The organism is Gemmatimonadota bacterium (assembly GCA_021295815.1).
Lineage (GTDB): Bacteria > Gemmatimonadota > Gemmatimonadetes > Longimicrobiales > Gaopeijiaceae > JAGWBQ01.
Map to the genome: position 1 here is coordinate 25,165 of JAGWBQ010000001.1, position 57,671 is coordinate 82,835.

Annotated in this window: 42 protein-coding genes; 20 read left to right on the forward strand and 22 right to left on the reverse strand. The window is 67.2% G+C overall.

Features of this window, described 5'->3' with window-relative positions; all coding sequences use genetic code 11:
* Nucleotides 1-270: 270 nt before the first annotated feature.
* On the reverse strand, nucleotides 271-4,536 hold the full coding sequence (locus J4G12_00105; GenBank protein MCE2454209.1) for an ankyrin repeat domain-containing protein: 4,266 nt from the start codon (nucleotides 4,534-4,536) through the stop codon (nucleotides 271-273).
* A gap of 553 nt (nucleotides 4,537-5,089) precedes the next feature.
* On the opposite strand from J4G12_00105, the gene J4G12_00110 reads away from it, so the two are divergent.
* Nucleotides 5,090-6,310: a hypothetical protein gene (locus tag J4G12_00110; protein ID MCE2454210.1), complete on the forward strand. Its 1,221-nt coding sequence runs from the start codon at nucleotides 5,090-5,092 to the stop codon at nucleotides 6,308-6,310.
* A gap of 145 nt (nucleotides 6,311-6,455) precedes the next feature.
* Nucleotides 6,456-8,096, forward strand: coding sequence for a M20/M25/M40 family metallo-hydrolase (locus tag J4G12_00115; GenBank protein MCE2454211.1), 1,641 nt, complete (start codon nucleotides 6,456-6,458; stop codon nucleotides 8,094-8,096).
* Nucleotides 8,097-8,174: 78 nt separating this feature from the next.
* Here the strand turns inward: J4G12_00115 and J4G12_00120 are convergent, their stop codons facing one another.
* From J4G12_00120 to J4G12_00135, 4 genes are all read right to left on the reverse strand, one after another.
* Nucleotides 8,175-9,296, reverse strand: coding sequence for an isocitrate/isopropylmalate dehydrogenase family protein (locus J4G12_00120; GenBank protein MCE2454212.1), 1,122 nt, complete (start codon nucleotides 9,294-9,296; stop codon nucleotides 8,175-8,177).
* Nucleotides 9,297-10,070 carry a hypothetical protein gene (locus J4G12_00125; GenBank protein ID MCE2454213.1) on the reverse strand — a complete coding sequence of 258 codons (774 nt, stop codon included), beginning with the start codon at nucleotides 10,068-10,070 and terminating at the stop codon, nucleotides 9,297-9,299. It abuts the gene before it with no gap.
* An 83-nt stretch (nucleotides 10,071-10,153) separates the two neighbouring features.
* Nucleotides 10,154-11,254, reverse strand: coding sequence for a N(4)-(beta-N-acetylglucosaminyl)-L-asparaginase (locus tag J4G12_00130; GenBank protein ID MCE2454214.1), 1,101 nt, complete (start codon nucleotides 11,252-11,254; stop codon nucleotides 10,154-10,156).
* Between the two features lie 72 nt (nucleotides 11,255-11,326).
* Complete coding sequence (locus J4G12_00135; protein ID MCE2454215.1) at nucleotides 11,327-11,554, reverse strand: hypothetical protein; 228 nt, start codon at nucleotides 11,552-11,554, stop codon at nucleotides 11,327-11,329.
* 274 nt (nucleotides 11,555-11,828) lie between these two features.
* Between J4G12_00135 and J4G12_00140 the strand changes: the two genes are divergently transcribed.
* Nucleotides 11,829-12,236 carry a hypothetical protein gene (locus tag J4G12_00140; protein ID MCE2454216.1) on the forward strand — a complete coding sequence of 136 codons (408 nt, stop codon included), beginning with the start codon at nucleotides 11,829-11,831 and terminating at the stop codon, nucleotides 12,234-12,236.
* A gap of 31 nt (nucleotides 12,237-12,267) precedes the next feature.
* Here J4G12_00140 and J4G12_00145 read toward each other — a convergent pair whose 3' ends face one another.
* From J4G12_00145 to J4G12_00170, 6 genes are all read right to left on the reverse strand, one after another.
* Nucleotides 12,268-12,630 (reverse strand): hypothetical protein, encoded by a 363-nt coding sequence (locus tag J4G12_00145; protein MCE2454217.1) that lies wholly within the window; start codon nucleotides 12,628-12,630, stop codon nucleotides 12,268-12,270.
* 251 nt (nucleotides 12,631-12,881) lie between these two features.
* Nucleotides 12,882-14,507, reverse strand: a complete 1,626-nt coding sequence (locus J4G12_00150) for a DUF3108 domain-containing protein (protein MCE2454218.1) — start codon at nucleotides 14,505-14,507, stop codon at nucleotides 12,882-12,884.
* A 6-nt stretch (nucleotides 14,508-14,513) separates the two neighbouring features.
* Nucleotides 14,514-15,458 carry a lysophospholipid acyltransferase family protein gene (locus J4G12_00155; GenBank protein MCE2454219.1) on the reverse strand — a complete coding sequence of 315 codons (945 nt, stop codon included), beginning with the start codon at nucleotides 15,456-15,458 and terminating at the stop codon, nucleotides 14,514-14,516.
* Nucleotides 15,455-17,329, reverse strand: coding sequence for an ABC transporter ATP-binding protein (locus J4G12_00160; GenBank protein ID MCE2454220.1), 1,875 nt, complete (start codon nucleotides 17,327-17,329; stop codon nucleotides 15,455-15,457). Before J4G12_00160 ends, J4G12_00155 begins: the two co-directional genes overlap by 4 nt.
* Nucleotides 17,326-19,017: a response regulator gene (locus J4G12_00165; GenBank protein MCE2454221.1), complete on the reverse strand. Its 1,692-nt coding sequence runs from the start codon at nucleotides 19,015-19,017 to the stop codon at nucleotides 17,326-17,328. The genes J4G12_00160 and J4G12_00165 overlap by 4 nt, the downstream gene beginning before the upstream one ends.
* A 91-nt stretch (nucleotides 19,018-19,108) precedes the next feature.
* Nucleotides 19,109-20,323, reverse strand: coding sequence for a hypothetical protein (locus J4G12_00170; GenBank protein MCE2454222.1), 1,215 nt, complete (start codon nucleotides 20,321-20,323; stop codon nucleotides 19,109-19,111).
* Nucleotides 20,324-20,709: 386 nt separating this feature from the next.
* Between J4G12_00170 and J4G12_00175 the strand changes: the two genes are divergently transcribed.
* Nucleotides 20,710-21,042: a DUF488 domain-containing protein gene (locus tag J4G12_00175; protein ID MCE2454223.1), complete on the forward strand. Its 333-nt coding sequence runs from the start codon at nucleotides 20,710-20,712 to the stop codon at nucleotides 21,040-21,042.
* The gene (locus J4G12_00180) at nucleotides 21,039-22,070 is read left to right on the forward strand and encodes a hypothetical protein (protein MCE2454224.1); all 1,032 of its coding nucleotides are present in this window, start codon (nucleotides 21,039-21,041) and stop codon (nucleotides 22,068-22,070) included. Before J4G12_00175 ends, J4G12_00180 begins: the two co-directional genes overlap by 4 nt.
* Nucleotides 22,071-22,132: 62 nt before the next feature.
* Here the strand turns inward: J4G12_00180 and J4G12_00185 are convergent, their stop codons facing one another.
* Together J4G12_00185 and J4G12_00190 are read right to left on the reverse strand one after the other, a co-directional pair.
* Nucleotides 22,133-24,001: a Xaa-Pro dipeptidyl-peptidase gene (locus tag J4G12_00185; GenBank protein MCE2454225.1), complete on the reverse strand. Its 1,869-nt coding sequence runs from the start codon at nucleotides 23,999-24,001 to the stop codon at nucleotides 22,133-22,135.
* Nucleotides 23,998-24,714, reverse strand: coding sequence for a hypothetical protein (locus J4G12_00190; protein ID MCE2454226.1), 717 nt, complete (start codon nucleotides 24,712-24,714; stop codon nucleotides 23,998-24,000). The genes J4G12_00185 and J4G12_00190 overlap by 4 nt, the downstream gene beginning before the upstream one ends.
* A 150-nt stretch (nucleotides 24,715-24,864) precedes the next feature.
* Between J4G12_00190 and cyoE the strand changes: the two genes are divergently transcribed.
* Complete coding sequence (gene cyoE, locus J4G12_00195) at nucleotides 24,865-26,934, forward strand: heme o synthase (protein ID MCE2454227.1); 2,070 nt, start codon at nucleotides 24,865-24,867, stop codon at nucleotides 26,932-26,934.
* A gap of 32 nt (nucleotides 26,935-26,966) precedes the next feature.
* Here the strand turns inward: cyoE and J4G12_00200 are convergent, their stop codons facing one another.
* Nucleotides 26,967-27,539, reverse strand: coding sequence for a DUF1232 domain-containing protein (locus tag J4G12_00200; protein ID MCE2454228.1), 573 nt, complete (start codon nucleotides 27,537-27,539; stop codon nucleotides 26,967-26,969).
* 78 nt (nucleotides 27,540-27,617) lie between these two features.
* Here J4G12_00200 and J4G12_00205 point away from each other — a divergent pair, with 78 nt between their 5' ends.
* Complete coding sequence (locus tag J4G12_00205) at nucleotides 27,618-28,553, forward strand: DUF481 domain-containing protein (protein MCE2454229.1); 936 nt, start codon at nucleotides 27,618-27,620, stop codon at nucleotides 28,551-28,553.
* Between the two features lie 124 nt (nucleotides 28,554-28,677).
* Here the strand turns inward: J4G12_00205 and J4G12_00210 are convergent, their stop codons facing one another.
* Nucleotides 28,678-31,005: a copper-translocating P-type ATPase gene (locus tag J4G12_00210; protein ID MCE2454230.1), complete on the reverse strand. Its 2,328-nt coding sequence runs from the start codon at nucleotides 31,003-31,005 to the stop codon at nucleotides 28,678-28,680.
* A gap of 115 nt (nucleotides 31,006-31,120) precedes the next feature.
* Between J4G12_00210 and pdxH the strand changes: the two genes are divergently transcribed.
* The 4 genes from pdxH (at nucleotide 31,121) to J4G12_00230 (ending at nucleotide 39,625) form a co-directional block, all read left to right on the forward strand.
* On the forward strand, nucleotides 31,121-31,765 hold the full coding sequence (gene pdxH / locus J4G12_00215) for a pyridoxamine 5'-phosphate oxidase (protein ID MCE2454231.1): 645 nt from the start codon (nucleotides 31,121-31,123) through the stop codon (nucleotides 31,763-31,765).
* Nucleotides 31,766-31,826: 61 nt separating this feature from the next.
* Nucleotides 31,827-35,264 (forward strand): PD40 domain-containing protein, encoded by a 3,438-nt coding sequence (locus J4G12_00220; GenBank protein ID MCE2454232.1) that lies wholly within the window; start codon nucleotides 31,827-31,829, stop codon nucleotides 35,262-35,264.
* Nucleotides 35,261-39,193 (forward strand): PD40 domain-containing protein, encoded by a 3,933-nt coding sequence (locus tag J4G12_00225; GenBank protein ID MCE2454233.1) that lies wholly within the window; start codon nucleotides 35,261-35,263, stop codon nucleotides 39,191-39,193. Before J4G12_00220 ends, J4G12_00225 begins: the two co-directional genes overlap by 4 nt.
* Before the next feature lie 39 nt (nucleotides 39,194-39,232).
* Nucleotides 39,233-39,625: a YbaN family protein gene (locus J4G12_00230; protein MCE2454234.1), complete on the forward strand. Its 393-nt coding sequence runs from the start codon at nucleotides 39,233-39,235 to the stop codon at nucleotides 39,623-39,625.
* An 18-nt stretch (nucleotides 39,626-39,643) separates the two neighbouring features.
* Here J4G12_00230 and J4G12_00235 read toward each other — a convergent pair whose 3' ends face one another.
* Nucleotides 39,644-40,819, reverse strand: coding sequence for an ATP-dependent 6-phosphofructokinase (locus J4G12_00235; protein ID MCE2454235.1), 1,176 nt, complete (start codon nucleotides 40,817-40,819; stop codon nucleotides 39,644-39,646).
* 230 nt (nucleotides 40,820-41,049) lie between these two features.
* Between J4G12_00235 and J4G12_00240 the strand changes: the two genes are divergently transcribed.
* Both J4G12_00240 and J4G12_00245 read left to right on the forward strand, forming a co-directional pair.
* Entirely contained in the window at nucleotides 41,050-41,190 is a 141-nt protein-coding gene (locus J4G12_00240) for a hypothetical protein (protein MCE2454236.1), read from the forward strand.
* Nucleotides 41,191-41,212: 22 nt separating this feature from the next.
* Complete coding sequence (locus J4G12_00245; protein ID MCE2454237.1) at nucleotides 41,213-42,574, forward strand: YfcC family protein; 1,362 nt, start codon at nucleotides 41,213-41,215, stop codon at nucleotides 42,572-42,574.
* On the opposite strand, the gene J4G12_00250 is transcribed toward J4G12_00245, so the two are convergent.
* From J4G12_00250 to J4G12_00260, 3 genes are read right to left on the reverse strand one after another with little or no spacing between them, the layout of a single operon-like run.
* Nucleotides 42,555-44,027 (reverse strand): RsmB/NOP family class I SAM-dependent RNA methyltransferase, encoded by a 1,473-nt coding sequence (locus J4G12_00250; GenBank protein MCE2454238.1) that lies wholly within the window; start codon nucleotides 44,025-44,027, stop codon nucleotides 42,555-42,557. The genes J4G12_00245 and J4G12_00250 overlap by 20 nt on opposite strands.
* A 19-nt stretch (nucleotides 44,028-44,046) precedes the next feature.
* Nucleotides 44,047-44,433, reverse strand: a complete 387-nt coding sequence (locus J4G12_00255) for a co-chaperone GroES (protein MCE2454239.1) — start codon at nucleotides 44,431-44,433, stop codon at nucleotides 44,047-44,049.
* A gap of 11 nt (nucleotides 44,434-44,444) precedes the next feature.
* Entirely contained in the window at nucleotides 44,445-44,915 is a 471-nt protein-coding gene (locus J4G12_00260; GenBank protein ID MCE2454240.1) for a DinB family protein, read from the reverse strand.
* A 199-nt stretch (nucleotides 44,916-45,114) separates the two neighbouring features.
* Here J4G12_00260 and J4G12_00265 point away from each other — a divergent pair, with 199 nt between their 5' ends.
* Complete coding sequence (locus J4G12_00265) at nucleotides 45,115-46,176, forward strand: PA0069 family radical SAM protein (GenBank protein MCE2454241.1); 1,062 nt, start codon at nucleotides 45,115-45,117, stop codon at nucleotides 46,174-46,176.
* A gap of 87 nt (nucleotides 46,177-46,263) precedes the next feature.
* Here J4G12_00265 and J4G12_00270 read toward each other — a convergent pair whose 3' ends face one another.
* Nucleotides 46,264-47,697, reverse strand: coding sequence for a NupC/NupG family nucleoside CNT transporter (locus J4G12_00270; protein MCE2454242.1), 1,434 nt, complete (start codon nucleotides 47,695-47,697; stop codon nucleotides 46,264-46,266).
* A 322-nt stretch (nucleotides 47,698-48,019) separates the two neighbouring features.
* Between J4G12_00270 and J4G12_00275 the strand changes: the two genes are divergently transcribed.
* The 5 genes from J4G12_00275 to J4G12_00295 all read left to right on the forward strand — a co-directional run bounded on the left by J4G12_00275 (nucleotide 48,020) and on the right by J4G12_00295 (nucleotide 53,735).
* Nucleotides 48,020-48,514, forward strand: a complete 495-nt coding sequence (locus tag J4G12_00275; GenBank protein ID MCE2454243.1) for a flavin reductase family protein — start codon at nucleotides 48,020-48,022, stop codon at nucleotides 48,512-48,514.
* A 104-nt stretch (nucleotides 48,515-48,618) separates the two neighbouring features.
* Nucleotides 48,619-50,346, forward strand: coding sequence for a gamma-glutamyltransferase (locus J4G12_00280; GenBank protein MCE2454244.1), 1,728 nt, complete (start codon nucleotides 48,619-48,621; stop codon nucleotides 50,344-50,346).
* An 81-nt stretch (nucleotides 50,347-50,427) separates the two neighbouring features.
* Nucleotides 50,428-51,912, forward strand: a complete 1,485-nt coding sequence (locus J4G12_00285; GenBank protein MCE2454245.1) for an amidohydrolase — start codon at nucleotides 50,428-50,430, stop codon at nucleotides 51,910-51,912.
* 166 nt (nucleotides 51,913-52,078) lie between these two features.
* A complete protein-coding gene (locus tag J4G12_00290) occupies nucleotides 52,079-53,257 on the forward strand; it encodes a hypothetical protein (protein ID MCE2454246.1) in 1,179 nt (392 codons plus the stop codon).
* Nucleotides 53,258-53,318: 61 nt separating this feature from the next.
* Complete coding sequence (locus J4G12_00295; protein ID MCE2454247.1) at nucleotides 53,319-53,735, forward strand: hypothetical protein; 417 nt, start codon at nucleotides 53,319-53,321, stop codon at nucleotides 53,733-53,735.
* A gap of 36 nt (nucleotides 53,736-53,771) precedes the next feature.
* On the opposite strand, the gene J4G12_00300 is transcribed toward J4G12_00295, so the two are convergent.
* Nucleotides 53,772-54,392, reverse strand: coding sequence for a cytochrome c (locus tag J4G12_00300; protein ID MCE2454248.1), 621 nt, complete (start codon nucleotides 54,390-54,392; stop codon nucleotides 53,772-53,774).
* Between the two features lie 5 nt (nucleotides 54,393-54,397).
* Nucleotides 54,398-55,729: a sulfite dehydrogenase gene (gene soxC / locus J4G12_00305; GenBank protein ID MCE2454249.1), complete on the reverse strand. Its 1,332-nt coding sequence runs from the start codon at nucleotides 55,727-55,729 to the stop codon at nucleotides 54,398-54,400.
* Between the two features lie 197 nt (nucleotides 55,730-55,926).
* Between soxC and J4G12_00310 the strand changes: the two genes are divergently transcribed.
* On the forward strand, nucleotides 55,927-57,570 hold the full coding sequence (locus J4G12_00310) for a hypothetical protein (protein MCE2454250.1): 1,644 nt from the start codon (nucleotides 55,927-55,929) through the stop codon (nucleotides 57,568-57,570).
* The last annotated feature ends 101 nt before the right edge of the window (nucleotides 57,571-57,671 follow it).

A 57,671-nucleotide genomic window follows, 5' to 3' on the forward strand; every position in this document is an offset into this window, starting at 1 on the left:
ATTCGCCCTGCTTCAGCGCAACGCCCTCGACGAGGAAGAGGTGAGGCTGTACCGCTATGCCCAGAGCCGGTAGCCGCCGTTCATCCCACTTCTCCCTGGCCTCCCCGTTCTCCACCTCGGTGCGCGTGCTTTGCCACGCCGGGGTCGCCTCGACGGTTCACAGCTCGGCACCTCCGCGTCGGGCTCAGAGGCCGTTTCCAGACGGTCCCCCACACACATTGCGCGGTAGGTACGGGCCGTATCACCAGCTGCGAGGGGAGGAAGGGTCACTCATCCGAGCCTCCTGCCCTGATTCGTTTCCTTTTCCTCCATCAACCGGCTTACCTCCTCCATACCCTGCAGCCACAGGTTCTCGACCGCGTAGTCCATGGGGGTCTTGCCCTCCCGGTCGAGCGCGTCGGGATCGGCGCCCAGCTCGAGCAGCTTCGGGAACACGACCGGGTTGCGCAGGGCCGCGATGTGAAGCGGCGTCCGGCCCGCTCCGCTGCGCGCGTTCACATCCGCCCCGGCCTTTGCGAGCAATTCCAGCACGGTCGCGTCGGGGTTGAGGGCGGCCGCCCAGTACAGGGGCGTGGCGGCTGCGTCATGCATCCAGTCCACATCACCGCGCGCGTGGATATCGGCTCCGCCTTCGATCAGCGCCGCGACGACGGCGGGGTTGGCGTTTCCCGCTACTGCTTCATGCAGGGGTGTCCGGTTTCCCATCCTGGGAGGCAGGCCCCATTGCTGGCCCCAGGGGTTGGTATATCCAAAGACATCACTCAGTCCGTTCCACTCCCACACTTCCTGACTTGTGCCCCTGGCATTCACCTCCGCACCCGCCTCCAAGAGCGCTACGACGACGGCGGGGTTCGGGTTCTTGCCGGCAGCTTCGTGGAGCGGGGTCCGACCCGCCGGCAACTTTGCATGAATATCGGCGCCCCTGCTCACGAGTTCCGCGATCAGCGCCGGGTTCGCGTTCTCGGCAGCCGCCCGGTGGAGTGCCGTCCTGTACCCCTTCGCCAACGCGTCCATCCGAGCTCCGGCCTCCAGCAACGCGACCGCGACCTCGGGATTCGCATTGCCTGCGGCCTCGTACAGCGGAGTCGCGTCCGTCGACCATGCATTGATCCGCGCGCCAGCGGCGACCAGCGCGGCGATCACGGCAGGATTGGTGTTGTCACGGGCGGCGTAGTCCAATGGGGCATGGCCTTCCTCGTTTCGGGCCCGTACGTCCAACCCGGCACCCGCCAGGAGATTGATAACGGCCGGGTCCCGGGTCCACGTGGCCGCTACATGGAGGGGTGTGGAGCCATTCGGATAAGATATCGTCCGACCAGTGCCGGTTCCGAACCACCCAATGTCCCTCATGCCCGTCATCTCCGCCCCCGCTTCCATACACGCGGCTACCTGCGCGGCCGTAGCCCCGGCGAAGAAAGTCGGTGTCGGCCACAACCGGCAAGCGCCCGGATCGGAAACCCTGCCCCAGTCGTCCACCGCCGTTCGATCGGCCCCGAGTTCCAGCAGGCGCCGGACGACGGCGGGACTGACCTGCCTCACGGCCCAGTGAAGGGGGGTCTCCCCGTTCTCGTCGCGCGCGTCCACGTCGGCACCGGCATCCGCCAGGAGCTGGACTACCGCAGGAGAACCCCAGGGCCCGGTAGCCGAATGCAGAGGCGTGGCACCTTTCTCGTAGCGCATCTCCAAGTCCGCCCCTGCCTCGAGGAGCATCCTGACGCTCTCGGGCCGGTTCGCCTTTGCTGCGTAGTGCAAGGCCGAACCACCACGATCGTCGGGAGCGTTGACATCCGCGCCGCGATCCAGCAGAGCCGAGACAACGGCGGGTACGCCGACGGCTTGGTGCAGCGGGGTTGCACCCGCCCGGTTCCGTGCGTCCACGTCCTCCCCGGCATCCAGCAGGGCGGCGATAGCACCCGGGGCGAAGGAACGATTCCAACCCAGAAGCCGCACCAGAGTATGCAGCGGCGTTTCCTCCGCTTCGCTGCGGGCGGTCAGTTCGGCGCCGGCCTCCAGACAACCCCGAATGCTCGCAGGTGGAGCCACGGCGAACAGATCGAAGCGCTCCCAGTCGCAAACCGGGGCCAACCGGTCCTCCGCCGGATCGGTTTCCGGCGCTGCCCCCAGTTCCTGAAGTTTGTCTGCCAGTTGGGCGCTTCCCAACCTCCTGGCCCTCCCCAGCGGGGTCTCGCCACCGCTGTTTCGCAGTCCAAGGTTCGCCCCGGCACGCACCAACGCAACAGCCAGCGCCGTGTCGCGCTCCAACAGCGCCGTGTCGGCCGTCTCATGCGGGGGTGTCGGCTGCGGGGGGGCGCGAAAGAAGGGATTGCGACCGTTCACATAGTAGTTGGTGGACCGAACCGATCTGCGGCCGTATGCAACCACGAGATGCAGGGGAGTGTTGCCATTCTCGTCGCGCTTGTTGGCGTCCGCGCCGGCCTCCAGAAGCAGGCGTACGTTGGCGAGGTGTCTGGCTGCGGCTGCCCGGTGCAGGGGTGTTTCGTCCCTAGCGTTCAATCCATCGGGATCGGCACCGGCCGCAAGCAGGGCGGAAACTCGCGACGAATCGTCGCTGGCGCCGGATGCCAGGTGCAGAGGTGTGTCGCCGACACTGGCCGCCCTTTGCGGAAGCGCGGCGCTGGCAAGCAGGGGGAGGGCGCTGGCAGTCGGATACGTGGGGGCGTAGCCCGCCCTGGCGCGCGCGTTCGGGTCCGCACCCGCATCCAGAAGCGTGGCGATCAAAGGCACGGTGGCCTCGCGGGAACGGGAAAAGGACGCGACGTGAAGGGGAGTCCACCCCCTTCGGTCGCGTGCGTGCGGATCTGCTCCCAGCTCCAGCAGCCGGTCTACAACGGTGAGGTCGCCCCATTCGGATGCTCCATGCAGCGGAGTGCCTTTGGCATTGTTCGGCACATTCGGGTCCGCTCCCACCTCCAGAAGCAGATTCGCGAGGCCCGCATTCCTCATTCGGACCACGTAGTTCAGGGGAGTCTCGTTGATGTAGTTCCGAACATCGATATCCCAGCCTGACTCCAGGCACGCCTTCAGGGTTTCCGCAGCGAGGGTCTCTTGGAGCCAGTTCTGCCAGTCGTTGCAGTTGTCGGAATCGGCACCGGGAACTCCGTCGCGATCGATACCGCGAACTCCGCCCGGGACACTGCGGACCTCGCGGGAGCCGGCATCGCGACCCGCGACCGTGCCACGCTGGTTCCGCGCTGTCGAATCGGCTCCCAGTTCCAGCAGCTTCCCCATTACCGAGGGCTGCGGATTGCGGTTGGACCGGGCAGCGTGCAGGGGCGTGTTCCCCATGGCGTCCCGCGCATTCACGCCGGCACCGGCTGCCACAAGAGTCGCGATTGCCAAGGCCCGCCCGCCCTGCGCCGCCTCGTGCAACGGAGTGCGACCCATCAGGTCCATCGCGTCTACGTCCGCACCCGCCGCCAGAAGCATCGCGACTCGGCGAGAGTCGTTCGGGTTCGCATGCAAGGGAGTTCTTCCCCAAAGATCGACCGCGTTCACATCGGCTCCGGCCGCCAACAGCAAGTTGACGATCTCCTCACGGCTTCCGTACCACACCGGGGTCGCCCCTTTCCAGTCCCGTGCGTTCACATCCGCCCCGGCCGCCAGCAGCATGGCCACGATGCCGGGGTTCGGCCCCCGCCCGGAGGACGCCCCGTGCAGCGGTGTCGAGCCGCTGTGGGTGCGCGCGTTGACATCCGCTCCCGCCTCCACCAGCAATGCCACGACGGCCGAGTCCGGCCTCCGATGTGTCCACTCGTGAAGCGGGGTTTCGTTGGCTGCGTTGGGATCCGCGCCGCGGGACGCATGATGCAAAGGCGTTTCGCCTCGGTCGTTGCGCGCGCCAATGTCAGCGGCCGCATTCAGTAGCACCCGGACGATTGTCGAGTCGCTGCGTGCAGCGGCGTGCAGCGGCGTCGTGCCCTCCCAGTCTCCCGCGTTGACGTTGGCACCTGCCTCCACCAGCACCCGAACGATGGCTGTATCCCCCTCCCGGGCCGCCCGGTGCAGGGGCGTCCTGCCCCATTCGTCCCCGGCGTCGACATCCAGGCCGGCCGCCAGGCACGCGACAAGCGTGGCTTGGGTGGCTCTCTGGTGGAACGCCGACGTGGTCCAGTTCTCGCAGTTGGAAGGATCAGCCACTTCGCCGCGGTCGTTTTCCGCCATGGGATCCGCCCCGAGCTTCAGCAGTGTTGCACCCACCTCGGGATTCGAGTTGGACCACGATGCATGCAGGGGCGTGTTTCCGGCGGCGTCCCGGGCATTGGGATCGGCTCCCGCCTCGATCAGGGCGACAACCACGTCCGGCTTCCGACTCGAGGCCGCAACTTCGTGCAGCGGAGTCCTTCCATTCGGGGCCCGTGCGTTCGGGTCCGCGCCGGCTTCGAGACAGCTCGTCACCTGTTCGGCGGTGGCGTTCCGGAAGAAGTTCGGGGAGCCCCAGCCCGTGCAGTCCACCTGGCCGGCGGCAGGCACCGCGAATAGGAGGAAGATGGATGCAGTCGAAATGAATCGCTTCATGGCTTTGAGGTGGTACTACTTCGTTGGACAGTTCAAGGGTAAGATTAAGATGTATTCCGGCCGGGTTTGAGAGCCCTCGGGAACCTCCGTTACATCAAAGATATCCCCCGGTAGCCGGGAGAGGAACCCGACCGGCGACCGGGAGCTGCCGGCGAGCGGGGAGCGCGTGCGGAGCTGGCGGACGGCGCGGCGCACCTCCGTACTGCGGCCTCCTGGTGTGCACTGCGGTGGGCGGGAAAATGTTCGGACCCGTGGACGAACGGAGCCTGCGGCCGCTCTCGCGACGCCGTGGTGTACCTTGGCGAACACCTCCGGCGCGGTGTCGAGCATCTGCCGCTTCCACGGGCTCACCTGGTTCGGACGAAGCTCATGCCGCGCGGCGATCGCCTGCACGCTGCCGCGCTCCCGGGGCGCCTCCAGCGCCACACGGCCCTTGACTCCGCCGTGAATCTCCGTCTCTTCCTTGTCTCTCGGTGCCTCCCGTCCCATGATACGTTCACTTTAGAGACCGGTGCTAAGAAACCGGGACCACATCGAGACAGGAAGGATCCGGATGATAACCAGGCGTTTCCCAACCACTCACAGCGCCGCGGCCATTGCCATCGCCGCCGTTGCAGCGTGCGGCGACGGCGTATCCGGCGGCCGCTCCTCGGCCATGGTCACCGACAGCGCCGGCGTCCAAATCGCCACCAGCGACCCGTGGACCGCAGAGGCTCACTGCGCAATCGGCGAAGAGCCAGTTCTCTCGATCGGCACCCGCGAAGGGGACGGTCCCCAGATCTTCTTTCAGGTGCGCCATGCCGCCCGCCTGTCGGACGGCTCCGTAGCGGTCGTGGACGGCTCCAGCCGAGAAGTCCGCGTGTTCGCCGAGACCGGTGCACACCTCGTTTCCATGGGTGGCCGTGGCGAAGGACCCGGTGAATTCGGCGGCCCCTGGCTCCTATGGGTGCTGCCGGGTGACACCCTCTGGGTAGGCGATTACCTGCCATGGCGCTTCAACGTCTTTTCCGCGGACGGGGTATTCGTCCGTTCGGTAGCTCCAGAGGACTTTTCCCTGCACACCCTTGTCCCTCCCGGCGGCGTGCTGGACGGCGGCTCCTCCGTGAATGTGACGCAAGCGGCTGGAGGAGGGGGTGATTTCGCCACTCCGGTGAACTTCCTGGTGATCGCGCATGGCCCCGATGGTGCCGTTCTCGATACGCTTGCGACCCTGCCGGGAAAGCGTCTCGGCTCGTTGCCGGGATTCGCCGGTTTCATCGAGCCACTGTTCGAGGCGTCCTCGTTCGTGGCCGCCCGCTCGTCCACCGTCGCGACGACCACCGCGCGGGAACCGGAAGTTCGGATCTTGGACGGAGCGTTCCAGCTGCGCCGCATCATACGCTGGTCGGATCCGGACAGAGAGGTGACCGGCGCACACGTGCGAGCGGCCCACGAGGACTACATCGCCCGGCACGGCGGTCCCGAAAGCCCAGGCTGGAGCGCCGGGCACGAGGCTGCCATCAGCGACGATCGACCCGTGGCCGAGGTGTTTCCGACCGCTTCGGATCTCATGGTCGGGAGCGCCGGGCGCCTGTGGCTGAAACGCTACCCGAGGCCCCGCGAAGAACCGTCTTGGATGGCCTTCCAACCTGGCGGAGACTTCTACTGCCACTTCCGCCCAGGTCCGCAAATGACGCCGCTCGAATTCGGAGCCGACTACCTGCTCGCCCTGCACCGTGACGACCTGGGTGTGGAACGGGTCATGATGTACGACCTGACCAGGAACTCCAGTTGATCCCGCCGGTCCTCGACGAACGGGGAACGCGCCCCGACCGTACCGTGGCGCTTTCGGCATGGCGGGCAGGGGTGGGGCGGGCCGAAGAAGCCTGGACGCACATGGATTACCAGCTCCTCCCACCCAACCCGGCCCCGGTACCGTCATGCCTTCCTCCTCCCCCGCCCACCTCGCCCGCGCAAGCCACATGACCGGGAAAGCCGGTCGCTCGCTGTGCCCTGGAGCGATGCGCCACCCTTTCCGATGCTTCGCCATCGGCCTGGCCGCGCTGCTTCATACCGCCGCTCCTTCCGCGGCCCAGCCCGCCGGGGAGATCGCACAGAGCTACCGGCGCGCCCACGAGGCCGAGATTCTGCGCGACTTCGCCGAGCTGCTCACCTATCCCAACCGGTCGAGCGACACCGAGGACATCATGCGAAACGCACGCTTCATACGTGACCTCCTGAGCGAGGCGGGAGCCGAATCGGAGCTGCTTACCCTCGACGGCGTGGCACCGCTCGTCTACGGCGAACTCGAGGTCCCGGGCGCGACCCGCACCTTGGGCATCTACGTTCACTACGACGGTCAGCCGGTCGATCCCCGGAACTGGACCCATCCCCCGTTCGAACCCACCCTCTATTCGGCCTCGATGGAGGTGGGCGGCGAACCGATCCCGATGCCCGGACCCGGCGATCCGGTCGATCCCGACTGGCGCATCTATGCCCGTTCGGCCGGCGACGACAAGGCTCCGATCACGGCTGTACTCACGGTTCTGGAGGCTTTTCGCGAGGGCGACGTGAACCTGACCTCGAACCTGGTCTTCTTCTTCGACGGCGAAGAGGAGACTGGATCGCGCAACCTCGGCCGCTACATGGAGATGCGCGCCGAGGCGTTGGAAGAAATCGACATCTGGCTGTTCTTCGACGGGCCAGCCCACCAGAGCGGACGTCCGCAGCTCACCTTCGGAGTGCGGGGTTCGATGGGCATGGAAATCACGGTCTACGGCGCCACGCGCAATCTTCATTCCGGCCACTACGGCAACTGGACACCCGACACCGGCAGCATCTTGGCACACCTGCTGGCGTCGATGAAGGACCGGGATGGTAGGGTTCTGGTGGAAGGCTGGTACGACACCGCCGACCCACTCGGCGAGGAGGAGCAGGCGGCTTTGGCGTCGATCCCCGACGTGGACCCGACGTTGCGCAGGGAGCTGGGGCTCGCATGGACGGAGGGACAGGGAGAATCGATCGCCGAACGCCTTCTCCTGCCCGCCCTCAACGTCCGCGGAATCACTAGCGGAAACACCGGCGCACTGGCCCGCAACGTCATACCCAACACCGCCGTCGCCGCCCTCGGCATCCGACTGGTCAAGGGCAACGATCCCGCGCATCTTCGCCGGCTCGTGGTCGAACACATCCAGGATCGGGGTTTCCATGTGGTGACCGAGGACCCCGACATGGAGACCAGGCTGCGCCATCCGCGCATTGCCAAGGTGACGGGCGGGGGCGGCTATCCGGCTGCGCGGACGAGCATGGCCGACCCCTTTGTGCAACAGGTGATCGGCGCGGCCTCGAACGCGGCCGACCGGGCGTTCGGACCTGGTTCGCTCGTGCTCGCGCCGGGAATGGGCGGGACGCTGCCGCTCTACCTGTTCACCGATGTCGCGGGTAAGCCGGCGATCGTGGTACCGGTCGCCAACCACGACAACAATCAGCACGCTCCGGACGAGAACCTCCGGATCGGGAACCTGTGGTACGCGATCGACCTGTATGCGGAGCTGTTGACCATGCCGCCGGTTGTGTCGTAGGCGCCGTAGCGGGCGCGCCTGGGGCATTCCCGGCTTGCCGCTCGGTCTCGCGCCTATCCCGGAGGAGGGCTGGGGCGTCTACATCCATGCCGCCTTCTTCCTCGGTTTTCCAGTCCGGCTTGGCCGCGTCCGCGGCCCCGCACCGGCGATCTCGTCGACAACCCAGTCGCCGACCTCGACAGTGCCGGCCGATCCGCCCAGATCCGGGGTCGTCACGCCCGTCTGGACCGATCGGACCACCGTCTCCTCCAGCAGAGCGGCGGCCTGCGCGTGGCCGAAGTGGTCGAGCATCATGCCCACGCACCGGACGGCGCCGAGAGGATTGGCGATGCCGCGCCCGGCTATGTCGGGGGCCGAACCATGGACCGGCTCGAAGAGCGCGTGGCGGCCGGGATGGAGGTTCGCCGACGCCGCCATCCCGAGACCGCCGGTCACTGCCGCCGCCAGGTCGCTGACGATGTCCCCGAAGAGATTCGAGGTGACGATCACCTCGTAGAGCTCCGGCCGTCGGACCAGATTCATGGCCGCAGTGTCGATATAGGCGTGATCGGTCTCGATTCCGTCAAACTCGGCCGCCACCTCACCGAAGACCCGGCGATAGAGGCCGCCGGCCCAAGGCTGGGCGTTGGCCTTGTCCACAAGGGTCACCCGTCCGCGACCGCGCTCGCGGGCGAACTCGAATGCGGCCCGGACGATGCGCTCGACTCCCTTGCGGGTGTTCACGTCCTCCTCGATGGCGATTTCGTCGGCGGTCCCGGTCTTGAACGACCCGCCCATGCCGAGGTAGGCTCCCTCGGTGTTCTCGCGAAAGGTGTCGATCCGGGTCGGCAGCCGTGCCCGTTTCAGAGGAGAGAGCTCGGGCGACACCAGGATGGCCGGACGGTGATTGACGTAGAGGTCGAGCCGGAAGCGCATGCCGAGAAGAATGTCCCTGGCGTGTTCGTTGCCGGGCACTCGGGGATCGCCCAGAGCTCCGAGCAGAACCGCGTCAAAGTCCTCGGAGATGCTCCGAAACTCGTCCTCGGTGACGGTCACGCCCGCCTCCAGATAGCGGTCCGCGCTCAGCGGCAGCTCCGTCATCTCGAAGAGAGAGGTGTCGAACGCGGCCTCCACCGCCTTCGCGGCGCGGGTAGCCTCCCGGATCACTTCCGGTCCGATGCCGTCGCCCTCGATCACGGCCACCCGGATCTCGGAAGCCATTCAATCGGCTCCGTTTCCGCGCCGCATGAAGAACAGATCGAGCTGGTAGGGATCGGAGTAGCGGCCCATGACTTCTCTGGTCGAGCCCAATTCGGCGAAGAGTCGCTCGACGGGATCCGCCTTGACGAGCTCGTCGAGACGCTCCTGCCAGGGACGAAGCAGGTCCCGATCGGGCGGCGGTCCTTCCATGGCTCTCAAGCCCTGAATGACCCGGGACACCGCTACCGGATCCCGGTGGTCGGCGGCAGGCACCTTGATGAACTCCCTGAGAGCGGCTTCGCGGTCGCCGGCGTCGTGAAGGAGGTGGCCGAGGTTGACTCGCGCGCTATGGCGGTCGGGATCGAGAGCGAGCGCCATGTTCAGGCATCGGCAGGCCCCGTCAGCGTCGCCCAGTCTGTCGCGCGCGTATCCCAGCGCCTCGATGAGCGCGGCACTGTCCGGGACCCGATGCCATGCCCGAGCCAGGAGGTCGCGGCAGCGCTCGAAGAGACCTTCCTGGTAGAAGGCTGCCGCCACTTGGAGCGAGTGCTCCGGATCGTCGAGACCCGCCATCGATTCAGCCCTCTCGATGAGGCCGACCGCCTGTTCGTGCGCCCCGAACCGAAGCAGGACGCGCCCCAGCCCGGCCAGCGCCTCCGTGTTCGCCGCATCGATGGAAAGAGCGAGCTCGAAGGAGTTCCTGGCCCAGGCGTATTCCTCCCGATCCAGACGAACGTTTCCAAGCTCGGCGTGCAGCTCCGAAGACCTGGGATGGACGACCAATCCCGCCCTCACCGCATCCAGGGCCTCGACGAGCGCCTGTCGGGAGCGGAGGTCCCGGCTCCTGCCGAGGCAGTCCTGCTGGTTCGTGACGCCCTCTATCGCTGACGCTCGAACAGGTAAGCGGAGTCCTCGTGCCTGGCGCCGCCCCCGTCGGCCACGGCGAAGCGGGCGCCGGACCAGATGGCCGCGCCGCCGTAGTCGCCGTTCTTGTTCACCGCGTAGTAGTTGACATTGAAGTTGGGCCGGCCCTCTTCGTCGCGAAGGCGATCCTCCACGGTGAGGTGTGCGATGCGCCGGAGAGCTTCCAGACACGCGTCGGTGGGTTGCATGCCGTTACGCATCATCTCCACGACGGTGTAGCTGCCGCAGGTCTTGATGACCGCCTCGCCGCGGCCCGTGGATCCGGCCGCTCCCACATCGTTGTCGCAGTACTGGCCCGCGCCGATGATGGGCGAGTCGCCCACGCGTCCCGGAATCTTGTAGGCGAGTCCGGAGGTGGTCGTGACCGAGGAGAGGTCGCCGTCGGCGTCGACGATGTCGCAGTTTATGGTCCCCTGCGGGCGGTACCCGTCGTGAGAATCCAGGAGCCCGTCGCCGAAATCCTCCGGCGCGCGCATGGAGCCGATCCCCTCGCCGGACTCCTCCGGCGTCAGGTAGTCGTCGCGGTCGCTCAGGCGGGCTCGCCACTCGATCCAGCGCCGGCGGGAAGACTCGGTGAGGAGATCCTCCATCTTGTGGCCCATCGATAGAGCGAAACGCTGCGCCCCTTCGCCCACCAGCAGGTGATGATCGGTGTAGCGCATCACGTCGAGCGCGACCAGGGAAGGCCGCTTGAATCCCTCCAGGGCGGCAACCGCACCCGCGCCCCGGGTGGGGCCGTGCATCAGCGAGGAGTCGAGCTGAACCATGCCGTCCTCGTTCGGAAGTCCGCCGTAACCGACCGAGGAGTCGTTCGGGTCCTCCTCGACGAGATTGACCCCGCGGACGATCGCCTCGATCGTGGTGGCGCCGCCCTCGAGCTCCCGAAGCGCGGTCTCGACCGCTGCCAGTCCGTTGCCTGAGGCGACGCAGGTGGGGGTGACCCGTCGGACGATGACCGCCGGTGCGGTCGCGCCTCGCACGGGGAGGGCTCCGCCGAAAGCTGCTCCCACACCGGCCCCTGCGGACACTCGAATAAAGTCACGTCTAGTTGCCATGTCTGTTTCCCCTCTCTGTCGGAGTCGCGCCGAGCCTGGCGGCGAGCGGCGCTCCGGCCTCCGTGTGCGGGCTTAGCGCAGCGCCGGATGAACGATGGGCGGTTCGCAGAACCTGGTGCCGATCTCGAAGAGCGACGTCAGCTCCTTCTGGTCGAGCGTTTCGTAGCGTTCGCCGATGTACTCGATGGTCTCTTCCATCCACTTGCCCTGAGCGTCCTGCGCAGCCTCGAGCACGCCGCAGTTGTTGATGTGGCTGAAGAGCTCGTCGCGAGCCCTGTCGAAGATCTTCTTTCTGTCCAAACCGGCCTCCTGCCGTTGGTTCCGGCCCCGGGCGGGCGTGTCCGCAACCGTCGAATCCGGAGTTGATGTCGTCCAAAGATAAGCCCTTGCGTATGGTGCGCCAGTACCGAAGCGAGCCGCACCCCTTCCCATCTTCGTGCTTCGCGTTCAATTTCATCCGCCGCCCCGACCTCGTTCCCAGGCGAGCGGACGGATCCCGTGAACCCGCCACGAGAGGAACCATGCCCGCCGACACCCGCCCACCGTCGCCCGCCAACCCAGGCGAGGCGCGGACATGAGCTGCCGGCTCCGGTTCGCCGCAGTGTGCGACGATGCCCGGGAGACCCCCGCCGGACGCATCGATCTCCACGGCGTCTTCTACGATCTCGCCGCACCCGGCTTTCCGGCGCAGCAGGATCGGCTCGTGCTGGTCGCCGTCCTCGAGTGGGATCACCACGACCACGGCCGCTACCGTTTCCGGGCCGATCTCGTCGACGAAGCCGGCGCCGTCTCGCTTACGGTCGAGGGCGAAACGGAGGTGACGCCGTCCCGACAGGGTTATCCGCCCCCCCGCTCGCGGCTGATCATGCCTCTGGAGAAGGTGATCTTCCCCGGGCCCGGACAGTACGCCTTCCGAATCCGGGTCAAGGGGAGGGAGCTCGAGGGACCGGGCATCTTCCTGATGGAGGCGGAGCCGGTCTGACCGGGTTTTCGCGCGGCCGGACGAGAGGGGATCAGTCGGAGCCGCCCAAAGCGACCTTGAGACCGAGGACGGCAAAGATCCCGGCAGCGCCCAGCGCCACCTGCCACTCCCGATTTCTCAGGTAGCGGGCCATCGCACCCTCTTCCCGAGCCGAAACCGCGCCGTCGCGGGCCGGAGTTTTCTCCTCCTCGAGCGCCGCCTCGCCGACAGCTTCTTCCGCGACCGCCCTCGCCTCTCCGCCTAACATCCGTCCCGGTCTGGGAATCAGCCTCGGGACCGCCTCGCGGTAGCGGAGGAAGTCGTCGCCGAAAATCGCCTCGAGATGGATCTCCTCGACCATGATGGTCGGTCCGTAGACGATCACGAAGAAGAGCAGGAAGACCAGAGTCCACACCCAGCTCGCGGACGCCGCGGCGACGCCTGCGCCCAGCAGGAAGGTGCCCGCGTAGAGAGGATGCCTGACGAAGCGGTACGGACCGGTGACGGCGAGCTCGCGATCCTTCCGAATGACCGAAGCCGCCCCCGCCCTGAGCGCGAGCCCCGCGAAGGTCAGGACGGCTCCCCAGATCAGGGCCGTCGTCTCCGGACGGGCGAGAAAAAGGAAGGGAAAGAGCAGGACCCAGACGGTGTCTCTGCGCCGGCGGATCAGCTCCCTGAATCGGGGCGAGCCAAACGGCTTCGGGCCATGGTCCGGGCTCGGGCCTCCGGGTTGAGCGGCAGCCCCGCTCGATGGTCGGTCAGATATAGTTCGAGCGCTCCCGGGAATCGCGGTACGTCGGTTCTGAGGTAGACGAGCAGCCGTCGCTCGTCGTCGGAGAGATAGATCTCGGCTTCCATGCCCTCGGCGAACATGCCTTCCACCTGCACGACGGGCTCGATCACCAGGCAATCGAAGACCCCGGCGTCGACCTCGCGCCGCTCCCGCCTGAGAACGCGAATGATGACGGGATTGCCGTCCTCCTTGAAGTAGCGGGGCAGCGTATAGGTCTTGCCCACCTCCAGATCCATCTGTCGCAGATAGTATATGAAGGCTATGTCGTCGAGCGGAAGCGACGAACCGAGAGGGCCGGAGTCCTCCACGTCCTCGCGCCGCCACTCTCCTTCTTCCGGATACATCTCGTAGTGGCGTTCGCCCTGGTAGCCGGTCTGATCGGTCGTCCTCAGGTAGCGGTGGCTCTGGAGAGTCCGGGTGTCGATGAAAGTGGTGTGGTTCTGCTTGTAGTTGAAGCCGAATCTGCCGCCGTCGATGTTCAGCCCGGCCCGGTAGGTGGAGTTGCCCCTCACCTCGTCGAGCCCTTCGACGAAGAGTTGACCGTGACCCACGTCGAACCATCCCAGTTCGACCCGGTAGGAGAGCTGTTCGCCGGGCCCGAAGGATACCTGGGCCGCGGCCGCGTCTTCGGGATAGACTGCGGCGAGGGAGTCGAGGAGGGCGGTGGCGGAGCGTGCGGAGTGGGCCTCAGGGTCGTCCTGGGCCTGCACGCCGGCCGACGCTGTAAGCAGGAAGGCGAGCACGGCGACAACGACCGGAAGCGCGCGGCGCTTCAGGGCCTTCCGTGCCTGCAGCAGGCGGCCGAGTTCCCTCAGCGGGCGGTGACGGGTGGGCCGGGTGCGAAGATGGGGCCGGAAAGCGGTGGAGATTTCGACCGAACGACGGGAGAGGCCGCCGAACAGACCCAGCGCCTCGGCGTTCGCCCCCCAGCCGTCCGACCCGAAGGCCTGGTCCGCAGCCGGGCTCCCGTCGAGCTCGAAGCCGCCCTTAAGCACCATGACGCGATAGGCGCGCAGGCTCGCGAAGGGATCCCCGGGAAACCCGCTGAGCGGTCCGCGCTCGAAGAAGCGGCTAACGAGTCTAAGCAGCCGACCGGAGAGCCCTCGCGGTCGCACCTCCGGTTTCGGGCGCGCCGCGACCAGGTCGGCCCCTCCCTCCAGCGCCTTGACCATGGGCAGCAGATCGGCCGGGTCCTCGGTCAGATCGGCCTGGAGCAGGACGGCGAAGTCGCGCTTGGGATAGGCCGAGTCGTCCACCACCCAGCGGAGCAGCCGCTCGCTAGCGCAGGCGAATCCCTTGCGGTCGTCGGACCGGTGGACGGTGAGCGGAACGTGCCGGCCATAGCGGGCGAGCACCTCGGAGCTTCCGTCGTCGGAAGCGTCGTCGAAGGTCACCACACGGAAATCCCGACCCGCGTCGGAGAACACGCGACGCGTCTTCCACAGAACCGGCCCGATGGTAGCGGCCTCGTTGTGGACAGGGATGCAGACGTAAACCATGCGCGGTTATACGGGAGAGGTCGGTACCGGTTCCCGGCCTTGGCGGTCCGCAGACGGGGTTCGCCCGTTCGAACCGAGGCTGCGGAGGTGCTCCGGCGGTCGGGGCTTCCAGCGTCGATGCTGCCAGAAGTACTGCTCGGGCACCCTGCGGATGGCCCGCTCGAGCGCTGCGTGGTAGGACGCCAGCAGGTCCGTCGGTTCGACGGCGTGCCCCAGGGATTCCACGTGGACGACATACGAGTCGCCCGCGCGGAGGGCGTAGCCGAAGAGGGCGGGAACTCCTAGCCGGGCCGCGAAGGTCGCAGCGCCGAGAGGAGTGGGCGCGTCCTCGCCGAAGAACGGAACGAGAGCGCCGCCGCGTGCCGGGTTCTGGTCGCTGGGTACGGCGACTACCCGTCCTCGCCTCAGAGCCCGGGGCACCTCCCGCACCGCCCGCTCCGCGTCGATGACGCCCCAGCCGATCCGTGCACGGACGCCGGCCAGAACCGCGTCGAGACGGGGGTTGCGCAGAGGTTTCACCACCGCGTCGAACGGTATCCCTCGCGTGACGAACCCGGCGGTTCCGACCTCCCAGCTTCCCAGGTGAGCCGTGAAGAGGATCACGCCCTTTCCTTTCGCTCGGGCGTCCCGGAGCAGTTCCATTCCGACGAAGTCCGTACGCCTGCGGAGCTCCTCCTCGGAAGCCCGACTCAGACGAAGCGCCGACACCAGCTCGCGTCCGAGATGCCGCCAGCTCGCTCTCGCGATCCCCGCGCGCCAGGCGGCCGAACTTTCGGGGAAAGCTAGGCGCAGGTTGCAGAGAACGACCCGACGTCGCCCTCGCAGGAGCGCCCCCGCAGCGGCCCCGAAGCTCTCGCCCAGCCGAAATGCGGCGGCCTCGGGGAGACGGCGAGCCAACCACTCGACGGCGAGGAAGAGGGCGGTCTCCAGTTCCTGCTTGAGCCTCGTCACGAGAGAACCGGCGACTCCCGGCCGGGAGCGGGCGACTCCGGCGCGAAGAGAGTGGAATAAAGGCCGCCGGTGCGGATCAGTTCCTCGTGATCTCCCGACTCCACCATCCTTCCGCCTTCAAGGACGATCGTCTCGTCGGCGATGCGCGCCGTTGCGATCCGGTGGGCGATGAGGATCACGGTCCGCTCTCGGCAGAGCGTTTTCACCGCCCTCACCACCTCGCGCTCCGCGTTCGGGTCGAGGTCGCTCGTGGCTTCGTCGAGAATCAGGATGGGTCTGTCGGCCAGAAGCGCCCGGGCGATGGCGATGCGTTGACGCTCTCCCGCCGAGAGAGACGCTCCTCCTTCGCCGACCTGGGCATCGTAGCCCTGCGGAAGCTCAGCGATGAACGCATGAGCCGACGCCGAGCGCGCGGCAGCCTCGATTTCCTGGCGGGTCGCGGTCGGCCGCCCATATGCGATGTTCGCCCGCACCGTATCGCTGAAGAGGACCCCGCCCTGCGGTACCAGCGCCATGAGCGCGCGAAGCTCGCCGGGGGCGATCCGACGCGTGTCGACGCCGTCGACGGTGATCCTGCCTGCGTCCGGAACCATGAACCCGGCCAGCAGGTCCGCGAGCGTGCTCTTCCCCGCACCGCTCGGTCCGACGATCCCCAGGACCCGCCCCTTGGCGACCGAGAAGGAGAGGTCCCGCAGCCCCCCTCCTCCTTCCGGGTAGGTGAAGCCGACCTTCTCGAAACGGATCTCACGCTCGAAGACCGGGGCCGGCCCGCGCGCGGCCTCGTTCTCGGCAGAGCCTTCACGCGGGAGCGCGAGGAACTCGCAGACGCGCTCGGCGGCCACGAACCCGGGCATCGCCAGGGCCGGAACGTTCGCGACCGCCTTCACCGGCGAAAAGAGTCGCATCGAGAGCGCGAGAAAGGCGACGAAGCCCGCCCCGGCGAGGCTCCCGTCCACCACCAGACGAGCACCCAGCCAGAGTATCGCGACCGTGCCTGCGGTCGCCAGCATCTCGGTGGCTGGGCCGACAAGCGCCTTCCACCCGGCGGCCCGTATCCTGCTCTCGCGCAACCGTTCGGTGAGCGCGTCGAAGCGCTCGCTCTCCCGGCGCTCCGCCGAAGCTCCCTTCACCACCCGGATCATCGAAACCGTCTCCAGAACCCGCGCAGCCACGTCCGCCCTCAACCCGGCGGTGACATGTTCGCGACCTCGCAAGCGGGAAACCATGGGACCCCAGAGGAGCATGACCGAAGGAACCACGACGGCGGCCGCGAGCGTGAGCCGCCACGAGATGAGCGCCATGGCGGCGACGCAGGCGACGACGAGGCAGAGCGCCGACGCCAGCCGGGTAAGCTCCCGACCCAGGAAGAGTTTGAGTCGCTCGCACTCCGAGGTCAGACGGGTGACGAGCTCGCCCGCTCTGGCTCTGCCGAAGAACGAAAGGTCGGTTTGGATAAGGATCTCATAGAGCCGTCGGGAGACGTCTCGGTCGATTCCCTCTTCCAGACGCGCCGCCAGCAAATCCCTGAGGAAACCGAATCCGTTCTTGAGGGCGAAGAGAACGAAGATGAGGGCGATGACGCCCGTGACCGCGTCGAGGGGATCGCCCTGGAGATCGATCCACCGATAAACGGTCGCGTCGAGCAGATCCGAGACGGGCTCCCCGACCCCTCTCGGCTCCGCGCCCGCGCCGGCCGGCCCGCTCGCGGCGAAGACGGTCTCCACGAACGGGATGATGAGCACCAGCGTGGCGGAATCCAGGAGCGCGAAACCTGCGGCCGCCAGCCACGACGCCGTCAGCGTCCCGAGCCAGGGGCGAATGAACGCCGCCAGGTTTTTCCGAAGTGACGGCTTCGAGGCCGGTCGCGTCATCGCGGAGTGAGATTGGCCACCGGAACGATCATCTCCTCGGGGCTGATGCCGCCGTGCAGGAAGGAGTTGAGGTACCGGGCCTGGTACTCGCGCAATTTGGTCGGATAGACGAAGAAGTAGCCCTCGCGGGCCAGCAGATAGGTCATGCCCATTCTCGCCGGAGGCATGCGCAGATCGCGGGAGTCCTGGGTTGAGTAGGCCGTAGAGCCGACCTCGGCGCGCAGATCCTGACCGAACTTGTAGCGAAGCGACGGCGTGGCGTCCCGCCGGGCCACGACCGTGCTCGGGTGCTGGCAGAGGATGGAGCCGTGATCGGTGGTGAGCACGACGCGGACCCCGGACCTGGCCGCCTCCCTCAGAACTCGGAAGGCGACCGAGCGCTCGAACCACGCTCTGGTAAGCGAGCGCAGGGCGGCCTCGTCTCGAACGACCTCCATCAGAATGGGGGACTCCGAGCGCCCGTGCGTCATCAGATCCACGAAGTTGAAGACGAGGGCGATCACAGATCCCGCCCTGCCCAGGGCGGAGACGACCCGCGACCTCACCTGATCCCCACGCCGGTCGGTGAACACCTTCTCGTAATGGACGCTGACGTCCCGTCCCGTCAGTCTTCTGAGTTGCTTTCTGAGCAGATCGTCCTCGAAGGCGTTCATGGAGCCCTCCTTGTCGCGACCGCCCCACCAGTCCGGGTATCTGCGCGCGATCTCGTCCGGGAACATGCCCGAGAAGAGGGCGTTGCGGGCGAAAGGAGTGGCGGTAGGGAGGATGGCGAAGTGGTGAGACTCCTCGATTTCGAAGTGCTCGGCGAGGAGCGGCGCCATGACCCGCCACTGGTCGAGACGCATGCAGTCGAGAACCACGAAGCAGACAGGTGCGTCGCCCACTCGCGGGGCCAGGTGCTTGCGCACCACGTCCACGGAAAGAAGGGGGCGTTCGGACGGCCGCCTCCGTCTGGATTTCCTTTTCCGTCCCCGGCCGCTTCCACCCGGTCGGTTCCAACTCGGCACGTCGTACCCGGTCGGGACCTGACCGCCGGCGTCGTCGCCGTTCGCATCCGCGGCCAGCCAGGCCGGGTAGTTGCGCACCACCCAGCCTCCGAAGTCGCGGCGCAGATCCGCCATCAGCGACGAGACGGTGTCCAGGAGGCCGGTCTCGCCAGCTTCGGAAAGGCTGACGTGCCAGTCGGTCAGTTCCGAGTAGACCGCGGCATAGTCGTCCGCTTCGCCGGCGTCCTTGAGGTCGATCGAGAGCCTGCCGAAACGCGCGGCGAAGTCCTGGGCCAGACTCTGCTGGCGGATGCTCGGCCCTTCCAGAACGCGCGTCACCGCCGAAAGAAGCTGGAGCGGCGAAACCGGCTTGACGAGGTAGTCCTCCACGCTCCGGCCTATCGCTCCGGTCATGGTGGCGTCGTCCTGAGACTTCGTCAGCATAACCACGCGCTGCTGCGGCATCTCGCGCCTGAGGACCTCGAGTAGCTCGAGCCCGGTTCTGCCCGGCATCTGCTCGTCGAGGAGCGCCAGGTCGTAGGTCCGCTCGGCCAGGAGTTCCAGAGCGTCGTCGCCGTTGGACACGCCGTCCACCGCATAACCGCGGTCGCGGAGGAACAGCAGGTGGGGACGAAGGAGTTCGACTTCGTCGTCGACCCAGAGGATGCGTCGTTGGAGCCGGGGCGAGGCGGTGGCGGACATGCGGGTGGTTACCCCGTTTGCCGGCGCCGGGTTACGGGTCGCGGATCAGGCGCGTCTCGACGGTCCGGGGATGCGGGCCACCGGACAACGGTCAGCCGGCGGGCGTCATTCTCGTTCGAACCACATGGTGCACGTCGAACTCGTCCGTCACGACGAACCAGACGACGTCGCCCTTGACGACCAGTCCGATTTCGGCCGACGGAGCGATGCCGGGGGCGAGCGCGGCGGTCCCCTGGTGGTCGCCCTGCTCCGAATACACGTCGTAAAGGACACTGCCGTCCGTCGAAGGGGTGCGAACCCACAAGTTCCCCTCGGGCGACTCGAAGATGCTCTCGACGGCGGGCTTGACCGTGGGAATCCGCGACCAGTCCCACTGGCGACTCACGCCCCGGTCCGCAAGCATTTGCCGAAAATCTCCGATCACCGAATCGCGCTCGGCTTCGGGCACCCGGACGGCGGGACGGCGGGTCTCGATCACGAGGGTCGTATCCCCGCCCGGCTCCACCCGGACGATGCGGTACTGGGGATCGCCGGCGCGAGCGGACCACACCGCGCCTCGCGAATCGATGAAGCTGGGGCCGTATGCCCGGTAAGGGATCGCTCGGTACATGAAGGAGCCGTCGTCGAATTCCTGGTAGAACGCATCGGGCGGATCCTCGGGATCGTAGTCCTCTTCGTCCGGATGATCGGCGAACAGCGGCAACGAGTCCGCCAACGTCATGGTCAGATCGTACACGCGAACCCAGGCCCGGTCCTGGTCCGGCCGGTGGATGCGACCTCCGCCCACCATCCGCCCGTTCCAGGCCCAGCCGCTGTACAAGGTGGCGAAATGGAACGCCTCGATGAAGCCATCCTCCGGATCGAAGACCGACATGCGGGCGCCCCGCGGATCCGGGACCCAGAGACGTCCGAGCGAGTCGAGCATGAGGCCGTTCGGATTAACGAATTCGCCAGGCCCCTGCCCCCTGCGGCCATGGGTCGCGACGTGGCCACCGTCGGGGTCGAAGACTCGCACTTCCCGATATTCCGAATCGAGGACGGCGAAGCCTCCTCCGTCAAAGGCCACGAGCCCTTTCAGGAAAGCGAAAGCGTCCGGTCCGGCGCCTTCGAGAGAGCCGACGCGGAGCTCCTCGGTCAGATCCCAGGTCGGGGAGATGTTCGCCGGAGGGAAATGCGTCACGTGGACCGTTCCGGATGCCGCCGTGTCGTGCCGGGTGATCCAGTCGCTCCGCGGATCCGGGTCGCCGCAACCGACCAGCGCCACCGTTGCCGCGACGAACAGGGTCACCCTTGGTTCCAAGTTCATGGTACACCTCTTACGAAAGTGGATACGTGTCGCCCCCGGACCGGAAGGGCTCCGAGGGGACTCCGGGCACCAGTGGTTCCTACAAGACCAACGTATACGCCAGGGGAGCGAGGAGCAAAGGGCTCGGCGGTCGGACTCTGCGGACGTGGATCGACTGTCGGCGGCGCGGTCACGATACCGATCAACTGCCAGGGCCTCTGTCGAGACCCGGCCGGCTTCCGGCGCGGGCTGTGCCGGGCACTCGGCTCGTTCTGAGGAAATTCACCTTTAGCGGTCGAGGTTGACTTCGCCGCTTCGAGACGCTCTCTTGACAAGGCAATGCATCCAAGATGGTCCCGGAAGACGTGACAGCGGAAGGGACGCCGCACCAACATGGGAGTCCGTTTTTGCCCTTCAGCCGCTTCAACCCACAGTTCAATCGCGAGGCCCTTTCCGGAGCTATCAGCGCGGAGGGTTTCCGGTATGTCTTCCCAAGTGGCGAGCTGGGAGGACGGCCCACCGACCTCGCCCGCGGTCGGGTTTGCTACGAGCGTGCCAAGAGAACGGAATCGTTCAGGCGAGGACTGATCCGTGTCGTCGATGGAGCCAGGAAGCACCGTATCGCCCTCATGTGCACGGAAAAGGAACCGCTCGACTGCCATCGCTCGCTCAAGGTCGCCGCTCAGGCTGCGGAGGAAGACCCCGGGTGGATCGGTGCACTGCGCCTCGACCCACTATGAAGAGACGAGATTTCCTAGCCGCTTCGTTGCTGGCGCCCCTCGCCACGGGCGGTCCGGCAACATCCGGAACTGCTGAGCACGACACCCCCCTCGTCGGACCTCCTTTCTCAAACCGCTCGCGCGCGCAGTCGGACCCCTACGCCCTCGTGCTGGGCACGGCGCAGGACGCCGGCGTGCCGCAGGTCGGCTGCTACACCGAACGATGCGAGCGCGGACGCGAGGCCCACCTCCGGGGCGAAGGCCGCTACGTAGCTTCGCTGGCGCTGGTCGAACCCGAGCGGGAGAGCTTCTACCTCGTCGACGCCACGCCCGACATTACCCGACAGACGGATCTCATTGTCGAACCCTCCTTCCGAGCCCGGGCCGCCGTGCGGAGACCATTCGACGGCATCTTCCTCACCCACGCCCACATCGGCCACTACCTGGGGCTGGCTCATCTCGGGAATGAAGGCATGGGCGTCAGCGAGGTTCCGGTCTACTGCACCGCCTCGATGGCCCGCTTTCTCGACACGAACGAGCCCTGGAGCCACATGATCGGGCAGGGCCGGATCGTCCCGACCGCTCTCGACACCGAAGTCTGGCATCGGATCGACGACTGGCTCGAGGTGAAGCTCTGGCAGGTTCCCCACCGCGACGAATTTTCCGACACCGCCGCCTTCCTCTTTCGCGGCCCGTCGGCCACCCTGCTCTACCTGCCGGACATTGACTCCTGGACGGCGTGGAGCTCCTGGGACGGCGTCAGGCGCGACGTGGCGGAAGCGGTGACCGAGGCGGACGTGGCGCTTCTCGACGCCTCGTTCTGGTCCGCCGACGAACTTCCAGGACGCGCGGTCGAGGATATCCCGCATCCGCTCGTGCTCGACTCCATGGACCGGCTCCAGGCGGTGGTGGATTCCGGTGCGGCGCAGGTCGTCTTCACCCACCTCAACAACTCCAACCCGGCCCTCGACGAAGACGGTCCCGAGCAGGCCGAGATCGTGCGGCGAGGGTTCGCAACGGCCCGCGAAGGCGACCGCTTCCCGCTCTAGCCGCCGCAGGCCCGCCGAAGTCCGACCGTTCGCGGCTCCTCGAACCCGATTGGGCGATCGGATTACGAAATCGGCGCCACCGCCCGTGCGTAGGCTTCCCGACCGCCCACCACGGGCAGTGTGAGCGACGTGTTCCCCAGATCGACGCTGAGCCGGGTCCCGGGGGACGGGTGCAGGGTGAAATCCCGGTCGCTCGAGAAGATCATGAGGCCGATGCGCTGGCCTGCGGGGATCACCTGGTCGTCGGGTTGCAGGTCGAACTCGAGATCCACGAACTCGCCCGGAACGAGCGGCTCGCCGGTCCTGATCGACTCCGCGTTCTGCGGATCGGCCCAGCCCCGAGTGATAATCCTGTCGTTGATCGAGCCCTCCGCGTTCCAGGGCAGCGAGACGAGCCAGACCGAAAGGTTGGCCGCCGGGCGGTCGGCCGCGACCCTGACGCGCACCCTAGCGACGCCGGAGAGGTGCAGGTCGCGATTCAGCTCGGGGCCGGAGTAGAGGAGACGCTCTTCGGCCGCCTCCGCAGAGGCCAGATCGGCGCCGGAAAGCGAGACGTCGTCGATCAGCGACTCCGGCTCCCTGTCAGGTGCGGGAGCTAGCGCCAGCGATCCGACTCCGTTGCCCGGTCCGACCGGATGGAGCGCGACCCCCTCCGACTCGGGATGAGGATAGTCTTCGTAAGGCGTCGGGCTCAGGCGATCGTCACCCTCGCGGGTGATCCAGGCTCCGGGGTCGTTCTCCACCCCGTTCTCGACATCGTGGAGGTAACGGGTGAACCAGCGGTTCATGAGCTCCAGCGGAGGAGGCCCGCCGTGTCCGCCCTGATGGTAATAGACCTGAACGGGAACATCGCGCTCCTTGAGCGCCTGCGAGATGCGGAAGCTGTGCTCGGGCATGACGTTCCAGTCGTTGAAAGCGTGCGCCATGAGAGTGGCGGCTTCGATGCCGTCCACCTGGGTCAGATAGTCGCGCCCCTCCCAGAAGTCGTTGTAGTCCCCGGTGGTGCGATCCAGCCGGACCCTCATGAGCTCGTCGCGCACGGTGCGGTTGCAGTATTCGCGTCGGTGTTCGGGTCCGCTGTTGATGAAATCGTAGAGCACGTCGATGTCCTCGCCCGGGTAGCCTCCCGGCGAGCGGACCAGGCCGTTGGAGCGGTAGTAGTGGTAGTAGGAAGTGTTGGGGGCGATGGGTATGATGGCTTCGAGGCCCTCGACCCCGGTCGTCGCGGCGGCGATGGGAAGAGTGCCGTTGTAGGATGTCCCGATCATGCCGACCTTTCCCGTGGCCCATTCGGCGCGGACTTCTTCGCCCCCGATCGGTGCGCTGAAACCCTGGGCGCGTCCGTTCAGCCAGTCGATCACCGCCTTGGGAGCTAGCGACTCGTTGACGCCCCCCACGGTAGGACATCCCTGCGACTGGCCCGTCCCCGGCGACTGGGAGTGAACCACCGCGAAGCCTCTCGGCACCCAGGTCCGGACGTGCGAGTTGGAGATGATCGGCTGTTCCACCCGGTGCGGTATCGGAGGCATCGGCGGACGTCGGGGCGGCGGTGCGCCCACCTCGTGCTCCAGGTCCCAGAAGTACTCGAAGTCGATGCCGGCGGTGCCGGAGTAGTAGGGGCTGGTCTCGTAGACGACCGGCACGCGCAGGCCTTTCTCGGTCTGCCCGGGCCGGGTCACCGCAACGTGCATCCGGTCGGGACTTCCGTCGCCGTCGGAATCGAACTCGGTCTCCACCCAGAGGTGCTCCCTTATCCAGGATTCCGGGTCGGTGAACTCGGGCACGGTCTGGGCCTGGCCGTCGCGGAACACCGGCCCGCCCTGCCCTGCAGAGAGCTGCGGGTGAAGCCCGATCGCGGCCGGCAATGCGAGAAGAATCAGAAGACGGAGGGTCGGCGGGGCGACCCCGACCGAACGAGGGCAAGGTATCATGAGTGTTCCTGGGGATGGCCCACGGAGACGGAGTAGACGAACCAGGTGGCTATCGCGACGCCGTTTCTCATCGCGGGATGAAATGCCCAATCGGCCGCCTCCTCGATGACCCTGCGGTTGAAGTCGCGGTCGTCCGTGGGAGGGTTCAGGCGCGTCGAGTCGGCGACCACCTTCCCTTCGTCGTCGACCCAGACGAGCACCTCGATCTTGAAGTGGCCGCCGTCGAAATGCGGCAGCAGAAACGCCTGGTAGGGCCGCGGACCGGTGAAGCCGTTGTCGCCCTCCAAGGCATCGCCGCCGGCCCCTTGGCCTTCGCCGTCTTCGAGACCCGGCCCTTCCGAGCCTCCGTCGCCGTCACCCGGATCGGGCGGGGGCTCGAGCGGCGTGTCCTCGACGAGATCGACCGGATCGAACTGCTCTTCCAGCGTCACGACGGGCTTGGCGACCGCTGGAACCGCAGGCGGCGGGACGCTCAGGGTCATCGCCTGCATGGAGCCCTTGGCGGCTCGGAAGTCGCCGCGTTGAGGACCGGCCGCCACGCCCGGCGACAGATCGAGCGGCACGCGACCCAGACTCCAGAAGAAGAGCAGGTGCAAGAGAACCGACACCAGCAAGGCGATCCGCCCTCTGTTGCGTTCGGCCCGCTGTCTCTCGCTTCGCCGACTTCCGTTGCTGCGATCGCTTACCACGGCTCTCCTTGACCAGATCTTCAACCCGTAAGTCCGTTATTACGCCGAAGGGCGTCGAGAGTGTCTCCGGCGGCGTCGCAGCATCCGGGGAAAGGGATGTTCGGCCGGGGCCGCTATCTTTCCGTGACCATGCGATCCCCAGCCCCGCAACCCGCGACCGCAGAGCAAGAGGCGTTGACCTTCGGCGCGCGCCTGCGGGCCTTCTATGAGCTGACCAAGCCCGGTATCGCCTTCTACGTGATGCTCACGGCCGGGTCGAGCGCCTACCTGGGCGGCCTCGGCTCGCCCGACCTGACCTTCATCCTCGGGGTGATGGCCGGGGTGGGGCTGGCATCGGCGGGCGCGCTGGCGCTGAACCAGTACATTGAACGGCAGGCGGATGCGGTCATGCGACGCACCCGGACCCGCCCGATCCCGACCGGTCGCGTGAGACCGCGCGAGGGGGCGATCTTCGGCCTCGCGCTCCTCGTTGCCGGGCTCGTTTGGCTGCTGCTCTGGGCCGGGCCGCTGCCCGCGTCGCTCACGGCGGCGAGCGCCGCCATCTATCACGGCGTCTACCGACCGCTGAAGTCCCATTCCTATCTTGCGACCTTCGCCGGCTCGGTGCCGGGCGCCCTTCCCATGCTGATCGGCTGGACCGCTTCCACCGCCTCATTCGACTTCCCAGGGGGATCGCTCTTCGCCATCGGCTACCTCTGGCAGCTCCCGCACGTTCTCGGTCTGGCGTGGATGCTCCGAGAGGACTATTCTCGGGTCGGGTTCCGGCTCATTCCGCAGGGGGGCGCCAGAACCATAGGAGTTCACATGATCGTCGCCACCGCTCTGCTGATTCCCGTCTCGCTGCTTCCCTTCTTCGCCGGCGTCACCGGCGGCGTCTATGCCGCGGCTGCGGTCGTCCTGGGCTGCCTCTTCCTTCTGCGGGCGTCCCGAGCCGGAGCGAGGCTTACCACGGGGGGGGCGCGCAAGGTCTTCCGGACCTCTCTTCTCTACCACCCTCTTCTGCTCCTCTTCATGGTCCTCGACGCCGCACCCGCACCTGCGGAAGCCTCGGCGCTCTCTCAGGAAGCCCGTCCGCGAGCGCGAGAGATCGGACTCGTGGTGGGCGTGCTGGAGCCGGGCGCATACAACGCGATAACCGATGTGGCCGGGGTCCGGGTCGGGCACTCCACCCTAGCCGACGGCGAGCGCTTCAACACCGGCGTCACCGCGATCATTCCGCACGGCGGCAACCCGTTCGAAAGCCGGGTTCCTGCTGCGATCCATGTCGGAAACGGCTTCGGCAAGCTGCTGGGCGTCACTCAGGTGCGGGAGCTGGGCGAGCTCGAAACGCCGATCCTCCTGACCTGCACACTATGCGTCTGGAGGGTTGCCGACGCCATGGTGGAGTGGATGCTCGGGCAGGCGGGGATGGAGGACGTTCGCTCGATCAACCCGGTGGTCGGCGAGACCAACGACGGCGGCCTGAACGACATCCGCGAACGTCCCGTAACCCCCGAGATGGTGGTGGAGGCGCTGGAGACGGCCTCCGGAGGCGCGGTCGAGGAGGGGGCCGTCGGAGCGGGTGCGGGGACGGTGGCCTTCGGGTGGAAGGGAGGGATCGGCACGAGCAGCCGCGTTCTGCCCGAGTCGCTGGGCGGATACGCGGTCGGCGCGCTGGTCCAGAGCAACTACGGGGGCGTGCTCTCCATGAACGGCGCTCCGGTGGGGATCGAGACGGGACGCTACTCGTTCTCGCGAGCGATCGGCTCGTCGACTCCCGGCGAAGATGCCGACCGGGCCGACAACGAGGGCGAGAACCCGCCCGACCGTTCGAAGGATGCCGGCGGCGCTTCCGCAGTCGAGGCCGGCGACGGCCCGGGCGACGGCTCCGTCATGATCGTCGTCGCCACCGACGCACCGCTCTCGGACCGCAATCTCGAACGTCTCGCCCGCAGGGCCGTCATGGGGCTCGCGCGCACCGGATCGTTCGCGAGCAACGGCTCCGGCGACTACGTGATCGCCTTCTCGACCGCGGAAGAGGTGCGCCGCCTGGCCCAGGCAGGGGTGCGCGAGGTCGCGGAGCTCGGCAACGGTGCGACCGGCGCGCTCTTCATGGCCGCCGTGGAGGCGACCGAGGAAGCCATCTACAACTCGTTGCTGAAGGCGAGAACGACGAGCACCGACACACGAACGGTGGAAGCGCTCCCGTTGGACGAGACGATCGCGATCCTTCGCCGATACGGTGCGCTCGGAGGGGAGCGCTGAGGAGTCCTGACCTAGAACGGACCGCCCGCAGTTCAGGCGTGATGGAAATCGTCCGCTTCGAAGCGGGTCAGGCCGTCCACCGTGTTCAGGAGCGTGATCTTCGCAAGCTCGTCGAGTTTCTTGGAGATGTCGGGACCCAGCAGCCGACCAAGGAAATGGAGCGGGTAGTCGAGATCGATGTCGAAGAGCGGCTCGGGAGAGCGGCACAGGTGCTCAAGCAATCTCATCACCAGGTAGGAATCGTCGAGAAGTCCGGCGAGCCCCTGGGTCATTTCCGGGATGAGGTCCACGGGGTGGAGGTAGTAGGCCTCCGCCGTGGAGAGGACGGGCGCGACCAGATCCGCGATCCCTTTCGTGTCGGCCTCGCTTCTAGCGTGCAGAATGATGAGCGGAACGGACTCGATGATCTCCCAGGCCAACTCGGCGGCCTCGCTGGCCTCCGACTCGGTCGCCTTCTCGCCCAGAGCCTCTGCGACGAAGCTGCGAAGTCCCGCCATTCCGTCGCGCGCCCGGGCGCTGGCCAACACCGCGAGCACGTCGGTGATGCTACCTTCCACCGGAGGCGGTTGGGGAGTCGGCTGCTGATCGGGGGTGAAGCGAGCCAAGGCGTGGATGGCTGGAGGAGGAACCGCAAAGTGAGGAAGTCGCATGCCAAGTCCGTCGTGACCCGGCCTGTCATCAGAATGGCCCCGCACACCCTTGAGCGCAAGCCCCGACCGGTTTTCGGTTTCGGTGCCGGACGCTCGTCGCGCCCGTCGCGCCTTGCGCCTGCGGCGTTTCGTCGCTCTCGACGCTCGAGCGGTTTTCCTCACGGACCGCTGGCGGCGTGGACCCTCCTCCTCGCCGGCGTCGCCACGGCGCCGCCCGAGGTCGCGGCCGTCCAGGGAGGCGATGGCGGAGCCGACGAGGACGCCCCCGAGCAGGCGGTAGCACCTTGGCTCTATGGTCTCGAATTCGGATTGAACGGCGCGGCGGGCAACGCCTCCTTCCTCACCCTGATCAGCGGATTCGAGATCACCAGACCCAAAGAGAACCGTTACCAGTTCGAGACGCGGGCGACCGCCCGGTACGGGAGGAACGACTCCGAGACTATCGAGAACCTGCAGCAGCTCACCAGCTCCCTCAAGTGGCGGCGGTGGGGGCGGCTGGCCCCGGTCGCGACCCTCGCCGCGACCCGCGACGTGCGCCGCAGACTCGATCTGAAGGCGCGCTTCGTCACCGGCCTGGGGGTGCGCGTCTGGAAGGGAGCGAATCCCGGCCTCAGCCATCTCGATGTCGAGCTTGGAGCGGCCAGCGAATACGAGAACTTCGCGGAGCCCGACGAGCCCTCGGAGGACTTCGAGTCGGAAAGACGGAGGTTCCGGCTCGACACGCGGCTGGCGGCCAAGAAGCCCTTCGGCCTGATCGACACCGCCGTCAAGGGTCGCTGGCGGCCTTCGATGGGCGAGAACCCCGACCACAATGTCGAGGCGGAGGGCCAGGTATCGACCGAACTGCTCTCGAATTGGTCGTTGGTCCTGCGCTACTCGCTCATCTGGGACGAGCGTCCTCCACCCGGCGCCGAACCCTACGACCACAAGTTCGGGCTTCTCCTGCGGGTGGCTCTCGGGCAGGGTTGATTCCTGGCAGCGTCAATGTGTCAGGAAGCGCTCCTGGCACTGGTGCGAGTTCCGCCACGAGCTGCCGCACCATGCTTTCAAGCGGCCCGGACCGGCTCCATCGCCCGGGCCGGACTTCCCGAGTTCAGCCGTTCGATGGTGATCGCCGAGCCAGCGCGATTCTCCGCAGCCTGAGGCTGTTCCCCACCACGCATAGGGAACTCATGGCCATCGCACCTGCGGCGAATGCCGGATGGAGCGCTCGCAGGGCGTCCGGGAGCTGGGTGAGCGGGTGGAGCGCACCCGCCGCGAGAGGGATGAGAGCGACGTTGTAGAGGAAGGCCCAGAAGAGATTTTCGCGGATGACGCGCACCGTGGCGCGCCCTAGCGCCAACGCCCCGGGCACCGAGCGCAGGTCGTTCCTGACCAAGGTGATGTCGGCGCTTTCGATAGCGATGTCGGCTCCTCCGCCCATGGCGATCCCGAGATCGGCCGCAGCCAGTGCGGGAGCGTCGTTGATGCCGTCGCCGACCATGGCGACGCTCCGGTGCCGCCGGCGCAGCTCGTTCACCCTCTCCGCCTTCTCCGTGGGTAGAAGATCCGCCTCCACATCCTCGATCCCTACCTCGAACGCCACTCGCCTGGCTGTCGCCTCCCGGTCGCCGGTAAGGAGCGTGACATCCACGCCTCGCCGTCTCAGCTCCGACACCGCCTCCTGGGAACCGGGCGCGACCTGGTCGCCGACCGAGGCCATGCCGACAAGCCTTCCGTCGAGGGCGACGAAAAGAACCCCGTGTCCGTCGGCCTCGGCTGCGGCGCGGGCGTCGTCGAGCATATCCGCCGAAACGCCGTTCTGCGCCAGGAACCGCACCGATCCGACGAGCGCCCGACCTGGCGGGAGGGTCGCCTCGACGCCCAGCCCCGCGTGAGCCTTGAACCCTTCGGCTTCGACGAGGTCGAGCCCTCGCTCACGGGCCGCAGTCACGACCGCCCGTGCCAGAGGATGTTCGCTCGACGCCTCGACCGACGCTGCGATCCCGAGCAGGCGGTCCTCGTCGTCGTCCACGGCGCGCAGCTCCAGCAGCTCGGGCCGGCCCAAGGTCACGGTCCCGGTCTTGTCCATGGCGACATGCCGGATGGCGCGCGTGGTCTCGAGCGCCGCCGCATCGCGGTAGAGGATGCCCAGGCCGGCCCCTCTTCCGGTGGCGACGGTCACTGCGGTCGGCGTCGCCAGTCCCATGGCGCACGGGCAGGCGACCACGAGCACGGCGACGCTCCGCACCACCGCCTCGCCGAGCTCCGCCCCGGGCGCCCACCACCAGACCGCGAAGGTGAGCGCGGCCACGACGAGCACTGCCGGAACGAAGACTGCGGCGACTCGGTCGACCATCATTTGGATCGGGGGCCTGCTCGCCTGCGCCGCGCGCACGGCGGAGACGACCTGGGAGAGCACGGTGTTCTCGCCCACGGCCTCCGCCCGGAAGCGGAGCGCGCCGAAGAGGTTGATCGTTCCGCCCGTCACCCGGTCGCCGGTCGCTTTTTCCGCAGGAAGCGGCTCGCCGGTCACGGCGCTCTCGTCGATGGAGGAACTCCCGTGCTCGATCAGGCCGTCGGCGGGGATGCGCTCGCCGGGTCGAACCGAGATCAGGTCGCCGACAGCCAGACTCCCGATCTCCACCTCCCTCTCCTCGCCGTCGGCGTCCACGAGCCTAGCCGTAGGCGGGGTCAGACGGAGCAGCTCCGACACCGCCCGACCGGTCTCTCCTCGAGCCTTGAGCTCCAAAGTCCTGCCCAGACGGACCAGGACCAGAATCAGAGCGGCGGTCTCGAAATAGACGTGAGTCCCGGCGGCGTTCGAGCCCCCGCTGACGGCACCCGCGACCACCACGGAGTAGACGAAGGCCACGGTGGAGCCGATCGCCACGAGAACATCCATATTCGCGGAGCCCCGGCGCAAGGAGCGCCATCCACCGACGTAGTGCGCTCGCCCTAGCAGGATCTGGACCGGCGCGGCCAGTGCGAAGAGGAGCCAGTTGACCGAGGGCAGGTGGCTCCATGCGCCCAGAAGAGAGAAATCGCGCCCCATCGAGAGTGCGAAGAGCGGAAGGACGAACGCAGCCGCGATCCGAAGCAGTCTGGTCTCTCTGGAAAGCTCGGCCGAGCGTTCCTCTTCCTGAGCCCGGTCCCGGGCCGCCTCGTCGAGATCGACCTCGCCCACCACGCCGAATCCCAGCTCTTCGACGATCTTCCTAAGTCCGTCCAGCCTCCCGGAAACACCCGCGTCTCCGGCTGCCAGCACCAGCTCCGCCCTCTCGGTGGCGAAGCTCACACTGGCTTCAAGCACACCCGGAGCCTCGCTCAGACCGCGCTCTATGCTCCGCGCGCAAGCGACGCAGTTCATGCCCGTGAGGGAGAGCGCGACGTTCCGGATCGAATCGGGACCAGCGGCTCGCAAGGGATCGATCGTTTCCATAGACCCTCCTACCCGTCCCCGCGCTCGGGGTGTTCCGAACCCCGGGCCCCGGTATCTTTCGGGTCCCACCTTCCGCCGCAAGGCAGCCCACGCCACGCAGGTATCGTCGCACCAAATGCCGAGCAACCCACCACCGACCGGCGAACGCCACACGGTTCCTCCCCCGCTCCCCCTTCCGAACGACGACCCGATGGCCGCCTTCGCCGCCTGGTTCGCGCACGCCGAGGCGAGCGGCGTTCCCCTCCCGGAGGCCGTGGCTCTGGCGACCGCCACCTGGGACGGCCGCCCCTCCGCGCGCATGGTCCTCCTCAAGGGCGCCGACGCCGACGGCCTCAGCTTCTACACCAATTTCGAGAGCCGCAAGGCTGCCGAGCTCGACGCCAATCCGCGCGCTGCGTTCTGCTTCCACTGGGCCACGCTGGAACGCCAGGTGCGCTTCGGCGGGACGGTGGAGAGGCTGGGCCCGGAGGCGAGCGCCGCCTACTTCCAAAGCCGGCCGCGCGGGAGTCGTCTGGGCGCCTGGGCGTCTCTCCAGAGCCGGCCGCTCGCGGCCCGCGGCGAGCTGGAGGAACGGTTGATCGAGATGGAGGCGCGCTTCCGGGGTCGCAAAGTGCCTCTGCCTCCTTTCTGGGGAGGCTATCGACTGGTCCCGCTGGAGGTCGAGTTCTGGCTCGGTCGCGACGACCGTCTCCACGATCGCGTACGCTTCACCCGTCCGGATCCGGCGGACGGCTGGCAGGCCGAACGCCTCTATCCCTAGCCCCGCCGGACCGCCCGGCGTTATTATTCCAAGCCCTTGCATCCTGTCCGAAGGAGTCTTCATGCGTCTTTCGTTCCCGCGATCGTTCCCGCCGTTCCCGCGATCCCGCCGTCTGTCGTTCGGGAGCCGTTTCGTTTTGGGGGTCGCGCTGCTCGCCCCTGCGATCCTCGCTCCGTCTCTGGGGGCCCAGGAGGAGGAGAAGCTCGATCCCGACCGCGGTCTTCCGCTCGAGCCCGCTCGCTGGGCGCGCTTCACCACCAACGAGGGCACGTGGATCTCGCTCGACGTCGCACCCGACGGCAAGACCGTCGCCTTCGACCTTCTCGGCGACATCTACACCCTCCCCATCGAGGGCGGCGAAGCCACCCAGATCACCTCGGGGATGGGCTACGACATCCAGCCGCGCTTCAGCCCGGACGGCGAAACCCTGGTCTTCGTCTCGGACCGGAGCGGCGACCACAACGTGTGGACGGTGCCGACGGCCGGGGGCGAACCGACGCAGATCAGCAAGGGAGTAGGTTCCCGCTTCGTCTCCCCCGAGTGGATGCCCGACGGAGACTACATCATAGTCTCGCGCACTTTTAACGGGCTGGAGAAGCTCTGGCTGTACCACACCGACGGCGGCAGCGGGATCGAGATGGTGGGTGGAACTCCCTTCCAGAGGATGCTGGGTGCGGCGGTCGACGCCGAGGGACGTTACATCTGGTATGCGCAGAGGAACGGTACCTGGAGCTACAACGCCATCTTTCCGCAGTACCAGGTGTGGGTCTACGACCGTCGGAGCGGCGTGCGTACGCCTATGACCAACCGTTACGGCTCCGGCTTCCGACCCACGCTCTCTCCCGACGGCTCGCTCCTCGCCTACGGTTCGCGCGAGGACGCGGACACCGGCATCCGGCTTCGGGAGCTCGACACCGGGGAAGAACGCTGGCTCGCCTACCCCGTTCAGCGCGACGACCAGGAGTCGACGGCGACCATGGACGTGCTCCCCGGCTACTCCTTCACCCCCGAGTCGGACGCGATCGTCCTCTCATACGGCGGGGGCATCTGGCGGGTCCCGATCGACGGCTCGGACCCCACGTCGATCCCCTTCACCGTCGATGCGGAAATCGCCATCGGTCCCGAGGTCGAGTTCGAGTACCCGATCGAGGACACGCCCTCCTTCACCGTCAAGCAGATCCGCGACGCGACTCCCTCTCCCGACGGGTCGCTCGTAGCTTTCATCGCCCTCGACCGGCTCCATGTGGCCAACGCCGACGGCACGGGCGTCCGCAGACTGACCTCCGACGAGTTCGGCGAGTTCGAACCTGTGTGGTCCCCCGACGGGAGCTCGGTGGGCTACGTCACCTGGGACGACGACTCCGGCGAAGGACACATTCGGAGCGTGGACGCGGACGGAAGTCAGGCGCGCGTACTTACCGCCAGCGCCCCGGCCTACTACCAGCAGCCGGCATGGTCGCCGGACGGCGCTCGCGTCGTCGCCATTCGGTCCGACAGGCGCAACGTCCAAGAGGCCATCGATCCCTTTATCGGCTTCGGACAGGGCGCCGAGTTCGTCTGGGTTCCCGCGGCAGGGGGAGAGGCGACGGTGATCGGCCCCACCGCCGGGCGCAGCGATCCGCACTTCACGGAGGACCCGGATCGCATCTACTACTACGGCTCGGGCCGGACCGCACCCATCCCGGGATCTCCCTCGGGCGGATTCACCTTCGGCTCCCTGCTCTCCACCCGCTGGGACGGAACCGATCTGCGCTCCCATCTGCGCGTGCTCAGGAAGATCGACATCGACGCCGGATCGACTCCGCCGGGCTACGTGCGCTCGCTCTACTCTGATCTGGTGATGCCGGAGCGCTTCGACTTGCTGGAGGAGGAACCGCGGGAGCTCGTGCCTCGAACCACCGCCGGCCTGGTGCAGATGGCGCCGACCGGCGACCTGGCTTTGGCGCAGGTCGGGGACGACATGTACGCCGTGACCGTGCCCGACATCGGCCCGCAGGCGCCTGATATCGACGTGACCAAGCCCGACTCGGCCGGGATGCCTTCGTGGAAGCTCAACTCGCTCGGGGGTGAATTCCCCGCTTGGGGAGGCGACGGGCGCACTCTGCACTGGTCGCTCGGCAACTCCTTCTTCACCTACGATCTGGACGCCGCCGCCGACCCGGAGTACACGGCCGTCGAGACGCGGATCACGGTCACGGCCGAACGCGACATCCCGCAGGGAATCGTCGTTCTTCGCGGCGCGCGCGTCATCACCATGAACGACGACGAGATCGTCGAGAACGCCGATCTGACCGTGACCGACAACCGCATCAGCTCGATCCGGTCCGGTCCGGGCGAGGTACCGGACGGCGCTCGGGTCATCGACGTATCGGGCAAGACCATCGTTCCCGGCTTCGTCGACACTCACGCCCACATGTGGAACCTGTGGGGATTCCACTGGGCGCGCCCGTGGATCTACACCGCCAATCTCGCCTACGGGGTCACCACCACCCGCGACCCCCAGACCGCCACGACGGACGTCCTCTCCTACGAGGACATGGTGCGGGCGGGGCGCATGGTCGGACCGAGGGTCTACTCGACAGGTCCGGGCGTATTCTCCGGCGACGCCGTGCGCAGCTACGAGCACGCCGTGGAGGTCCTGCGCAAGTACTCCGACTACTACGACACCAAGACCTTCAAGATGTACATGTCGGGCAACCGCCGCCAACGTCAGTGGCTGATCATGGCTGCGCAGGAGCTCGAGCTGATGCCCACGACCGAGGGCGGTCTCGACTACCGGCTCAACATGACCCACGCGATCGACGGCTATCCCGGGATCGAGCACTCCATGCCGATCGTCCCGGCCTACGGCGACGTGGTCGAGCTCTTCGCCGAATCCGGAACGGTCAACTCTCCGACCTTGCTGGTCTCCTATGGAGGACCTTGGGCGGAGAACTACTTCTACACCCGGGAAGACATCTTCGGAGACGAGAAGCTCAACCACTTCACGCCGCGGCGCGAGCTCGACTTCAAGGCGCGCCGGCTCCAGACCACCGGCCCGGGTCCGGGCGGCTGGTTCATGGAGGAGGAGTATTCGTTCGACGATCACGCCGCCTGGCTGGCCGATCTGGTGGAGGGCGGCGGCAGGACCGGCGTAGGCAGCCACGGCCAGTTGCAAGGGCTGGGCTACCACTGGGAGCTCTGGGCTCTCCAAATGGGAGGCATGAGCGAACACGACGCTCTCATCGCGGCGACCATCATGGGAGCCGAGGCGATAGGGCTGGGCCGCGATCTCGGTTCGATCGAGGCCGGCAAGCTCGCAGACCTCGTCATCCTCGACGCCGACCCACTTGATGACATTCGCAACACGAACACCGTGAGCCAGGTGATGATGAACGGCAGACTTTACGACGGAGACACTCTCGACGAACTGTGGCCGAGGCAGAGGCCCGCGCCTGCGGAGCCGTGGAGGAACACCGCGCCCGAAGTCAGGGCCGGAATCAGAGGAGGTGGATCATGATGCGCGCCGCGATCGTTCTCACGACCGGCCTCTCGTTGGCAGGGGCCGAGCTCGCGGCTCAGGCGCCCGGCGGCGGTCGACAGAATCCGCTGCCCCTGCGCGGCACACGCACCGTCGAGTACACCGCCACCGAGGGCACTTGGATATCCCTTGACGTGAGCCCCGACGGCAGCCGGATCGTCTTCGACCTCCTGGGCGATCTCTACCTGCTCCCCATCGAGGGAGGAGAAGCGGTTCCGCTCCTGCGGGGGATGGCTTACGAGGCGCAGCCCCGCTTCAGCCCGGACGGCGAGTCGGTGGCCTTCGTCTCCGACCGCAGCGGCGGCGACAACCTTTGGACCATAAGGCTCGACCTCACCGACACCACCCAAGTCACCAGGGGCAACGGCAGCCTCTATCTCTCGCCCGAGTGGGCACCTGACGGCGAGCATATCGCCGTCTCCCGGTCCGGCGGATTGGGCGGCTCCGCGAGCACCTTCATCGTACACGTGGATCGGGGCTCGCCCATGCCTCTGGGCGGCGGCGCCCCCAAGCGGGTGGGCGCGGCCTTCAGCCCCGACGGCCGCTACGTCTACTACGCCGGCGCTTTCCAGGACTGGGAGTACAACGCTGTCCTGCCTCTCTATCAGCTCTACCGCTTCGACAGGGAGAAGGGCACGACCACCACCATCACCAACCGCTACGGATCGGCCTTCAGACCGGCCGTCTCTCCCGACGGCGACTGGCTCGTCTACGGTACCCGTCACGGACCCGACACCGGGCTGCGGAAGCGCGATCTCGAGACCGGCGACGAGGAGTGGCTGGCTTTCCCGGTTCAGCGCGACGAGCAGGAATCTCGGGCGCCGCTCGACGTTCTCCCCGGCTACTCGTTCACACCGGACGGCTCGGCGATCGTCGTCTCTTACGGCGGCAAGATCTGGCGCGTGCCCATGGACGGCGGCGAGGCTTCGGAGATCCCGTTCGAGGCGCCGGTCGAGCTTCCCGTGGGCCCGGAGGTGAAATTCGCCTACACGATCGACACAGCCGAGATGGTGACTGCGAGCCAGATCAGGTCGCCGGCAGCCTCTCCCGACGGCGGGATGGTGGCCTTCACCGCCTTCGACCGGCTCTGGGTGAAGGAGCTTCCCGACGGCGACGCTCGACGGCTCACCGCCACCGACGTGGGCGAATTCCACCCGCAGTGGTCGCCGGACGGCTCCCAAGTCGCCTACGTCTCGTGGGACGACAGCGAGGGCGGCCACATCATGAGCGTCCCCACGGCCGGCGGACCGGCGTCGCAGCTCACCGTCGATGCGGCCCTCTACTACAACATCGCCTGGTCGCCCGACGGAGAGCGCATCGTCGCCTCACGGGGGGCGGCGCGCGAGCTCAAGGAGGCTGCGGACGCATTCTTCGGTCCGATGGGGGCCGAGTTCGTCTGGATCCCGGCCACCGGCGGCGAGGCCACAGTGATTTCGCCGACCGGCACTCGCGACGTGGCGCACTTCCGCGCCGACGACTCGGAACGCATCTACGCCTACTCGCCGCTGGAGGGGCTGGTCTCGTTCCGCTGGGACGGCACCGACCTCCGACGACACCTGCGCGTGATGGGATCGCAGGGCGTACGCGGCATCGGAGATCCGCACACGGAGCGGCTCGTCAACCTGCCGCGGCGGATTTACCCCTGGCGCGCGGAGTCTCCCATGGGCAGGGGCGTGACCGATCCGGCGCTCCGTCCCGAAGGCGGGGCCGGCAACTTCGGGGCGGACGCTCCCGGACTCACCGGCACGGCCAACGGCCCCCAGGGCGCGGCCGATCCCGCAGCCGCTCACCCCGAGCCGTACCCGACCGAGGCCGGAGGTCCCGGTCCGGCAGGGCTCGCCCTGCTCTCGCCGACCGGGGAGCGCGCGCTGGTTCAGATCGGGCGTGACATTCTGGTCGTGGACATCGCCGACGAGGCCGGGCCCGAGCCTCCTAACATTCTCTTCATCGCGAGCACGGGATCCTCACCGGTTCCGGCGCGCAAGCTGAGCGACGTAGGCGGCGAGTTCCCGTCCTGGTCGGCGGACGGAGAACGCGTCCACTGGTCGCTCGGCAACGTTCTCTTCACCTACGATCTGGCTCACGTCGAGGCCGAGGAGGCCGAGGAGGAGGAGACGGCTCACGAGCTGGCGCTCCACCGGGTGCGAGTGGCCGCAGTCAACGACACTCTCTCCGAAAAGAAGTCCGAGAAGGACAGTCTGGAGAAGGCCGACGAGGAGGTTCCGGAGGAGCTCGAGGAGGAGATCCGCAGGCTGCGCGCCGACTCGGTTCAGGCCGGAGCCGACGAGCTTATCGCCAGAGCCGACTCCATCCGAGAGGCCGCCGCGGAAATCGAAGCCAAGGCCGAAGCGGTCCGGGACGGCGACGACGAGGCTCTCGCCGACACCACCGAGTCCTACGAGGCAGTGGAGCGGAAGATCGAGGTGGATCTGCCGCGAGACATCCCTCGCGGAACTGTCGCTCTTGTGGGCGGTCGCGTGATAACGATGAAGAAGACGCCGCCGCCGCCCGAGGACCCGGAAGAGGGCGAGGAGGATGACGAGACCGCCGAGGGCGAAGGGGAGGAAGGAGCCGAAGGGGCCGAGGGAGGCGAGGAAGCCGCCGCCGAGGAGGACGAGGCGGACGAACAGGAAGAACAGGAGCCCGAGGACCCGGTGGTCGAGGTCGGCGTTATCGAAGACGGAGTGGTCGTCGTCACCGACAACCGCATCGTCGCCGTCGGCCCGAGGGACTCGGTCGAGATCCCCGACAGCGCCCGCACGATCGACGTGAGCGGGAAGACGCTCGTGCCCGGTTTCATCGACACCCACTACCACGCGCAGTGGCTGGTTCCCGAGGTCCACCCGGAGGAGGTCTGGCAGTACCTCGCCACGCTCGCCTATGGAGTCACCACCACCCGCGATCCCCAGACGGGATCGACCGACATCCTCAGCTACACCGACCGCGTGCTCACCGGAGGGATGACCGGTCCGCGCATCTTCTCCACCGGACCCGGCGTCTTCATCCAGGAGAACATCTCCGACGCGGACCACGCCAAGCGAGTGCTGCGCCGGTACGCCGAGTACTGGGACACCAAGACGCTGAAGATGTACATGAGCGGCAACCGACAGCAGCGTCAGTGGATCATCCAGGCGGCGCGCGAGCTCGAGATCATGCCCACCACCGAGGGCGGACTCGACTACAAGATCGACATAACCCACGCCATCGACGGCTATCCCGGGATCGAGCACAACCTGCCCATCACGCCCATCTTCAACGACGTGGTGGAGCTCTTCAAGACCTCGCAGACCACGAACTCACCCACCCTCCTGGTGTCCTACGGCGGCCCGTTCGGAGAGAACTACTTCTACGCCACGGAGGAGGTGCACGACGATCCCAAGCTCAACGTCTTCGTCCCGTCGGCGAACCTGGACGCCAGGGCGCGCAGGCGCGGTCCGGGGGGCGGCGGCAGCCCCGGCGGCGCGGGCTGGTTCCTGCCAGAGGAATACGTCTTTCCTGAGCAGGGCGAGTTCGTGAAAAAGATGCTCGAGGCCGACGCGCGAGTGGGGGTCGGCAGCCACGGTCAGATCCAGGGTGTCGGTTTCCACTGGGAGCTCTGGGCGATGGCGGCCGGCGGCGGCGCCAATCACGACATGCTCAGGGCGGCCACGATACTGGGCGCGGAGGCGATAGGGCTGGGCGGCGAGATCGGATCGATCGAGAAGGACAAGTACGCCGACATCGTCATCCTCAACTCCAACCCGCTCGACGACCTGCGCAATACGGTGGACATCGCCTATGTCATGAAGAACGGACGGCTCTACGACGGCATGACGCTGGACGAGATCCATCCCCGCGAACGCGAGCTGGTACGCGAAAGACCCGCCGAGTCGGGTCCGGCCAACACGGCGGCGGGTATCAGGAGGTAGCTGGTGTCGGGCCAACGCTGTCCAATCGATCACAGAGAGATGGAAACCCGCGCGGGCCGGCTGCCCAGGCCGGTCCGCAAGGCCCTCTACCTCGCTCTGGGGTTCGTCAGCGTGATCATGGGCGTCATCGGCATCGCAATCCCGGTCTGGCCCACCACCTGCTTCCTGCTCCTTGCCGGGTGGTGCTTCGCGCGCTCGTCTCGGAGGGCCGAGCGCTGGCTCTTCGGGAACCCCATCTTTGGGCGCTACCTGACGGCGTACAAGCTCCGGGGCACGATCTCGTCACGTGTGCGCGGGGCCTCCCTCGTCGGGCTCTGGGGGTCGATCGCCGCCTCTACGTACTTCGTCTTCGACCAGCTCTGGCTCGTCGCCCTGCTCGTGATCGTGGCGGGTGCCGTCTCGGCGCACCTGCTTTCCCTGCGGACCGAATAGGGGGCGTCCCCTCTCCACTCACCCGGGGAAGATGGACGACCGGCCCAGCGCGGCGTCCAGCGGTCTGAGCTCGTCGGGGTCGTACCAGAGGTTCACGTCGACCGAGCGAGCCCCTTCAGCCATGACCTCCAGCGACACCGGTCGGTAGGAACCGTCCCTTAGCGCCACCAGTACCCCGCTCCTCTTCTCGGCGACCAAATCCATCGCCAGGTGCCCGTAGGCCTGCGGTATGATCGAGTCCATGGCGTCCGGGGCCCCGGAGCGCACCAGGTAGGTCAGCCGCTGGCTCATCGTGTTGACCCGCCTTCCTTCGTTGAAGGCGGTCGAGTGGAGTTTGATGGCGTTAGCGACGGCGTCGCCGATCCCGCCGAGCTTCTTGTGTCCGTAGGCGTCCGTCTCCTCGTCGGTGACGCTCATCTCGCTATGACCGGCGAAGGTCGCGCCCTCGGAGACCAGGACCGCAGCGTAGCGGCTCGGATTCGAGTCTCGGTCGGCCACGAGCAGGCGAACCAGGTGTTCGGCGTCGAACGGATGTTCCGGAATGAGGCAGCGATCCGCAGCTCCGGCCAGCGCGGGCACAAGGGCCGTGAACCCGGCGTAACGCCCGAAGACCTCGATGACCATGATGCGCTCGTGCGATCCCGCCGGGGTGCGGAGCCGGTGCGCGAGCTCGATCGTGCGCGCGACGCAGGTGCTGAATCCGATGCAGTAGTCGGTGCCGGGCACGTCGTTGTCCATCGTCTTGGGAATGGCGACGACCCGGGCGCCCTCCCGGTGGAGTCGGTGCGCGTAGGAGAGGGTGTCGTCTCCGCCGATCGGAATGAGAGTGTCGACCCCCAGGTGTTCGAGGTTGGTGAGCACCTCGGGTGTCAGGTCGTTGGTTTCCTCGGCGTAGATCGGGCGCAGGTGCGCCGGTACCCGGTCGCGCGTCGTATGGCTGGGGCGCGTTCGCGAGGTGTGCAGGATGGTGCCGCCCGTGCGAGCCGACGTTCGAACCACGCCGGGCGTCAGTTCGACCACCGAGTCGGAGTTGTCCGCTCCGGCCTCCCGACTCATCTCGACCAGACCGGCCCAGCCGCGTCGGATGCCGAGCACGCGCATGCCTTCGGCGGCGGCCCGGAGCGTGATGGCCCTGATGGCCACGTTGAGACCCGGGACGTCGCCGCCGCCGGTAAGCACCGCGATGGTCTTCATGACATGCTTGAAAATGGTGAGAACGGATTCTGCTCGTAATGGTGAGAACGGACCCAAAGATACTTGCGCGACCGGCTGATACGGTCAATCTTGAAGCCGGCGGTCCGGAGCGGCGACCCGGCGGGAAACAGCGCCCTGCACCTCCGCCCCGACCGCCACCGTCCGACCCGGTCAGTCCCGATCAAACGAGCGAGAGTGCAATGCGTCCCGTCCCCGCCGCCACAGCAGCCATGATCGCAACCGTGGATCCGGCCAGCCTCGAGCTCTCGACCTTCGAACTCCCCGAGAACGCCCTGCCGCACCGGCTCGGTGTGACCTCGGACGACATCGTCCAGTTCGGCACCGACACCAACACGGTAGCCGGAGAGTAAGATCGTCAGCCTGCCCTGACCGATGAGCCTGGCCGCGCGCCTGCGGGTACCGCACCCGCTAGTCCTCCTGACCGGCGGGATATTTCTGGCCGCCCTCGCGAGCTGGATCATCGTCCCAGGCGAGTACGACCGCCAACTGGACGAGGGGACGGGGCGCGAAGTGATGGTCGCAGGCACCTACGAGGAGCTTTCGGAGCGTTCGACGGTGAACGCGTTCGACGCCGTGGTCGCGATCCCGAGAGGGATGCTGCATGTGGGCGACGTGATTTTCCTGGTCTTCCTGATCGGCGGCGCCTTCACGGTTCTGGATTCGGCGGGAGTGCTGGCAAGGGGCACCTCCGCGCTGTCGCGGTTCCTCGCCGGACGCACCATCCTCACAATACCGGTGGTCTCGCTCTGCTTCGGCGCGGCGGGTGTGACCTTCAACATGCAGGAAGAGGTCATCGCCCTCACGCCCGTGATGCTGGTCCTATGCCGCAGAGTGGGGTTCCAGCCGGTGGTGGCCGCAGGCATGAGTCTGGGATCGGCGATGGTGGGGTCGGCGTTCAGCCCGACCAACCCCTTCCAGGTGGGGATCGCGAAGAGGGTGGCGGATCTCGACCCGGGTACCGGAACCTGGTTCAGGTCGTCCGTCCTGGCGATCGCGTTAGGCATTTGGATCGTCGCGACCATGCGCTACGCCATTCGCACCCGGGCCGAACCGCAGGTCTCCGCGGGCGAAGACGCCGATCAGGGTTCGCTCACAGCCTCGGACACGGCGGTCCTCCTGCTGGTGGCGGTCACCTTCGCGGTAGTCACCCTGGGGCTGGTCCGCCTCGGCTGGGGTTTCGACGAGCTTTCGGCGACCTTCGTCATCATGGGCGTCGCCGTGGGAGCGATCAAGCGCATGGGGCCGACCGGGATCGCCGAGGCTTTCGTGCGCGGGTTCCGGAACATGGCCTACGCCGCGCTGCTCATAGGATTCGCCCGGGCCATCTACCTCGTGCTCGAGGACGGGCAAGTGCTCGACACCATCGTCCACGCCCTCTTCACACCGCTTTCCGACCTTCCTCTCTTCGCATCGGCGGCCGGCATGACGGTGGCGCAAGCCGGTCTTCACATCGTGGTGCCCAGCGTCAGCAGCCAGGCGGTCCTGACCATGCCCGTAGCCGCTCCGCTCGCAGACCTGCTGGGAATGTCCCGGGAAATCGTAGTGCTCGCCTACCAGTATGGCGGCGGACTATGCGATCTGATGACTCCCACGAACGGTGCGCTCATGGCCGTGCTCGCCACCGTCAAGGTACGCTACGAGGAGTGGTTCCGCTTTGCCGGTCCCACCTACCTGATCCTGCTGGCTTTGGGGATCGCGGCCATCGGAGTCGCTCTCACGATCGGGTTCGGTTGACCCGCTCGCGGAATCGGCCGACTCGAAGGAGCTCGCGTGCTCGCACCCGGCTGATTTCCGACCGAAGTCCTTGGCGGGTCGCGGCCACGCGGCCCATCACGTCGCCCCCTACCCTGAGGGCATGGGGACCGAGGGCGTGCGCCGGGGTCAACGGAAGCGACTCACCTGCGAGAAGCGTGCTAAGTCCGTCTAGATCGGTGTCGACGATCCTCTCCGTGATCTCGCGGTCGAGCCCGCGCAGGAGGTCGTTGGTGGGGCGAGGGCGGCCGCGCGAATCGAATTCCATGGCCCGAAATCCGATCGCCGCCAGCCTGACGCCGTCCGGATGGGAGCCATGGACGCCCGAAGCCGCCTCGTCGCCGAGCCACGACGGCCACTCGCGAAGGGAGTGGAGCCAGAGACGTCCGCCCCGCTCTCTCCAGCGCATCTTCTCCAAAACCGGGGCCGCGACCCCGAATCGGCCGGTCATCTCGGCCTCGGCGAGCCCGGCCAGCTCACGCTCCGACTCGGCCCGACCTCCCGGGTCCACAGGTCCCCAGCCGCGAGCTTCCTCGTTCCCGAGCTTGACCAGCTTGGCCATGTAGAGTCCGCCGGAGTCGAGATGGTGCGGATAGACGCGCGCGGTCCCGGCCAGCTCGCTGCCGTAGGAAACGCCGTCGAACTCGGTCAGCCCGGGCGCCGAAGGCACGCCGAGCGAGAGCGGGACCACCTCGACCGGTTCACCGGCGAGAGCGTCCGCGACCACGGCCTCGTTTTCCTCCGGAGCGAAGGTGCACGTAACATAGAGGACCGTACCACCCGGGCGGACCAGTCGGATCGCCTTGGCCAGAAGTCCGCGCTGCTTGCCGGCGAGATGGCGGGCGAACGACGCGGGCGCGGAACGAATGCGGCCGCCCTTTCGGCGGGCCGTTCCCTCTCCGGAGCAGGGTACGTCGGCGAGCACTCGATCGAAGGTGGAGGATTCCGGCAAGGCGCGACCGTCTCCCACCGTGACCGCGAAGTTGGCATGCCCCATCCTGTAGATGTTTCCGAGCAGCCCTCTCGCCCGGAGCTCGTTCACCTCGTTGGCGACCACGCAACCCGCCGGTCCGATCAGATCGGCAAGGTGACCGGCCTTGCCCCCCGGAGCGGCGCAGAGATCGAGCACGCGCTCGCCGGGAAGGGGAGCGAGAGCTGGGGCTGCGACGCAGGTCGAAGTCCGCTGGATGTAGAAGTCGCCAAGCCAGTGTTCCACGGTCGCCGAGAGCGGACATGGCCCCCGCTCCACCGTGAGGACGTCTTCAACGCCCTCCGCCGGAACGAGCTCGAAACCCTTGCGGGCAAGACGGCGGGCGAGCGTGCGGGCGTCGGTTCGGCTTCTGTTCACGCGCAGAGTTTCGGGCTCCGGCGTCGACAGGGATCGAGTGAAGGCTCCCCAGTCGTCTATGAAGCCGCGGTAGCGCTCGATGCTCAACGGCGGCTATCGGCCCCGTTCAGTACTCGAGCAGATCCTCCACCTCGTCCTCGTTGCGGACCAGGGCCAGGATCGCCGCCTGAGGCACGACCAGATAGCGCGAGCCCTCGAAGGTGATCTCGACCGAGGCCTTGCGGAAGAAGATCGCGTAGTCGTCGGTCCGGGCCTGAAGCGGAACGTAGCGCGGCTCGGGAGAGGCGTTCTTCCAGGGCTCGTCGTCGAGCTCGGTCGGTGCCGACACCGCGTTGCCGGGCCCGGTGGCCACGACCTTTCCCCCCTGCACCGCCTGCGAGTCGATGGCGCTCGGGGGCAGGTAGAGCCCGACCTTGGTTCGATCCTCCCCCTCTTCGGGCTGGACCAGAACGCGATCACCGACGACGATCAGACGTTTCTTGCGATCCGACATGGGTCGGCCGCTCAACTGTACGGCATCGCCGGGACCCTGCCCAGGAGCCGAGCGTATATGGCCAGCGACCCGCGGTGGTGCGCGGTGTGATCCACGATGCTCGGCACGATGCCCGCCCGCGGCATGCCGCCCATGAGCTGGTCGTTCGGGATAGGAGCCTGCAGGGTTTCTTCGTCGGATTCGGAAATGACCTCGGCCACGCCGTCGAACGCCCGGTCGAGCCAAGCCATCGCCTCCGTGAAAGAGGTGACCGCCTTCGCCTTGGCGTTGAGGGCTTCGAAATCCATGTCCCAGCCCCGGCCGAACGCTCCCTCCACGAACCAGTCGAGCGTGTCCGCCGCGTGCGCGACTTGAGCGGCCACGGTGAACATCTCCTCGGTGGGAGCGAACCCGGAATCCTCCTCCGAAAAGGATGACGCCGTATTCCTGAAGTAACGCTGAGTCTTGCGAAGTTGAGTGGTGAGCTGTTCCTGCATGGACATGCGGGGGGTTCTCCGAGGTGCGGCGATGGCGAGGCGAGACGAGACTTGGGCGTCTAGAAAGCTACAACGATCGCGGATGGGAATGATTGTGGGGTGGGAACGCCGGAAGTCGGCGGGATTCGAGTTGGCGATCGCCGCAGCGTCCTACACCACGAGGGTCGCCCCTTGCGCACACCCGTAAATATGCCGAATATTCGGGATGCGCACGCTTCCGACCATAAGGCAGCCCGGCCGGTTCAGAGGAAGAGGGGTCTCGCGCGATCCTCCCAACCGTTTCGAACGGCTCCATGTGGAGCTGGAAGAAGGCGCCCTCGACGTAAACCCGCTCACCGAGTACATCGACGACTCCACCCGGTCGATCATCTCCACGAACCGGAGTCCGGATCTGGGCTTCGACGCCTCGGTCAACCCCTACCGAGGCTGCGAGCACGGCTGCGTCTATTGCTACGCCCGACCCTCTCACGAGTACCTGGGCTTCTCGTCGGGCCTGGACTTCGAGAGGAAGATCCTCGTCAAGCGGAACGCGCCCGAGCTGCTCAGGAAGGCCTTGGTGCGACCGTCGTGGGAACCGCAGGTAGTGGCGATGTCGGGGGTCACCGACCCGTACCAGCCGGTCGAGCGCAAGCTGGGGATCACGCGCGGATGCCTTAAGGTCCTGCAGGATTTTCTGAACCCTGTGACGATCGTCACCAAGAACCATCTCGTCACGAGGGACGTGGATATTCTGCGCCCTCTCGCGGAGGCGGATTGCGCGCACGTCACGGTGTCGATCACGACTCTGCGGAACGACCTGCAGCGGGTGATGGAGCCGCGAACCACCGTTCCGGCCAGACGGCTGGCGGCAGTGAGCGAACTTGCGGAGGCCGGCATCCCGGTGGGCGTCTTCGTGGCTCCCGTGATTCCCGGGCTGACCGACGTGGAGATTCCCGCCATACTCACCGAGGCCGCTCGCGCAGGCGCCGGTTGGGCGTCCTTCATCCCGCTGCGGCTGCCTGGAGCCGTGGCCGAACACTTCGTCGACTGGCTGGAGCTCCACTTCCCGGACCGCCGAAACAAGGTGCTGGCCCGTGTCAGGGAAGCTCGGGGCGGTAAGCTGAACGATTCCGACTTCCACACCCGGTTTCGGGCGCGGGGCGAGTACGCGGGCCAGATCAGGGCGCTCTTCAATGCCACGGCCAGCCGTTTGGGCCTCGACGCCCGCCCTCCGAGAATGTCGACCGATAACTTCAGGCGGAGCGTCGGTCAGGGGGAGCTGTTCTGAAGCCCGTGCCGCCTCGGATCGACGCCGACCTCGCGGTGGCCTCGAGGCGCACCCCGGTCCCGATCGGAGCCGGCCCTCCGACCCGACTCACGCCAGCATCCCGGCGATCGCGGCCGTGAGCATCGACGCCAGCAGTCCCGCAACCGCCGCACGGAGTCCGAGGCGCGCCAGATCCCCTCTGCGCTTGGGCGCGACCGCACCGATCCCCGCCAACGTCATCGCAACCGAGCCGAAGTTCGCGTAGGTCGTCATGGCGTAGACGAGTATGACCAGCGAGCGCTCCCCGATCACCCCGCCCGCGATCCCTCCGCCCGCCCTCAATTCCTCCTCCAGCTGGATGAAGGCGACGAACTCGTTCAGGACGAAGTCGATGCCGATCATCCGGCCGGCGAACGCCGAGTCCTCCCAAGGTATGCCGAGCGTCCATGCGGCCGGGGCCAGCAGGAATCCCAGCGTACCTTCGATGCTCGCGCCCGGTGAGCCGACGAACCCGCCCAGCCATCCCACCAATCCGTTCATCACCGCAACGAGCGCTACGAAGGCGATGATCATCGACCCCACGACGAGGGAGAGCTGAAGCCCTTCCGCCGCACCCCGTGCGGCCGCGTCGACGGCATTGGTAGCGGAGGTCCCCGACCCGAGCGTCTTCAGGCTCCGCCCCCGAGTCACCGGCGTCTCGGTCTCGGGAACCACAAGCTTGGAAACGACGACGGCGGCCGGAACCGACATTATGGCGGCCGCGATTATGTGGCCGACGATGTCCGGCGCATGGGGGAGCAGCATGGCCGCGTAGGCGACTAACGTGCCTCCGCTGATGGTCGCCATCCCCACCGTCATCACCGTCATCAGCTCCGACTCGGTCATACGGCTCAAGTAGGGCCGCACCGTCAGCGGAGACTCCATGAGGCCGGTGAAGCCGTTCGCGGCCGCGCACACCGTCTCCGCTCCCGAAGTGCGCATCGACGCCTGCATCACCCGCGCCGCCGTCCGCACCACGATCTGCATTATCCCGAAGTGGTAGAGCAGCGCCATCAGCGAGGAGACGAAGATGATGTTCGGGAAGATCACGAATGCGAAGAAGGCGCCGGTGCGGGCCACTCTCCCGGTCTCGGGGACGAAGACGCCCTCGGCCGACCCTGGGGGCGGATGGGTTCCCACCGGAATGTTGTCGGTGATCAGGCTCCCGAAGAGGAACGAGCCTCCCTCGAGCGCGAAAGTGAGGATGGCGATGACGACGCCGTTGGCCCACTCGAACGCCGCTACGCCGATGGGCGTGTTGAGCATGAGAAGGGCGAACGCGAACTGAAGGGCCATCCCCCACGCGACCGGTCGCCAGGAAATGCGTGATCGGGCTCCCGAAAACAGCCAGGCGACCCCGAGGACGAGAGCGACGCCAAGGATGGATCGAAGTCTGTGCAGGGCCTCACCGGAAGGCTGGGCGCTGTCCGCGTGCACGAGGCTCGCGGCCTCTGCAGGCGGCGGTCCGATTTCGACGGCTGCGGTCGCCAGCGCTTCGATCATGGGCTAAAGATGGCTAGAAGGCCGCGTCGAGTGGGAGTCGGGCGGGTGTCGGGTGGGCTGCGCGGACCGGAACGCGCGAGCGGTGGGATCTCGGCATGCCGCTGGACGAGCTTCCGGACGGATTACGTACCCCGAGAACCGGACATTTCCTGTTTGTTACCGACACTCCCCTTGCGCGTCCTCAGGTATTCCCGCATTTTTTTCCAGTGTCGACCTTCAGCAGCGTTTCGACGGGAGAAAAGCTGGGATCTCCTTCCCATGAAACTCGCATTTCGCGTTTGTTGCAGACCCGAAGTCGGCGGATATAGTCGAGGTCTTCACAATGGCATCGCCCGAACTCTTCCGCGACGCCATGGCCAACTGGGCCGGCTCGGTCACGCTGATCGCCGCCCGCGACGAAGGGGCCGTCATCTGCACGACGGCGACCTCCTTCATCCCGGTCGCCGCCGACCCTCCCAGCGTGCTGGTCGCCCTCTCGCCGAACGCGCAGGTGCTGCCGTTCGCGGAAGAAGGATCTCCGCTGGGCGTGACCGTCCTCTCCCAGGAACAGGCGCACTGGGCCTCGGTATTCGCCGACCCCTTCCCCGTTGGCTCACCGGAGTGGAGCGGCTCGCATGCGCCCGTAATCGCCGGCGCGAGCGTCGGTCTGGAGTGCACGGCTCGGAAGAGCTTCAAGGCGGACGCATCCAAGCTCGTGGTGTGCCGGGTCGAAATCATCCACGCGGGCTCGGACGAACCTCTTCTATATCACCGCCGCAGGTACGCCGGACTCGCCGACGACGACCGCTCTCGCAGGCGAGGCTGGAAGAAGCGGTAGGGCCCGGATGCGGCGTCGCGCTGCCGTGAGAGTCTTTGTCCACGGGCTGTAAGGCCTCGTGTCTGTTTAGATTTTACGTCAAGCTCTCAACCGCACCGGCATCCATGAAAGCCACGCACGCACTCATCCCCAGCCTCCTGCTTATCTCCTTCGTGGCCTGCGCGGACCCCGGAGAGGCTCAGGCCGTCGGTCAGTCGGGCCGCTCGCAGGCGGGCATGGTCTCGGCGGCGCACCCGCTGGCCGTGGAAGCCGGCGTCAGAGCCTTGGAAGCAGGCGGCAACGCCGCCGACGCTGCCGTCGCCTCGGCCTTCGCTCTGAGCGTGGTGGAACCCACCATGAGCAGCATCGCGGGACGCATCCAGATTCTGCTCCGTCGCCCGGACGGGTCCTTCGCAGGCATCGACGGCACCACTCAGGCACCATGGGACTACGACTACGACACCGCCCCGCAGGCGCGCTACGGTTACCCGGTGATAGGCGTCCCGGGCACCGTCGCGGGGCTCATGCGGCTCCATTCCGAGCACGGATCTCTCCCCCTGAGCACACTCATGGCTCCGGCCATCGACTATGCCGAGAACGGGTTCCGGGTACTTCCGGGAGCTGCGGCGCGGCAGGCGGCGGGGTTCGTCCAGGCGGTCGAGTTTCCGGGCACGGTGGAGGCGTTCTACCGAGGCGATTCGACGGTGCACGCACCCGGCGATCTGCTGCGGCAACCCGTATACGCCAACACTCTGCGCAGCATCGCCGAGGGCGGGCGGGAGGTTTTCTACGAGGGGGAAATCGCCCGCCGGATGGCCGACGACCTGGCCGCGAACGGCAGTGCGCTGACCCTTCAGGCGTTCAAGGACTACGAGGCCCTCGACTCCAAGGTCGTCCGGGGCGGCTACCGGGGCTACGAGCTCGTCGGCACCGACATTCCCGCCGCGGGCGTGCTCGCCATCCAGGCGCTCCAGGTGCTGGAACACTTCGATCCCTCTGAAATGACCGAGGCCGAGTGGTTCGCGCTCGTGGGGCAGGCGCTGGGGATCGCCTCAGGAGAGTTGCGCGCACTCGGGAGCGACACCGCTTCGGCCAGGGCTCTCTCGAAAGAGTGGGCTCGCGAGGTGGCTCAACGGCTAGCCGCCCCTGCGACCGCCAATATCGAACCCGAGCCCGACGGACTCGCTTCGATCGTGGACGGACTCGTTCAGCCGGCCAACCGGGTCCCGGCCCCAACCGGCTCCCGGGCTTCCCCTCCTGCGCACGACGGATCCGCGAAGCGACCCGAGTCGATGCACACCACGCACCTCTCCACCGCCGACGCCGACGGCATGTTCGTCTCGCTCACCCAGACTCTGGGGCCGAACATGGGATCCAAAGTGGTGACGCCCGGACTCGGCTTCCTCTACGCCTCCACACTCGGAGGCTACCTCGGAAGGATGGAGCCCGGACAGCGGGCGCGCTCGAACATCTGCCCCTTCATGGTGGTCAAGGACGGGGAGGTGATTCTCGTATTGGGAGCCGCCGGAGGAGGAATGATACCCCCTGCGGTGGTGCATGCGGTGACCCGGGTCATCGACTTCGGCATGCCGCTTCCCCAAGCGTTGGCCGAGCCCCGGGTGGCCGGTTCCGGCGCAGGCATCTCGGCTGAGACAGCCCCGATCGTCGGCTGGACCGCGAGCGAGCTCGAAGAGATGCGCGCACTCGGTCTGCAGGTGCTGGAAGTTCAGCGCAGCGGAGCGTACGGACGCGTCCACGGCATCCAGTACGACCCTGCGACCGGCGTATTCGTCGGCGCGGCCGACCCCGACTGGGAGGGCGCCGCTCGCGGACCTGGCGGGCGCTCGCGCTGACCAGTGGGAACCGCCCCGCATCGTCCCAACGTTCGATCCTCCATTCTCCACCGATCGCCTCCAAGAGAACAAGTAGAGAAAATGACGATACCGAGACCGACCCGCATCGCACCGCTGGCCTCGCTTCTGCTCGTGAGCCTGGCCTCCGCATCTCTGGCCGCCCTCTCTGCCCAGGACTCCAAGCAAATGGTGGCCGACGAGATCGACGCAAGCGCCGAGGTCTACGGCGAGATCGCTCAGAAGATCTGGGACCTGGCCGAGCTCGGCTACCTCGAGGTGGAGAGCTCCGCGCTGCTCAGGAACTCCCTCGAAGAAGCCGGATTCGAGATCGAGGAAGGGGTCGCCGGGATACCGACCGCCTTTGTCGCCAGCTACCGGAACGGAGACGGCGGACCGGTGGTGGGGATCCTGGCCGAGTACGACGCCCTGCCCGGCATCACCCAGGACCGATCTCCGGTCCGCGCACCCATCGATGAGAAACAGCGCGGCCACGCCTGCGGACACCACCTATTCGGCACCGGCTCGGTGGCGGCCGGCATCGCCCTGCGCAATTGGATGGAGGCGAGCGGCCAGCCGGGCGAACTGAGGGTCTACGGAACTCCCGCCGAGGAAGGAGGCGCGGGCAAGGTCTACATGGTTCGCGAGGGGCTATTCGACGATGTCGACGTGGTACTGCACTGGCATCCGTCTTCCCGGAACGGAGCCGGAGCGAGCTCCACGCTCAGCAACAAGTCGGCCAAGTTCCGCTTTTCGGGCGTATCCGCGCACGCGGCCGGCGCTCCCGAGCGGGGTCGTTCGGCGCTCGACGGCGTCGAGGCCATGAACCACATGATCAACCTCATGCGCGAGCACGTGCCCATGGAGGCGCGCATCCATTACGTGATCACCTACGGCGGCGCGGCGCCCAACGTGGTGCCCGATTTTTCCGAGGTCTTCTACTACGTGCGTCATCCCGATCCCGAGCAGGTAAGGTCTATCTTCGAGCGCGTCGCCGACGCGGCGGAAGGAGCGGCGCTCGGTACCGGGACGACGATGGAGTACGAGGTCATCCACGGCCTCTACAACATCCTGCCCAACGTCGCGCTCCAGGAGGCCATGCACGCGAACCTGGAAAGGGTGGGCGGCGTCCACTACAACGACGAGGAGTGGCAGTTCGCCGAACAGATTCACGAGACCTTCCTCCACGAAGTCCCGTCGCTCGAGACGGCGGCCTCCATCCAGCCGTTCTACGTGACCGAGGAGGGATCCGGCGGCTCCACCGACGTCGCCGACGTAAGCTGGATGGTCCCGACGGCAGGCATGAACGCCGCCACCTGGGTTCCCGGCACATCCGCTCACTCCTGGCAGGCGGTCGCCGCCGGGGGGACGAGCATCGGCAACAAGGGGATGGTGGTCGCCGCCAAGACGCTCGCGATGACGGCGATCGACCTCTTCACCGATCCCGATCTCGTCGCGAGGGCGAAGGTCGAGCACCGGTCTCGGATCCCCGAGGACTGGACCTACGAACCGCTGCTCGGCGATCGTCCCCCGCCGCTCGACTATCGCAAGCCCGCGCGGGGCGGCTGACATGTCCGTCGAGAGCATGACCCGTCGTGGACCCGGACCGGCATCCGCGCGGACACTGGTCGCGTTCGCGTGTGCGGCCCTGGCGGCCCTTCAGCTCCTTTCGGCCCCGGGTGCGACCGCCCAGGACAGCGCTCAGGTCGCACCGCCGCCGGACACTGTCTTGCCGATGTCGATCCCTTCCGATCTGGAACGGATCGAACTCGCCCGCTCGCGGGAGTGCGTCAGCACCATCGCCCGCGTGGAAGAGGTCAACGCCGTTCTCCAGCCGATCGGCGCGAGAGCCGAAAGGGCGCAGGTCCTCATGCAGGCGATCCTCCTCGAAGAGCGCTCGATCATGGCGGAGCTCGACCAGACCGATCCGCTGGAGGCCGAGGTCCATGGCTGGTTCGTCGCCGACGGCCGGCTGGCCCAGAGCTACGTGGACACCCAGAACGAGGACCTCCAGCGTCAGCGCACCATCGGACGCGAGGCGATCAAAGGCAGGGTGCAGGCCGTCATTGCGGACGCTCAGGCCGAGGCCGTCTCCACCTTGGAGGAATCGGGCGACCTCAACGAGATGGCGGCGGTATGCGACGGCGCGATTCTGGTCCGGCCGGAGGTGATCGCGGCCTGCTCGACCCAGGAGAGTCCCGTGTGCGAGAAGGCGACCGTCCCGCCGGACTCCGCCCTGCCTTACCGCTTCGTTGACCGGGCTGCGGACATGTGGAGCGTCGAGGAGCTGCGCCCGTGGAGTACGCCGCAGGGTCTGACGATAGGGCCCGACGGCTCGCTCGGCGGCGCGCGCTCGACGGTTGTGGCCCGAAAGGGCAACGTCGCGGTCTCGGTGGCGTTCTCGCCCCTCATCCATCAGCGTAACGATCTCGAACCCGATGTCGTCGCGGAGCTTGACGCCCTTCTCGACACCCTCGAGGTGGAGTTCGAGCACCCCGAGATCGTCTTCGCCCCGTCCCTGGGAGTGCGGGCGACGCTCCCGCAAGCTCTGGGGAACGAGACCCGATACATTCTCCACTTCGGACCGCCGGACACGGCCGACATAGTTTGGATCGGGGAGGCGGAGAGCGGCGCGGTGCTCGAAGACATAGTCGTGGTGGGGCCGAGCCACATCCAGAGGCTCATCTCCGGAGCGCCGCTCACCCTGACCGCTCTGATCGACCTGCCGGAAGAGGCCGGCGAGGAGGCTGCGGCCGAAGTCAGCTTCATGATACCTTTCACCAGCGTCAACCAGATCCAGTCCACCGGCGCCCTGATCGGGTACATGATCCAGCAGTTGCCCGGTGAGCTGATGCAGCTTTTTCCGGTGAACGGGGCGACGGGTTCCGAACGGGTCCCGGCCTCACGGCGGTGAGCCGGCCGGCCGCCGGCAAGCGCACCTTGGACTGGAAGCGCGAAAGGGAGCCGCCACGGACGTGAGTCCTCTCGGCGTGGCGGTGGGCGCGGCTCTCGTCTTCGCCCTGATCGCGGCGCTGGCGCTCAAGGCCTGGCTGGACGCGCGTCAGAGCCTGCACGACCTGAGGGAGGGGATGCCGGGGGAGTTGGACAAGGCCCGCAAGGACGCCATCGTCCGCAGCCGCGCAGTCACCCGGGGCCAGACCGTCGAGCAGCTTGCGCCTTTCACCGAATCTTTCGGTTACGATCCGCGCGACGCCCGGTTCCTGGGGAGCCCGATCGACCTGGTGGTCTTCGACGGACTCTCCGAAGGCTACGAGGTCGAGGTCGTCTTCGTGGAGGTCAAGACCGGCGCTTCGCGGCTGAACGAGCGGGAGCAGGCCGTGCGGGACGCGGTGGAGGACCGTCGGGTAAGCTGGCGAGAGCTCCGGTTGTGACGACCTTCAACCAAACGAGGCCTGCGGCGGTCCGGCCTACTGCCTGATCTCCGGCCCGCCCCGGCGGTCGTCCGGCACAAAGCGATCCCGCGCCGGCATCTCGATAGCGGCCAGCGCCTCCGCATCCAGGACGGCGTCTTCTTCAAGGAGGCCGTTCAGGTGGAGGATGTAGGCTATCACCGCGTAGGTCTCGTCGCTGGAGAGGGTGCCCGGAGTCAGTTGGGGCATCGCCCGCCCGATGTAGTCGAAGAGGGTCGTGGCGTAGGGCCAGTAGTGGCCGGCGGCCCGCGACTGCGGCCAGTCGTCGCCCGGCGGAGGACCGACCAACGGGTCGTTGGGTCCTTCGGTGCCGGTAGGCCCGTGGCAGGCGAGGCACTGGAGGTCGTAGACCGTCCGCCCTTCGGCGACGCTCCCGCTACCAGGCGGCAAGCCGACCCCCTCCGGGCCCACGTCGATGTCCCACATCGCGATGCGATCCGCGCTCGCCTCACTCCCGAATCCGAATCGCTCCGGCAGCTCCCGTCGCTCCGGCAGCTCCCGGGCTGTGAGCAAGGTCTCGCCGGAACGGTCGGCTTCAGCGCAGGCGGCGACGCCCAGAGCCGTCGCTAACGCCAGCGCCGTCGCGAATGTCGCGGCGGCCGCGACCCCCTTCGGCATACGCATCAGATCAGCTCTCCCAAGCCGAACGTGACCCGTCCGTCGTCGTCCACCTTCCAAGCCCGCTGCTGGTTGTGATGGTAGCTGGTCCGCTCGCCCCTCGCCTCCCAGAGCTGCTGGACCGTCGGCTGCACATAGCCCGTCTCGTCGTGCGCCCGGCTCAACAGCACGGCCTCTTCGCCGTCCCACTCCCAGAGGTGGCGGAAGCGGACCGTCGATTTGCTCAGGATCGGCTCCTGGAGCTCGGCGGTCGTCCAGTTCTCCCCGCCGTCGGTGCTCACGTCCACGCGGGTGATGCGGCCGCGGCCGCTCCAGGCGAGTCCCTTGATCTCCCACCAGCCGGCCTCCGGCAGCTCGTACGGATAGGCCGGGAAGGTGATGAGGGATTTCGCGTCCATGACCAGGCTGAACTGGCGCGCCTTCCCGTCAAGAATCGGATCGGTGTAGCGCGAGGTCTCGTCGCGCGTCATCCCCGGACGGTCGGTGACCTCGATGCGCCGCAGCCACTTCACGCTGGCGTTGCCCTCCCAGCCCGGCAGCAGCAGACGCAGCGGATAACCCTGCTCGGGTCTGATCGCCTCTCCGTTCTGGCCGTAGGCGAGCATCGCGTCGTCGAAGGCCTTCTCCATGGGAACGCTCCGGGCCATGATCGCCGCGTCGCCCCCTTCGGCGACGATCCAACTGGCTCCCGACTCCACCCCGACCTCCCGCAGAACGAGCGGAAGGGACACGCCTGTCCATTCGCTGGTGGAGAGAAGGCCGTCGAGGTGCTGGGGCGTGATCTCCCTCGGCATCCTGTTCCGGTCGTAGGCACCGCCGCCGTTACCGGAGCACTCCAGGAAGCAGGTCCGCGACTCGCTCGGGTAGCGCTTGAGGTCGGCCATGGAAAAGACGGTCGGGCGCTCGACCATGCCGTGGACCAGGAGCTCGTGGTCGTCGATGCGGATGTCGGGGATGCCCGCGTGGTGGCGCTCGAAATGGAGATCGGCAGGCGTGATCGTGCCGCAGAGATCCTGCAGCGGTGTGCGCGACGAGCTCGACAGAGCAGGAGCGCGGACCAGCCTCCTCGGCTGCTCCTCCGGGGCGCGGCTTCCGAGATCCGAGGTGAGACGACCGGGAACCTTGGTCGGATCCGCAGGCGGTCCGGCGTCCTGCGCACCCAGCCTTTCCGGTAAGATCTTCAAGGCGTCGGCCTGGGTCTTGAGGACGCCTGCGGCGAGAACGCCCGAACCGGCGGCGATGAGAGTCCGACGGGAGATGCGCGGGGAGGCGGTCCCGGAGAGGTTACCGTCGGAGCTGGGAAGCGAGTTCTTGGAAGACGAGGGGTCGGGGGCCATGGCGAGACCTGGAGAGTACGGGCGTGCCCGGTGATCTTACGGACCGAGGGCATCCCGGTCAAGCGCAGGGCCGTCGGGAGATCGCCCCATCGCCTGTTGACCGGCGCATGGTCATGCCGCATACTGTCATGACAGCCCGTGGACGACCTCCTGCGGACTGTCGGCAGACGTCCCCCTTCAACCATGGGAGTAGAGTCGTGCGACGTACCAGACTGGCGCTCTTCGCCTTCGCGGCCGTGCCGCTTGCGACAGGCTTGTCCGCAACCGCCCTCTCGGCCCAGAATCACGACGGCCACGACGGCGGTCCGACCATGCCGCGCGGGTTCGACGAGCCGATGCCGCTCCACCACGACGGCAAGGGGCTCGGTCCCTTCACCCGGTCGATCACGACCGATTCCGAGCAGGCGCAACTCTACTTCGATCAGGGTCTGCAATTGCTCTACGCCTTCGACCCCAATCTCGCCGCCCGTTCGTTCCGAGAGGCATGGAAGTACGATCCGGAATGCGCGATGTGCTACCTCGGCGAGGCCTGGGCCTGGGGTCCGTACCTGAACGGGCCCATGGTTTCCGACGACGCCCCGCGCGCCCATCACGCCATCATGCGGGCGATGGAGCTGCGTGACGGTGCCGATCCGGTGGAGCGGGCCCTCATCGAGGCGATGGCGGTCAGGTACGAGCATACGCACGAGCGGGATCGCCGGCGCGAACTCGACGAGGCCTGGGCCGAGAAGGTCAACGAGCTTTACGAGGCCCATCCGTCCGATCTCGACATCGGCTTCCTGGCGGGCGAGTCGCTCATGCTGCTCCAGCCTCGCAGGGAGTGGTGGGAGATCGGCAATCCCGAGATTCGGCGCATTCACACCGTGCTGGAAAGCGTCCTCGATCAGGACATCACCCACCCCGGGGCCTGTCACCTCTACGTCCACGCCACCGAACGCACCGTCGTGCCCGAGAAGGCGGAGGCCTGCGCCGAGCACCTGGGCTCCTCCATCCCGGGTGCGAGCCACATTCAGCACATGCCTTCCCACACCTTCAACAGGGTCGGACGCTGGGCGGAATCGGTACGCGGCAACCTGGCGGCGTGGCACTCCGATCAGAAGGCTGAACACGGCTTGGGTTTCGCCATCTATCCGTCGCACAACCTGCACATGCTCTTCTTCGCCGCGGCGAACGACGCGCAGGCGGGGGTGGCCATTCAGGCGACGCGCGACTACGCCAAGCTCATGGACGACGGCCAGTTCTACACCGCGCTGCTCATGATGCGCTTCGGGCGCTTTGAAGAGATGCTCGCGATGGAGGACGACACACCCGGCGGAACCATCTTCCGAGGACTGTGGGACGCCGCCATGGGGTACGCCCACCTCAAGACCGGCAACCCCGGCAAGGCGCGCCGACTCCTGGCCGGGGTCCGTCAGGCGGCCAGGGAGGCCGGTGACTCCCAGAGCTTCCGCCGCCACCCGGGAGAGGACCTGCTCGGTATCATGGCCGGAATACTGGAAGGCGAGATCGCTCGCAGCGAAGGCGATCACGATTCCGCGATAGCCGCGTTGGAGGCGGCCGTCGAGATCGAGGACGGCCTCATGTACGACGAACCCGAACCGCTCCCCTTCTCGGCGCGACATTGGCTGGGCGACGTGCTCCACGAAACGGGCCGTCACGAAGAGGCTGCGGAGGTATTCCGGGCCGAACTCGTCGACCATCCTCACAACGCCTGGTCCCTCTTCGGGCTGGAACGGTCGCTTCGCGCTCTAGGTCGCGAAGCGGAGGCGGATGAGGTTCAGGTCGAGTTCGAGGAAGCCAGCGCCAGATCGGATGTCTGGATTCGGGGTCCGATCTTCTAGCGGCATCCTTCGGATCGGAGTGAACCACCGGACGGGCGGGAAGTGTCCGAGCCTACCGGCGGACGGCCGGGATCGCACGCGGACGAGCACCCCAAAACCAG

Excerpts from the sequence above, each read along its gene's own strand:
- soxC (MCE2454249.1), bottom strand. The coding sequence starts at position 55,729 with ATGGCCCCCGACCCCTCGTCTTCCAAGAACTCGCTTCCCAGCTCCGAC.
- J4G12_00185 (MCE2454225.1), bottom strand. The coding sequence starts at position 24,001 with ATGATACCTTGCCCTCGTTCGGTCGGGGTCGCCCCGCCGACCCTCCGT.
- J4G12_00255 (MCE2454239.1), bottom strand. The coding sequence starts at position 44,433 with ATGTCGGATCGCAAGAAACGTCTGATCGTCGTCGGTGATCGCGTTCTG.
- J4G12_00245 (MCE2454237.1), top strand. The coding sequence starts at position 41,213 with ATGAGCCTGGCCGCGCGCCTGCGGGTACCGCACCCGCTAGTCCTCCTG.
- J4G12_00205 (MCE2454229.1), top strand. The coding sequence starts at position 27,618 with ATGGCCCCGCACACCCTTGAGCGCAAGCCCCGACCGGTTTTCGGTTTC.
- J4G12_00290 (MCE2454246.1), top strand. The coding sequence starts at position 52,079 with ATGTCGATCCCTTCCGATCTGGAACGGATCGAACTCGCCCGCTCGCGG.
- J4G12_00240 (MCE2454236.1), top strand. The coding sequence starts at position 41,050 with ATGATCGCAACCGTGGATCCGGCCAGCCTCGAGCTCTCGACCTTCGAA.
- J4G12_00115 (MCE2454211.1), top strand. The coding sequence starts at position 6,456 with ATGCCTTCCTCCTCCCCCGCCCACCTCGCCCGCGCAAGCCACATGACC.
- J4G12_00170 (MCE2454222.1), bottom strand. The coding sequence starts at position 20,323 with ATGAACTTGGAACCAAGGGTGACCCTGTTCGTCGCGGCAACGGTGGCG.
- J4G12_00165 (MCE2454221.1), bottom strand. The coding sequence starts at position 19,017 with ATGTCCGCCACCGCCTCGCCCCGGCTCCAACGACGCATCCTCTGGGTC.
- J4G12_00280 (MCE2454244.1), top strand. The coding sequence starts at position 48,619 with ATGAAAGCCACGCACGCACTCATCCCCAGCCTCCTGCTTATCTCCTTC.
- pdxH (MCE2454231.1), top strand. The coding sequence starts at position 31,121 with ATGCCGAGCAACCCACCACCGACCGGCGAACGCCACACGGTTCCTCCC.
- J4G12_00140 (MCE2454216.1), top strand. The coding sequence starts at position 11,829 with ATGAGCTGCCGGCTCCGGTTCGCCGCAGTGTGCGACGATGCCCGGGAG.
- J4G12_00130 (MCE2454214.1), bottom strand. The coding sequence starts at position 11,254 with ATGGCAACTAGACGTGACTTTATTCGAGTGTCCGCAGGGGCCGGTGTG.
- J4G12_00120 (MCE2454212.1), bottom strand. The coding sequence starts at position 9,296 with ATGGCTTCCGAGATCCGGGTGGCCGTGATCGAGGGCGACGGCATCGGA.
- J4G12_00230 (MCE2454234.1), top strand. The coding sequence starts at position 39,233 with ATGGAAACCCGCGCGGGCCGGCTGCCCAGGCCGGTCCGCAAGGCCCTC.
- J4G12_00265 (MCE2454241.1), top strand. The coding sequence starts at position 45,115 with ATGCGCACGCTTCCGACCATAAGGCAGCCCGGCCGGTTCAGAGGAAGA.
- J4G12_00285 (MCE2454245.1), top strand. The coding sequence starts at position 50,428 with ATGACGATACCGAGACCGACCCGCATCGCACCGCTGGCCTCGCTTCTG.
- J4G12_00180 (MCE2454224.1), top strand. The coding sequence starts at position 21,039 with ATGAAGAGACGAGATTTCCTAGCCGCTTCGTTGCTGGCGCCCCTCGCC.
- J4G12_00210 (MCE2454230.1), bottom strand. The coding sequence starts at position 31,005 with ATGGAAACGATCGATCCCTTGCGAGCCGCTGGTCCCGATTCGATCCGG.
- J4G12_00235 (MCE2454235.1), bottom strand. The coding sequence starts at position 40,819 with ATGAAGACCATCGCGGTGCTTACCGGCGGCGGCGACGTCCCGGGTCTC.
- J4G12_00300 (MCE2454248.1), bottom strand. The coding sequence starts at position 54,392 with ATGCCGAAGGGGGTCGCGGCCGCCGCGACATTCGCGACGGCGCTGGCG.
- J4G12_00105 (MCE2454209.1), bottom strand. The coding sequence starts at position 4,536 with ATGAAGCGATTCATTTCGACTGCATCCATCTTCCTCCTATTCGCGGTG.
- J4G12_00260 (MCE2454240.1), bottom strand. The coding sequence starts at position 44,915 with ATGTCCATGCAGGAACAGCTCACCACTCAACTTCGCAAGACTCAGCGT.
- J4G12_00270 (MCE2454242.1), bottom strand. The coding sequence starts at position 47,697 with ATGATCGAAGCGCTGGCGACCGCAGCCGTCGAAATCGGACCGCCGCCT.
- J4G12_00160 (MCE2454220.1), bottom strand. The coding sequence starts at position 17,329 with ATGACGCGACCGGCCTCGAAGCCGTCACTTCGGAAAAACCTGGCGGCG.
- J4G12_00220 (MCE2454232.1), top strand. The coding sequence starts at position 31,827 with ATGCGTCTTTCGTTCCCGCGATCGTTCCCGCCGTTCCCGCGATCCCGC.
- J4G12_00275 (MCE2454243.1), top strand. The coding sequence starts at position 48,020 with ATGGCATCGCCCGAACTCTTCCGCGACGCCATGGCCAACTGGGCCGGC.
- J4G12_00150 (MCE2454218.1), bottom strand. The coding sequence starts at position 14,507 with ATGGTTTACGTCTGCATCCCTGTCCACAACGAGGCCGCTACCATCGGG.
- J4G12_00225 (MCE2454233.1), top strand. The coding sequence starts at position 35,261 with ATGATGCGCGCCGCGATCGTTCTCACGACCGGCCTCTCGTTGGCAGGG.
- J4G12_00110 (MCE2454210.1), top strand. The coding sequence starts at position 5,090 with ATGATAACCAGGCGTTTCCCAACCACTCACAGCGCCGCGGCCATTGCC.